General features: G+C 63.3%; 54 protein-coding genes and 1 tRNA gene (2 of these 55 running past the window's edge). 15 read left to right on the top strand and 40 right to left on the bottom strand.

All coding sequences use genetic code 11. The annotated features are described in order from the left end of the window. The 6 genes from mtgA to mpl all read right to left on the bottom strand — a co-directional run. Positions 1–581, bottom strand: the 5' portion of a protein-coding gene (gene mtgA / locus FVE66_RS00525; protein WP_151445444.1) for a monofunctional biosynthetic peptidoglycan transglycosylase. The gene continues 115 nt to the left of window position 1, outside the view; the window shows 581 of its 696 coding nt (coding positions 1–581); it begins with the start codon at positions 579–581; its stop codon lies off the left edge, out of view. 38 nt (positions 582–619) lie between these two features. Then, positions 620–1,450: a shikimate dehydrogenase gene (gene aroE / locus FVE66_RS00520; RefSeq protein WP_421828728.1), complete on the bottom strand. Its 831-nt coding sequence runs from the start codon at positions 1,448–1,450 to the stop codon at positions 620–622. Continuing rightward, positions 1,447–2,334, bottom strand: a complete 888-nt coding sequence (locus tag FVE66_RS00515) for an energy transducer TonB (RefSeq protein WP_151445443.1) — start codon at positions 2,332–2,334, stop codon at positions 1,447–1,449. Before FVE66_RS00515 ends, aroE begins: the two co-directional genes overlap by 4 nt. An 89-nt stretch (positions 2,335–2,423) precedes the next feature. After that, a complete protein-coding gene (locus tag FVE66_RS00510) occupies positions 2,424–4,487 on the bottom strand; it encodes a ribonuclease catalytic domain-containing protein (RefSeq protein WP_151445442.1) in 2,064 nt (687 codons plus the stop codon). Between the two features lie 10 nt (positions 4,488–4,497). Further along, positions 4,498–5,076 (bottom strand): YqiA/YcfP family alpha/beta fold hydrolase, encoded by a 579-nt coding sequence (locus tag FVE66_RS00505; protein WP_151445441.1) that lies wholly within the window; start codon positions 5,074–5,076, stop codon positions 4,498–4,500. Positions 5,077–5,125: 49 nt separating this feature from the next. Further along, on the bottom strand, positions 5,126–6,553 hold the full coding sequence (mpl, locus tag FVE66_RS00500; RefSeq protein WP_151445440.1) for a UDP-N-acetylmuramate:L-alanyl-gamma-D-glutamyl-meso-diaminopimelate ligase: 1,428 nt from the start codon (positions 6,551–6,553) through the stop codon (positions 5,126–5,128). A gap of 54 nt (positions 6,554–6,607) precedes the next feature. Here mpl and FVE66_RS00495 point away from each other — a divergent pair, with 54 nt between their 5' ends. The 8 genes from FVE66_RS00495 (at position 6,608) to FVE66_RS00460 (ending at position 13,371) form a co-directional block, all read left to right on the top strand. After that, positions 6,608–7,222, top strand: coding sequence for a hypothetical protein (locus tag FVE66_RS00495; protein WP_151445439.1), 615 nt, complete (start codon positions 6,608–6,610; stop codon positions 7,220–7,222). Then, positions 7,219–7,740, top strand: a complete 522-nt coding sequence (locus tag FVE66_RS00490) for a TlpA family protein disulfide reductase (protein ID WP_151445438.1) — start codon at positions 7,219–7,221, stop codon at positions 7,738–7,740. The genes FVE66_RS00495 and FVE66_RS00490 overlap by 4 nt, the downstream gene beginning before the upstream one ends. A gap of 81 nt (positions 7,741–7,821) precedes the next feature. Then, positions 7,822–8,259 carry a type II 3-dehydroquinate dehydratase gene (gene aroQ, locus FVE66_RS00485; protein WP_151445437.1) on the top strand — a complete coding sequence of 146 codons (438 nt, stop codon included), beginning with the start codon at positions 7,822–7,824 and terminating at the stop codon, positions 8,257–8,259. 71 nt (positions 8,260–8,330) lie between these two features. Then, positions 8,331–8,792, top strand: coding sequence for an acetyl-CoA carboxylase biotin carboxyl carrier protein (gene accB, locus FVE66_RS00480; RefSeq protein WP_151445436.1), 462 nt, complete (start codon positions 8,331–8,333; stop codon positions 8,790–8,792). Positions 8,793–8,840: 48 nt separating this feature from the next. Next, positions 8,841–10,223, top strand: coding sequence for an acetyl-CoA carboxylase biotin carboxylase subunit (gene accC, locus FVE66_RS00475; RefSeq protein WP_151445435.1), 1,383 nt, complete (start codon positions 8,841–8,843; stop codon positions 10,221–10,223). A gap of 10 nt (positions 10,224–10,233) precedes the next feature. Beyond that, positions 10,234–11,142, top strand: coding sequence for a 50S ribosomal protein L11 methyltransferase (prmA, locus tag FVE66_RS00470; RefSeq protein WP_151445434.1), 909 nt, complete (start codon positions 10,234–10,236; stop codon positions 11,140–11,142). 1 nt (position 11,143) lies between these two features. Next, on the top strand, positions 11,144–12,385 hold the full coding sequence (locus FVE66_RS00465) for a DUF3426 domain-containing protein (RefSeq protein ID WP_151445433.1): 1,242 nt from the start codon (positions 11,144–11,146) through the stop codon (positions 12,383–12,385). A 50-nt stretch (positions 12,386–12,435) separates the two neighbouring features. Then, the gene (locus FVE66_RS00460) at positions 12,436–13,371 is read left to right on the top strand and encodes a carbohydrate kinase family protein (protein WP_151445432.1); all 936 of its coding nucleotides are present in this window, start codon (positions 12,436–12,438) and stop codon (positions 13,369–13,371) included. A 27-nt stretch (positions 13,372–13,398) separates the two neighbouring features. Here the strand turns inward: FVE66_RS00460 and FVE66_RS00455 are convergent, their stop codons facing one another. From FVE66_RS00455 to FVE66_RS00410, 10 genes are all read right to left on the bottom strand, one after another. Beyond that, on the bottom strand, positions 13,399–13,677 hold the full coding sequence (locus FVE66_RS00455) for a DUF167 domain-containing protein (RefSeq protein WP_151445431.1): 279 nt from the start codon (positions 13,675–13,677) through the stop codon (positions 13,399–13,401). After that, a complete protein-coding gene (locus FVE66_RS00450; RefSeq protein WP_151445430.1) occupies positions 13,674–14,213 on the bottom strand; it encodes a YggT family protein in 540 nt (179 codons plus the stop codon). The genes FVE66_RS00455 and FVE66_RS00450 overlap by 4 nt, the downstream gene beginning before the upstream one ends. Before the next feature lie 90 nt (positions 14,214–14,303). Then, on the bottom strand, positions 14,304–15,041 hold the full coding sequence (locus FVE66_RS00445; RefSeq protein ID WP_151445429.1) for a histone H1-like DNA-binding protein: 738 nt from the start codon (positions 15,039–15,041) through the stop codon (positions 14,304–14,306). 781 nt (positions 15,042–15,822) lie between these two features. Then, a complete protein-coding gene (locus FVE66_RS00440) occupies positions 15,823–16,998 on the bottom strand; it encodes a ribonucleotide-diphosphate reductase subunit beta (RefSeq protein ID WP_151445428.1) in 1,176 nt (391 codons plus the stop codon). 127 nt (positions 16,999–17,125) lie between these two features. Further along, positions 17,126–19,987 carry a ribonucleoside-diphosphate reductase subunit alpha gene (locus FVE66_RS00435; RefSeq protein WP_241673025.1) on the bottom strand — a complete coding sequence of 954 codons (2,862 nt, stop codon included), beginning with the start codon at positions 19,985–19,987 and terminating at the stop codon, positions 17,126–17,128. Positions 19,988–20,384: 397 nt separating this feature from the next. After that, the gene (ampD, locus tag FVE66_RS00430) at positions 20,385–20,999 is read right to left on the bottom strand and encodes a 1,6-anhydro-N-acetylmuramyl-L-alanine amidase AmpD (RefSeq protein WP_151445426.1); all 615 of its coding nucleotides are present in this window, start codon (positions 20,997–20,999) and stop codon (positions 20,385–20,387) included. Next, positions 20,986–22,437, bottom strand: a complete 1,452-nt coding sequence (locus tag FVE66_RS00425) for a sigma-54-dependent transcriptional regulator (RefSeq protein ID WP_151445425.1) — start codon at positions 22,435–22,437, stop codon at positions 20,986–20,988. Before FVE66_RS00425 ends, ampD begins: the two co-directional genes overlap by 14 nt. Beyond that, entirely contained in the window at positions 22,434–24,161 is a 1,728-nt protein-coding gene (locus FVE66_RS00420) for a two-component system sensor histidine kinase NtrB (protein WP_151445424.1), read from the bottom strand. Before FVE66_RS00420 ends, FVE66_RS00425 begins: the two co-directional genes overlap by 4 nt. Positions 24,162–24,164: 3 nt before the next feature. Next, a complete protein-coding gene (locus tag FVE66_RS00415; RefSeq protein WP_151445423.1) occupies positions 24,165–24,425 on the bottom strand; it encodes a PP0621 family protein in 261 nt (86 codons plus the stop codon). Then, on the bottom strand, positions 24,422–25,228 hold the full coding sequence (locus FVE66_RS00410) for a cytochrome C assembly family protein (protein ID WP_151445422.1): 807 nt from the start codon (positions 25,226–25,228) through the stop codon (positions 24,422–24,424). The genes FVE66_RS00415 and FVE66_RS00410 overlap by 4 nt, the downstream gene beginning before the upstream one ends. A gap of 150 nt (positions 25,229–25,378) precedes the next feature. Between FVE66_RS00410 and ffh the strand changes: the two genes are divergently transcribed. From ffh to FVE66_RS00395, 3 genes are all read left to right on the top strand, one after another. Continuing rightward, the gene (ffh, locus tag FVE66_RS00405) at positions 25,379–26,746 is read left to right on the top strand and encodes a signal recognition particle protein (protein ID WP_151445421.1); all 1,368 of its coding nucleotides are present in this window, start codon (positions 25,379–25,381) and stop codon (positions 26,744–26,746) included. 174 nt (positions 26,747–26,920) lie between these two features. Beyond that, the gene (locus FVE66_RS00400) at positions 26,921–27,376 is read left to right on the top strand and encodes an SWIB/MDM2 domain-containing protein (RefSeq protein WP_151445420.1); all 456 of its coding nucleotides are present in this window, start codon (positions 26,921–26,923) and stop codon (positions 27,374–27,376) included. 202 nt (positions 27,377–27,578) lie between these two features. Next, on the top strand, positions 27,579–29,285 hold the full coding sequence (locus tag FVE66_RS00395; protein ID WP_151445419.1) for a cation:proton antiporter domain-containing protein: 1,707 nt from the start codon (positions 27,579–27,581) through the stop codon (positions 29,283–29,285). A 22-nt stretch (positions 29,286–29,307) separates the two neighbouring features. On the opposite strand, the gene FVE66_RS00390 is transcribed toward FVE66_RS00395, so the two are convergent. Continuing rightward, entirely contained in the window at positions 29,308–29,964 is a 657-nt protein-coding gene (locus FVE66_RS00390; protein WP_151445418.1) for a lytic transglycosylase domain-containing protein, read from the bottom strand. After that, positions 29,964–31,691: a proline--tRNA ligase gene (locus tag FVE66_RS00385; protein WP_151445417.1), complete on the bottom strand. Its 1,728-nt coding sequence runs from the start codon at positions 31,689–31,691 to the stop codon at positions 29,964–29,966. Before FVE66_RS00385 ends, FVE66_RS00390 begins: the two co-directional genes overlap by 1 nt. 232 nt (positions 31,692–31,923) lie before the next feature. Between FVE66_RS00385 and FVE66_RS00380 the strand changes: the two genes are divergently transcribed. Together FVE66_RS00380 and FVE66_RS00375 are read left to right on the top strand one after the other, a co-directional pair. Beyond that, a complete protein-coding gene (locus FVE66_RS00380) occupies positions 31,924–32,514 on the top strand; it encodes an RNA pyrophosphohydrolase (RefSeq protein ID WP_241672948.1) in 591 nt (196 codons plus the stop codon). Further along, positions 32,514–33,059: a CNP1-like family protein gene (locus FVE66_RS00375; protein WP_151445416.1), complete on the top strand. Its 546-nt coding sequence runs from the start codon at positions 32,514–32,516 to the stop codon at positions 33,057–33,059. The genes FVE66_RS00380 and FVE66_RS00375 overlap by 1 nt, the downstream gene beginning before the upstream one ends. A gap of 137 nt (positions 33,060–33,196) precedes the next feature. On the opposite strand, the gene proB is transcribed toward FVE66_RS00375, so the two are convergent. The 4 genes from proB to rplU form a co-directional block, all read right to left on the bottom strand. After that, positions 33,197–34,315, bottom strand: a complete 1,119-nt coding sequence (gene proB, locus FVE66_RS00370; protein ID WP_151445415.1) for a glutamate 5-kinase — start codon at positions 34,313–34,315, stop codon at positions 33,197–33,199. A 138-nt stretch (positions 34,316–34,453) separates the two neighbouring features. Continuing rightward, positions 34,454–35,566, bottom strand: coding sequence for an Obg family GTPase CgtA (gene cgtA, locus FVE66_RS00365; protein ID WP_151445414.1), 1,113 nt, complete (start codon positions 35,564–35,566; stop codon positions 34,454–34,456). A gap of 77 nt (positions 35,567–35,643) precedes the next feature. After that, positions 35,644–35,901 carry a 50S ribosomal protein L27 gene (gene rpmA / locus FVE66_RS00360; protein WP_151445413.1) on the bottom strand — a complete coding sequence of 86 codons (258 nt, stop codon included), beginning with the start codon at positions 35,899–35,901 and terminating at the stop codon, positions 35,644–35,646. Between the two features lie 32 nt (positions 35,902–35,933). Next, positions 35,934–36,245: a 50S ribosomal protein L21 gene (rplU, locus tag FVE66_RS00355; RefSeq protein WP_151445412.1), complete on the bottom strand. Its 312-nt coding sequence runs from the start codon at positions 36,243–36,245 to the stop codon at positions 35,934–35,936. A 224-nt stretch (positions 36,246–36,469) separates the two neighbouring features. On the opposite strand from rplU, the gene ispB reads away from it, so the two are divergent. Together ispB and FVE66_RS00345 are read left to right on the top strand one after the other, a co-directional pair. After that, positions 36,470–37,495, top strand: a complete 1,026-nt coding sequence (gene ispB / locus FVE66_RS00350) for an octaprenyl diphosphate synthase (RefSeq protein ID WP_151445411.1) — start codon at positions 36,470–36,472, stop codon at positions 37,493–37,495. Positions 37,496–37,545: 50 nt separating this feature from the next. Further along, positions 37,546–37,622, top strand: a tRNA-Pro gene (locus FVE66_RS00345). Positions 37,623–37,798: 176 nt separating this feature from the next. Here the strand turns inward: FVE66_RS00345 and FVE66_RS00340 are convergent. The 18 genes from FVE66_RS00340 to FVE66_RS00255 all read right to left on the bottom strand — a co-directional run. Then, the gene (locus FVE66_RS00340) at positions 37,799–38,488 is read right to left on the bottom strand and encodes a glutathione S-transferase family protein (protein ID WP_151445410.1); all 690 of its coding nucleotides are present in this window, start codon (positions 38,486–38,488) and stop codon (positions 37,799–37,801) included. Then, entirely contained in the window at positions 38,485–40,101 is a 1,617-nt protein-coding gene (locus FVE66_RS00335; RefSeq protein WP_206668695.1) for an acetate--CoA ligase, read from the bottom strand. Before FVE66_RS00335 ends, FVE66_RS00340 begins: the two co-directional genes overlap by 4 nt. Positions 40,102–40,149: 48 nt before the next feature. Beyond that, positions 40,150–40,905: an SDR family NAD(P)-dependent oxidoreductase gene (locus FVE66_RS00330; protein ID WP_151445409.1), complete on the bottom strand. Its 756-nt coding sequence runs from the start codon at positions 40,903–40,905 to the stop codon at positions 40,150–40,152. Beyond that, positions 40,902–42,086 (bottom strand): acyl-CoA dehydrogenase family protein, encoded by a 1,185-nt coding sequence (locus tag FVE66_RS00325; protein ID WP_151445408.1) that lies wholly within the window; start codon positions 42,084–42,086, stop codon positions 40,902–40,904. The genes FVE66_RS00330 and FVE66_RS00325 overlap by 4 nt, the downstream gene beginning before the upstream one ends. 24 nt (positions 42,087–42,110) lie before the next feature. Then, the gene (locus FVE66_RS00320; RefSeq protein WP_151445407.1) at positions 42,111–43,175 is read right to left on the bottom strand and encodes a phosphotransferase family protein; all 1,065 of its coding nucleotides are present in this window, start codon (positions 43,173–43,175) and stop codon (positions 42,111–42,113) included. A gap of 3 nt (positions 43,176–43,178) precedes the next feature. Next, positions 43,179–44,165, bottom strand: coding sequence for an NADPH:quinone reductase (locus tag FVE66_RS00315; RefSeq protein ID WP_151445406.1), 987 nt, complete (start codon positions 44,163–44,165; stop codon positions 43,179–43,181). 9 nt (positions 44,166–44,174) lie between these two features. Continuing rightward, positions 44,175–44,927, bottom strand: a complete 753-nt coding sequence (locus FVE66_RS00310; RefSeq protein ID WP_151445405.1) for an SDR family NAD(P)-dependent oxidoreductase — start codon at positions 44,925–44,927, stop codon at positions 44,175–44,177. After that, positions 44,924–45,706, bottom strand: a complete 783-nt coding sequence (locus FVE66_RS00305; protein ID WP_151445404.1) for an SDR family NAD(P)-dependent oxidoreductase — start codon at positions 45,704–45,706, stop codon at positions 44,924–44,926. Before FVE66_RS00305 ends, FVE66_RS00310 begins: the two co-directional genes overlap by 4 nt. Positions 45,707–45,799: 93 nt before the next feature. Further along, positions 45,800–46,498: a TetR/AcrR family transcriptional regulator gene (locus tag FVE66_RS00300; RefSeq protein WP_151445403.1), complete on the bottom strand. Its 699-nt coding sequence runs from the start codon at positions 46,496–46,498 to the stop codon at positions 45,800–45,802. Positions 46,499–46,509: 11 nt separating this feature from the next. Beyond that, on the bottom strand, positions 46,510–47,913 hold the full coding sequence (lpdA, locus tag FVE66_RS00295) for a dihydrolipoyl dehydrogenase (RefSeq protein WP_151445402.1): 1,404 nt from the start codon (positions 47,911–47,913) through the stop codon (positions 46,510–46,512). Positions 47,914–47,928: 15 nt separating this feature from the next. After that, complete coding sequence (locus tag FVE66_RS00290; RefSeq protein WP_151445401.1) at positions 47,929–49,272, bottom strand: MmgE/PrpD family protein; 1,344 nt, start codon at positions 49,270–49,272, stop codon at positions 47,929–47,931. Between the two features lie 76 nt (positions 49,273–49,348). Further along, positions 49,349–50,884 (bottom strand): AMP-binding protein, encoded by a 1,536-nt coding sequence (locus FVE66_RS00285; RefSeq protein ID WP_151445400.1) that lies wholly within the window; start codon positions 50,882–50,884, stop codon positions 49,349–49,351. Positions 50,885–50,912: 28 nt separating this feature from the next. Continuing rightward, the gene (locus FVE66_RS00280; protein ID WP_151445399.1) at positions 50,913–52,085 is read right to left on the bottom strand and encodes an acyl-CoA dehydrogenase family protein; all 1,173 of its coding nucleotides are present in this window, start codon (positions 52,083–52,085) and stop codon (positions 50,913–50,915) included. Between the two features lie 59 nt (positions 52,086–52,144). Continuing rightward, complete coding sequence (locus FVE66_RS00275) at positions 52,145–53,410, bottom strand: dihydrolipoamide acetyltransferase family protein (protein WP_151445398.1); 1,266 nt, start codon at positions 53,408–53,410, stop codon at positions 52,145–52,147. A gap of 11 nt (positions 53,411–53,421) precedes the next feature. Next, a complete protein-coding gene (locus tag FVE66_RS00270; protein ID WP_151445397.1) occupies positions 53,422–54,207 on the bottom strand; it encodes an enoyl-CoA hydratase/isomerase family protein in 786 nt (261 codons plus the stop codon). A gap of 28 nt (positions 54,208–54,235) precedes the next feature. Further along, positions 54,236–55,207 carry an alpha-ketoacid dehydrogenase subunit beta gene (locus FVE66_RS00265; protein ID WP_151445396.1) on the bottom strand — a complete coding sequence of 324 codons (972 nt, stop codon included), beginning with the start codon at positions 55,205–55,207 and terminating at the stop codon, positions 54,236–54,238. A gap of 2 nt (positions 55,208–55,209) precedes the next feature. Beyond that, complete coding sequence (locus tag FVE66_RS00260) at positions 55,210–56,202, bottom strand: thiamine pyrophosphate-dependent dehydrogenase E1 component subunit alpha (RefSeq protein ID WP_151445395.1); 993 nt, start codon at positions 56,200–56,202, stop codon at positions 55,210–55,212. Between the two features lie 44 nt (positions 56,203–56,246). Then, positions 56,247–56,394, bottom strand: the 3' end of a protein-coding gene (locus tag FVE66_RS00255) for an ABC transporter ATP-binding protein (RefSeq protein ID WP_151445394.1). It continues 563 nt past the right edge of the window; only the last 148 of its 711 coding nucleotides appear in the window; the start codon falls outside the window, past its right edge; its stop codon occupies positions 56,247–56,249.

Genomic DNA, 56,394 nt, shown 5'->3' with positions numbered 1-56,394 from the left:
CGCGCCGCCTGTTCGGGGCCGAGTTGCGACGCCGCGATCCCGTAGTAGTGGCGGGCCGCCGCTTCGGCGCCGAACACGCCGTTGCCCCATTCGACGACATTCAGGTAGATCTCGAATATTCGTTCCTTGTCCATCCAGAATTCGAGCATGTAGGTAATCGCCAGCTCCTGCGTCTTGCGCACGTAGCTGCGCTCACCCGACAGGAACAGGTTCTTGGCCAACTGCTGCGTAATGGTGGAGCCGCCTGACACCACCCGGCCCTTGCGAGTGTTCTTCTGCCACGCCTTTTGCATTGCATTCCAGTCCACGCCTTCGTGTCCGGAGAAATTTGCGTCCTCGGATGCAATGATTGCCCGCTTCAGATGAACCGAGATGCGGTCATAAGGCACCCATTGATGCTGCAGCCGCGCCTTCGGATTTTTTTTCCGGAGCAGCTGCAGCTGGTGATCCATGAAGCTGGTGCTGGATGGATTGTGATTCACCCACCATCCGATTTGCAGGAAATAATAGAGCTGTATGCAGAACACCGCCGCGAAGGCGGTCACGATCAGCAGCAGTAGCAGCTTGCGCAGTACTTTCATTTTTATACCTGCTCCCCGGCGTCCCCCGCCGCACCATGTCAGCCGCGCAATTTCTCGAACAGCTCCGCAGTCGGCGGCCTCACCCCGCGCCAGATCCGGAACGATTCCGCGGCCTGCTCGATCAGCATGCCCAGGCCGTCCCGGCACTGCGCGCCGCATTGTGCTGCAAAACGCAGGAATACGGTCGGTTCGCGACCATACATCATGTCATAAGCGAACGCATTGTCGGCGAAGGACGCTGCATCGACCGGAGGCAATTCAGCATCGAGGCTGGCCGAGGTGGCATTGATGACCATGTCGAAGCGGCCTTGCAGTTCGCCGTAGCCGCAACCGCGGATCTCGCAGCCGCCGGCGCCGCCGCCAGCGCGGAAAGCAGCGGCAAGCTCGTGCGCCTTGTCGACGGTCCGGTTGGCAATCACCAGCTCTGTCGGCTGTTCGGACAGCAGCGGCAGCAGTACGCCGCGGGCGGCGCCGCCGGCGCCGAGCAACAGCACCCGCTTGCCGCGCACCGGCACGCCCGCGTTGACGGTAATATCGGTCACCAGCCCCGCTCCATCGGTGTTGTCGCCGGCAATGCGGCCATCGCTGAAGCTCAGGGTGTTGACTGCGCCTGCGGCGCGCGCCCGCGGCGACAACTCGGTCGCGAGTGCGTGCGCTTCCAGCTTGAACGGCACCGTGACGTTGGCGCCGCAGCCGCCTGCGGCAATGAATTCGCGCACGGTACGCTCGAATCCGTCGAGCGGCGCCAGCAGGCGTTCATAGCTCAGTTGCTGCCCGGTCTGTGCCGCGAACCAGGCGTGGATCTCGGGCGACTTGCTGTGGGCAACCGGATTGCCGATGACGGCATAGCGGGCGGGCATGCTCATCATCCGCCGCGCAATTGGGCTTCGAGCGCATCTTCGCGGGTGAACTTGAAGCGGGTGATGACTTCCCACACATCGTCCTTGCCGGAAGTGCGCATGTTCGCGGGGAAACGGCCGAACGGCGCGGAGCGGCGCACGATGCGCAGCGCCGCATTGTCGAGTGCGGCGTTGCCGGAACTGCGCTCCACCCTGGGGCCACCCTCTTTTTCATAGATGGTGCCGTCATGGAATATCGGTATGTACAAGACCAGTTCTCCATAGATTTTGCGGCCGTTCTCCTGCGGGAAATTCAGGGTGCCGACGTTCTCGAGCTTGCGCTGCAATCCGCTGTAGTACATCGCATAACCGACTTCGCGCGTGCTCGGCGTGATCTGGGTTTTCTTCGGCCGCTGGTTATAGTCCTCGACCTTGCGGCTTATCTCGGCTTCCATCCGCGCCAGCGGGCGCGTACTGTCATAGCGGTCGTTGCCATCCGGCGCCGGCGCAGTCTCGGCCGGCTTTTCGCGCTCAACCGGCGCCGGCGCGCTGCGCTCGGTCTTGCGCGCCTGGGCCAGCATCTTCTGCTGCTGTTCTTCGAGCTTCGCGATGCGACGACGCGCAGCCTGCAGGCTGTCGCCGTCGGCATTCTGCCGCAGGTCGGGCAGTGGCGATTTTGCGCGGCCGGCATTGGCGTTGCCGCCACCATCAAGGTTGGCCTGCGCCAGCGCCTGTGCCTTCACCGGCTTGCTGTCATGCCTGGCATTGACGAGCACGACTTCAAGCCCCGGATCGGTCGGCTTGAAGCGCAAGGCTTCCGGCGGCGCGAATCGAATCGCGAGCAGGACGCCGTGCACCAGCAGCGAGACGCCGATGGCAATTGAAAGCGTGGGATTTCGGGAAATGAACTTCACTTGGGCAAGCCTTGAAAGCGTAAGCGATTTTACGATACCCGCCCCCGCTTTCCTATGATGACGCACGGCCAACGTGACCGCGGCGCCACTTACTGTCCTCGCTCGACATCGGACTCAGCTTCGGGCGACTCGGCCGGCTCCGCAGACTCCTCCGGAGCCGGCGGGATGGTTGCCGCTTCGTCCAGTGCAGCATCCGCTTCCTGATCGGTCAGCATTGCCGCATCGTCAAGTTCCACATCGGCATCTGACATCAGGTCTTCCGCGACGGGACCGGCAACTTCAAGCAGGCGCGCCTCGACCGCAAGGTCGACCTCGTCCCAGCGCAGCAGGTCGAGCCGGACCTGGGTTCCGCGCGCCAGCGGTGCCATTGCCGGCAACTTGATCGTCAGCGGTATGTCGGCCAGCCGCAGGATTTCCTCCTTCAGCACCACCGCATCCACCTGCCGGGCGTTCTCCTGCGTCAACCAGCGCAGGCACCAGTAACGCTCCATGGTCGACTGGAAGTCGGAATAGGCCGCGTAAGCAGCATCGAACGCGGACACGATCGCGAACAGGTCGGCGTCCTTGGGCTTGAAGGTGGCCGCCAGCGGCGCCGCCACGCCATGTTCGACGCAGGCCAGGATCTGCCACTGGTTCACCAGGTCGGTATAGCGCCGCAGCGGGGACGTGCTCCATGCGTACTGGTCCACCCCAAGTCCCTGGTGGGGCGCGGCGTGGGTCAGCATGCGCACCTGCATGCGCGTTCCCCAGCCGCCCTGTGCACGATAGATGCCGGGCACGCCGTGGTCGTTCATCATCTGGCCCCAACTGCTGTTGGCGAAGATCATCAGTTCGGCAACCACCTTGTCCAGCGGTGCGCCGCGACGGCGCCGGAGAATGCTGACGACATCGTTTTCGACATAGAAATTGAAGTCGATCCGGTTGTTCTGTTCCGGCCTCAAGCCAAATGCTGCGCGCTTGGCCATCCGCCCTTGCTCCAGCACCAGCGCCCACTGCCACAACAGGGACAGTTCTTCCTTGTGCGGATAGTCGCCGGAGTTGTTGGCCAGGTTTTCTTCGGTGACGACATCGTCCAGGTCGTTGTGTCTGAGATTGGACGCCATCGGCACCAGTTCGGCCCGTGTCTCCATGCTCTTCACGCTCCAGTCGGCGGTGTCCAGCGTCGCATACAGCGACACGGCCGGACAATCGCGCCCCTCGGCCAGGGTGAAACGTTCCACAAACTCATCCGGCAGCATGGTGATTTTTTCACCCGGCATATAGATAGTGGAGAGCCGCTGCCGAGCCAGTTCGTCAGCCGCGTCGCCACGCTTGATGCCCAGCGCGGGAGCGGCGATATGGATGCCGACACGGATCATGCCGTCGCTCAGGGTGGTCACCGAAAAAGCGTCATCGATCTCGGTCGTGCTGACGTCGTCGATCGAAAAGGCCCTGACATCGGCCCGTTCCAGCTTCCCGACCTGGGGCGTGGGCAAGAGCGGAAAACCGGTCCCGCGCGGGAAATACTCCATCAGGAACGGCGCGCAGTGCAGTTCCTTGGTGGAGGAAATTCCGCCGGTCTCCAGCATCAGGCGCTGGGGCGTGGTCTGCATCTCGACGCAAGCGGTGTCTAGGGCCTTGTACTCGATGCTGTTCTTGTCGGGCTTGAACAGCAGCTGCCGTGCTTGCGCACGCAGCGCCTCGGGCAAGCGGTGCGCCTTCAGTTCCTCGACATAGCTTGCCTGCAGCAGCGCCTGCTGCCGCTTTTTTTCCAGACCGGCCAGCGCTGCCTTCAGCGAGGTCTCGGGTGCCGCCTTGTAGCGGCCCCGGCCCTTGCGGTAGAAATACATGGGCGAAGCATGCAGCCTGAGCAGCAAGCCTGCGGCTTCATGCGGCTTCGGTTCATGGCCGAAATATTCCACGCCAAGATCGGAGAAACCGAACTCGTCCTGCCCCGCAACTTCCCACAGGAAATCAAGGTCGATCTCGTCAGCCACCACCCGCGCATCGCGCAGCAATTCTTCCGGCGACGGCGCGGCAAATTGCAGCAGCACGTCGCGCGAGCGCACCTTGGTGCGCTTGCCCGACTGGGTCTCGACCTGCCACGCCTCGCCCTGCTGGGAGAGCACGGCCCCGGCCTTGAAATCGCCGGATTCTTCAAAAAACAAATTCATTCAGTGCACACTATGGGTTGATGTCGACGTGACAGAACGACAGCACGTCGTCGATATATTTGGCGAAGTCCGACAGTCCGTGATCGCTGCCTTCAATGACGCGTTGCCGGGCTCCGGCGTAATGGGCTGTCATTTCGCGCCAGTCCAGTACCTCGTCGCCGGTTGCCGCGATCAGGAAATAGCGCTCGGGCCGGGTAATTGCCGGGATGGCAAGTGCTTTCAATTCATCGATGTATTCGCGCCGGAACTCGAAGGTCTCGTTCGAATGCCACGCGGGCAACACGCCAATGTACTGCTCCAGGTCGCGCGGCGGCGCCACCGCCGGGTTCAGCAGCGCTGCCCGGCAACCCGTCTTCTCGGCCAGCCAGGTTGCATAATAACCCCCGAGCGAGGAACCGATCAGGCACAACTGGTCGCCGGGAACGCCGGCAACCAGGTCTTCCACCAGTGCGATCGCTTCCTTCGGAGAAGCAGGAAGTTGCGGGCAGCGATACTGCCCGGACAGGCCCAGGGCACGCATGCGCTGATCCAGCAGGCGTGCCTTGAACGAGAGCGGCGAGGATCGGAATCCATGCAGGTAGACGATCAATAGTATCTTTCAGTTCAAGGCCACGAATTCAGAAATTCACGGCATCAGGTCAGGTTGCGGTTCTGGAACTGGAAGGTTCGCCAAGCCGGTCGAGAATCTTCTGGTGAACGCCGCCGAATCCGCCGTTGCTCATTACCAGTATGTAGTCGCCGGGGCGGGCATCGCTTGTCACCGCCGCCACCAGTTCTCCCAGGTCGTCGAACGCGCGGGCCCGCGCCCCCAGCGGCGACAAGGCTTCGCCCAGGTTCCAGCCGAGCGCATCCCGGCCTTCGCGGGCGCCATAGCCATAGATCAGGTCGGCTTGTCCAAGGCTGCCTGGCAGCGCGCTTTTCATGGTCCCGAGCTTCATTGTGTTCGAGCGTGGCTCGAGCACCGCCAGGATGCGGGCCGCACCGACCTTGCTGCGCAAACCGGCGACCGTGGTCTCGATCGCGGTCGGATGATGGGCAAAATCGTCATACACCGTGACGCCCCCCGCCTGGCCGCGCACTTCCATGCGCCGCTTGACGTTGCGAAACGCCGCCAGCGACTGGATTGCCTGTGCTGGCGGCACGCCGACATGCCGGGCGGCCGCGATCGCAGCCAGCGCATTGAGCCGGTTGTGCTCGCCGGTCAGCTCCCAGCTGACGGTCCCCTGCAGCGCGCCGTCAAGAAACACCTCGAAACGACCGTCCTCGAATTCCCGCAGCGTCCATCCCAGATGTTCTCCGCCCCTTTCGCCGCCCCTTTGGCCGGAATTTCCGCCAAAACGCTCCACCTCGCTCCAGCAGCCACGGGCCAACACCCGGTCCAGCGATGCCTCGCGGCCGTTGACGATCAAGCGGCCGATTCCCGGCACGGTGCGCACCAGATGGTGGAACTGGGTTTCGATCGCTGTCAGGTCGGGGAAGATGTCGGCGTGATCATATTCCAGGTTGTTCAGTACCGCCGTTTTGGGCCGGTAATGGACGAACTTGCTGCGCTTGTCGAAAAACGCCGTATCGTACTCGTCGGCTTCGATCACGAAGAAAGGCGTGCCGCCCGGGCCCGACAGGCGGGCGGAAATGCCAAAATTCATCGGCACGCCGCCAATCAGGAAGCCGGGATGGTAACCGGCGTCTTCCAGTATCCAGGCCAGCATCGAGGTGGTGGTCGTCTTTCCATGGGTGCCGGCCACCGCCAGCACCCATTTGTCCTGCAGGATGTGCTCGCCTATCCATTGCGGCCCGGATGTGTAGCGCAGCCCCTTGTTCAGGATCGCTTCCATCAGCGGATTGCCGCGCGAAACGACATTGCCGATCACATACAGGTCCGGTTCGAGGGCCAGCTGCCCGGTGCCGAACCCTTCGATCAGTTCAATGCCCTGCGCTTGCAACTGGGTGCTCATCGGCGGATAGACGTTGGCGTCGCAGCCGGTCACGCGATGTCCGGCCTCCCGGGCCAGGACCGCAAGTCCGCCCATGAAAGTCCCGCAGATGCCTAGGATATGGATATGCATTGTAAAATCACCGATTCGAATACCGCGATTCTACCCGACCCGCACCCGCGAGCCATGCCGACCGACCACCCATCCGATGCGGAACAGCTGCGCGCAGAAATCGCAGCAGCAGCAGCAAGAATGATTGCTGAAGATGGCGCCGACTATTCGACCGCCAAGCGCAAGGCCATCCGGCAACTGCTTGGCCAGCGACGGGTACGCGGCGACGTGCTGCCCGACAATGCGCAGATCGAGGACGAAGTGCGTGCTTACAACGAACTCTTCCTCAGCGATTCGCAACCAGCCCGGCTACAGAGCTTGCGCCAACTGGCGCTCGAGATCATGACTGATTTGCAAATGTTTTCTCCCTATCTGACCGGTGCGGTCCTGAACGGAACGGCCGGCGAGCACTCGGACATCCACCTTCAACTGTTCACCGACAGCCCCAAAGACGTGGAAATCCACTTGTTGAACCGGCATGTCGACTTCGAGGTGTCTGAAGTGCCGCATTTTTCGGGGCGGGCCGATCCGGTCGAGCGCCTGAGCTTCCTGCACCGCCGCGAGGGCGTGCACCTGGTCATTCATGATGTCGACGACCTGCGCGCCGGACGCCGCAGGCCGGACGGGCGCAACATTGAACGAGCCGACCTGAACGCCGTGCGCCTGCTGGTCGAACAAGGCCGCCAATGAAACGCACTTTCCCCATACTGATAGCATTCGGCATTCTTTTTGCTGGCATCGGCGTTTATTTTGGCGTGAACGAGTACTCTCCCAAGGCGCCCGCGGATGATGGCGGGGTCCGCCTTTTCGCCCTTTCACTGCCGGATGCCAAAGGAAGCAGCATCGCGCTGAGTCAATACCGCGGCAAGCCGGTGCTGGTCAATTTCTGGGCTACCTGGTGCCCGCCATGCGTGGACGAGATGCCGGAACTGAATGCACTGCAGCAGGAATTTGGCGCACAGAAAATGCAAATTATCGGCATCGGTATCGATTCTGCAACAAACATCGCCGATTTTGCGGTAAAGCAAAAGATTGATTACCCGCTGCTGGTGGGTGGCGCAGGTGGTACGGATCTCTCGCGCCAGCTGGGAAACAAGGCCGGGGGACTGCCTTTCACGGTCCTGATAGACGCCTCCGGCAAGGTCAGGAAACAATATCTGGGACGAGTGAAAATAGAGCAGTTGCGCAGCGACCTGCGCGCGCTGTAACCGGGCAGGAGCATTTCTTCTTGCCAATCCGCTTCATTTAACGGCAAAATGCCGCCATCGTCGTCAAACGGAGTCCGGCTCTTGGCCAAAAACATCCTCTTGCTGAATGGGCCGAACCTGAATCTACTCGGCACCCGCGAGCCGGAGGTCTATGGCCGGACCACACTGGACGATGTAGTCCGTGCAGCGGCGGCGCAGGTGGCGCAGGCAGGCGCGCAATTCCATCACCTGCAGAGCAATCATGAAGGCGAGCTGATTGACCGCATCCAGGCAGCAAAGGGTGACAAGGTGGACGCAATCGTGATCAACCCGGGCGGCCTGACGCATACCAGCGTCGCGCTGCGAGACGCCCTTGCCGGCGTGGCCATTCCGTTTGTCGAAGTGCATATCTCCAACGTGCATGCCCGGGAAACATTTCGTCACCACTCGTATCTGTCGGCCATAGCGGTCGGCGTGGTCTGCGGACTGGGCGTGGATGGCTATCGCGCCGCGATCGACTTTGCCCTGAACCGTCTCTAGCAGCATCCCCCACAATTCCGCCGGCCACGCAGTGCCGGCACAAGCACAGCATAAAAATTCCAGAGGATCTTATGGACCTACGCAAACTCAAGACGCTGATTGACCTTGTCGCCGAATCCGACATCGCAGAACTCGAAGTAACGGAAGGCGAAAGCAAGGTCCGGATCGTCAAATCGAGCACCTTGCCGCAAAACCAGATGGTAATGTTGCCGCAGGCCCAAATGGCTGCATCGGCTCCGCAGCCCGCCGCCATCCCGGCAGCAGCTCCCGAGCCCGCAGCTGCCCCGGCAGCACCCGTGGGACATGTGGTGAAATCGCCGATGGTAGGTACGTTCTACCGCGCGGCGACCCCGGGAGCAGCCCCCTTCGTCGACATCGGCTCCACGGTCAAGGAAGGCGACACGCTTTGCATCATCGAAGCGATGAAGCTGCTGAACGAAATCGATGCAGAGGTCGCCGGCGTGATCAAGCAAGTGCTGGTGGAAAACGGCCAGCCGGTCGAATTCGGGCAACCACTGTTCATTATTGGCTGAGCGGGCCAGGCCGGCGATCGGCCTCCCGTCTAACGCAAGACACTCCCTATGTTCGAAAAAATCCTGATTGCCAACCGCGGCGAAATTGCGCTGCGCGTGCAGCGCGCCTGCCGTGAGATGGGCATAAAAACGGTCGTCGTCCATTCTGAAGCCGATCGCGAAGCCAAGTATGTGAAGCTGGCCGACGAATCGGTGTGCATCGGCCCGGCCTCGTCGACCCACAGCTACCTCAGCATGCCGGCCATCATCAGCGCCGCCGAAGTGACGGATGCCGAGGCGATTCACCCGGGCTACGGCTTCCTGTCCGAGAACGCCGACTTCGCGGAGCGGGTCGAACAGTCCGGTTTCGTGTTCATCGGGCCGCGCCCGGAGTCGATTCGCCTGATGGGCGACAAGGTCTCGGCCAAGCAGGCCATGATCAAGGCCGGCGTTCCCTGCGTTCCCGGCTCGGACGGCGCCCTGCCCGAGGATCCGAAGGAAATCATCCGGATCGCGCGCAAGGTCGGCTACCCGGTGATCATCAAGGCTGCCGGCGGCGGCGGCGGACGCGGCATGCGCGTGGTCCATACGGAAGCCGCCCTGCTGTCGGCGGTTGCCATGACCCGCACCGAAGCCGGATCCGCATTCGGCAACCCCGAAGTCTATATGGAGAAGTACCTGGAAAATCCGCGCCACGTGGAGATCCAGGTGCTGGCCGACGAATTCCGTAATGCGGTCTGGCTGGGCGAGCGCGACTGCTCGATGCAACGCCGGCACCAGAAAGTCATCGAGGAAGCACCGGCTGTCGGCATTCCGCGCAAGATCGTCGAGCGCATCGGCGACCGCTGTGCAGAAGCCTGCCGCAAGATGGGTTACCGCGGCGCCGGCACTTTCGAATTCCTGTACGAAAACGGCGAGTTCTACTTCATCGAGATGAACACCCGGATCCAGGTCGAGCACCCGGTGACGGAAATGATCACCGGCATCGACCTGGTGCAGGAACAGATCCGCGTCGCGGCGGGCGAGAAGCTGCGCTTCCGCCAGCGCGATATCGAACTGAAAGGGCATGCGCTCGAGTGCCGCATCAATGCCGAGGACCCGTTCAAGTTTACGCCCTCCCCCGGACGCATAACGTCCTGGCATCCGCCCGGTGGCCCCGGCATCCGCGTCGATTCCCATGCTTATGCCGGCTACTATGTCCCTCCTCACTACGACTCCATGGTCGGCAAGGTGATTTCCTACGGCGCCACGCGCGACCAGGCGATCCGCCGGATGCAGATCGCGCTGTCGGAAATGGTGGTCGAAGGCATACTGACCAATATCCCCCTGCATCGGGAACTGATGGTGGACGCACGCTTCATCGAGGGCGGCACCAACATCCATTATCTTGAACAGAAACTCGCGAACCGCCCGGACCTTGTAAAAGGTTCGCTGCCAGTGACAAAAGCCTGAGCGATACGACATGAGCTGGACTGAAATCGTCATCGAAGTACCGCGGCAACATGCCGAACCCCTGTCGGATGCGCTGATGGATGCGGGTGCGCTGTCGGTTTCAGTCGAGGACGCGGATGAGGGCACGGAAGCAGAACAGCCCCTGTTCGGCGAGCCGGGCATGGAGCCGGCCGAAGCGGCCTGGGAACGCAGCCGGGTCATCGCGCTGATCAACGCCGACGCGGCGCATGCCGAGCTGGTCGCTGCGGCCACCGCAGCGGTCGGCATGCCCGCAGGCACGCCCTATTCGGTACGCACGGTGGAAGAGCAGGACTGGGTCCGGCTGACGCAATCCCAGTTCGACCCAATTCATATTGGCAAGAACATCTGGGTGGTGCCGAGCTGGCACCAGGCGCCGGATCCCGAGGCCCTGGTGCTGGAACTCGACCCCGGCCTCGCTTTCGGCACCGGCAGCCATCCGACCACCCGGCTTTGCATGGAATGGCTGGAACAGAACCCGCCCACCGGCAAGACAGTGCTCGACTACGGCTGCGGCTCCGGAATCCTGGCGCTGGTCGCCAGCAAGCTCGGCGCGGCCGAAGTGATCGGGGTGGACATCGATCCGCAGGCGATTGAAAGCGCCCGCTTCAATGCGCAGCGCAACGCCTGCGACATCACCTGGTATGTCCCGGAGGAATTCGCACCCGTTGCAGCCGGTCGGCAGTTCGACACGGTCGTCGCCAATATCCTCGCCAGCCCGCTCAAGCTGATGGCGCCGATGTTGTGCGGCCGGATCGGCCCGGGCGGCTCGCTGGTCCTGTCCGGCGTGCTGGCACGCCAGGCGCAGGAAGTGATTGCCGCTTACGCTCCCTACCTCGCGCTTGCCGTCTGGGCCGAGCACGACGGCTGGGTAGCCCTGGCTGGAAGCCGGGGGCCGTAACATGTCGCTGGCCACGCGATGCCCGTACTGCCAGACTACCTTCAGGGTCACCCATGACCAGTTGAAGCTGCGCAGCGGGCTGGTCCGCTGTGGCTCCTGCAAGGAAATATTCAACGGCGTCGAGCACCTGCTTCCCCCCAGTGCAGCCGCCAGCCCTGCTGCCACGCCTGCCACATCGATTGCCACAACTGCAGCGCCGCCAGTCGGCGAGATGCCGATGGCGCGCACTGCCGCGGCCACGACCACGGCCACGACGCAGCGCGCAGCAGATGTATCCAGTCCGAGTGGGTCCGAGCATGCTGGCGAACTTGCCAACCCACCCGAGAGCGGGTCGCAACCCATCCTCGCCGAAGCCGCGCCAGCGCAATCCGCATCCATTGCCACCGCTGCCACCGCCTCCGCCGCTACCGCCGATGCCGATCTGCAGGAACGGGCCGCGACCGAGGAGCAGCCGCACCGCACCGAACCCATTGCACATTACCAGCCGGCCGATGCCGGTCCGGAAACGGCTGACCAGGACGTCGACCCGCTCACCCGTATGACGCTGATGGACATCCGCCCGGCGGCGGACGGACATGAGCGGCCGCACGAGCAAACCGCGCCGCACGGCCGCGAAGCGGATGAGGTCAGCCGGGCAATCGACGAATTGCAGAGCAAACCCTGGCGTCAAAGTGGCGCAGATGGCGAGGTTTCCGACGAAATCGACGCGCTGGACGACGAAGAACCGGAATTCGTGCGGCGCGCACGCCGCCAGCAGCGGCTCGGCAAGCGGCTGCGCCTGGCCTTGATGGCGGGCTCGGTGGTGCTTGCGATGCTGGCCGTGCTGCAAGCCGGCATCGCCTTTCGTACCACTATCGCCGCGCACTGGCCGGCCACGATGCCGGCGCTGTCCCAGCTTTGCAGCACATTCGGCTGCAAAGTCGGCACGCCGGCGCAAATTGAGTTCGTCACGATCGAATCGCACGAACTGCAAGCCATGCCGGCCAGCGACAATACCTTCACGCTCGGCCTCCTGTTGCGCAACCGCAGCAGCATCGCCCAGGAATGGCCGCACCTGCAACTGACCCTCAAGGATCAGAACGGGCAGCCGGTCGTGCGCCGCGTCCTGGCGCCATCCGAATACCTGACGGCGCAGGACCGCAGCCGTGGCTTCGGTCCCACCTCCGAAAAACCGGTGCGCATGACGTTCTCGCTAACGCAGCTGAAGGCGTCCGGTTACGAACTACAGCTTTTTTACCCCTAGCTCCTGGCGCCCAGGCGCACGCCATTACCGAAACTGAACGGATTACACAAATGACCTCCCTGATTTGCGGCTCCCTGGCCTTCGACACCATCATGTCCTTCCACGGCCGCTTTTCCGAAGCCCTGCTTGCGGACCAGTTGCACAAGATTAACGTGGCGTTCCTGGTACCCAGCCTGCGCCGCGAATTCGGCGGCTGCGCCGGCAACATCGCCTACAACCTGAAGCTGCTGAACGGCGATCCGCTGATCATGGCGACCATCGGGCAGGATGGGGACGGCTACCTGCAGCGGCTCGATGCCCTGGGCATCAGCGCGCGCTGCATCCAGCCCATACCCGCTTCCTACACCGCGCAGGCATTCATCACGACCGATGCAGCAAGCAACCAGATCACCGCATTCCATCCGGGCGCGATGACGTATTCCCACCAGAACCGCGTGGCCGATGCAGGCCCGGTGAAGCTTGCCATCATCGCGCCCGATGGCCGCGACGGCATGCTCCAGCATGCGCGCGACTGCGCCGAGCTTGGCGTTCCGTTCATCTTCGATCCGGGCCAGGGATTGCCGATGTTCGACGGTGCCGAATTGCGCCAGTTCATCGAACTGGCCAGCTATGTCGCGGTGAATGACTATGAAGGCGAATTACTGAGCGAGCGGACTGGCTTGTCGTTCGAGCAGATCGCGCAACAGCTGAAAGCCTTGGTGGTCACGCGCGGCGAGCACGGCGCCCAGGTCTTTACCGATGGCAAGCGCATCGACATTCCGAGCGTGCCAGTGGAGCAGGTGATCGACCCGACGGGATGCGGCGATGCATTCCGCGCGGGAATGCTGTACGGACTGACGCAAGGGATGGACTGGCCCACCACCGGCCGGCTGGCGAGCCTGATGGGATCGATCAAGATCACGCACCAGGGCGGCCAGAATCATGCGCCGTCGGTGGCGGAAATCGGAGAGCGGTTTCAGCAGGCTTTCGGGTATCGGTACGCCTGAAATCTTCCACTTGACGGGGGCACCAGGTCAATCGCCCAGCAGCATCTTCCTGACACTGTCGAGATCCATGTTGCTCCGGATCTCGACCAGCTTGCGCCGGCCGGTCTGCCCCTGCACTACTTCCACGCTGGCCTTGCTCACGCCGAGCAGCTTGGCCAGCATGCGCACCAGTTCCTCGTTGGCACGACCCTCGATCGGCAGCGCCTGCAGGCGGATCCTGATGACGCCCTCCACCTCTCCGGCCACTTCACTTTTCCGCGCGTTCGGGACAACCTGGACCGCCAGCCGCACCATCTCCCGCTTCATGCCATCAGCAGCACGGCACCCGACAGGGACAGCGCGATGCGCAAGACGATGAAAGCAAGGATAGGCGACAGGTCGACACCTGCGATCGGCGGCAGGATGCGTCGAAAGGGGCGCATCACCGGTTCATTGAGGGCGCGAACGAAGGGCGCCAGCGGCGCATTCGGATTGACCCAGCTGAAGACGATTTCGATGATGAGCGCGCCCATCAGGCTATACAGTATCCAGCTCAGCAGCTGATACAGCGCCAACGCCAGCACCGCTCCTGGCATGAACCTGTTGCCCAAAGCCGTTGTGATCGCGGCAAACGCCAACGCGACCAGGAATGCCGCCACCAGCGAGGCCCAGTCATAGCCAGCCACGCCCGGCACGACCCGGCGCAGCGGACGCACCAGCCAGTCGGTCAGGCGGACGATGAAATCGCCGAACGGAGAAGGCGGGCGCACCCGCACGGCCTGGCACCAGAAACGCAGCCAGAACAGGAAACCAAGCGTGCTGGCAACGAAATCAAGGATCAGGGTGAGAATACTGGTCAGCACGGATACTCCTCAAAAAAAATTCCCGCCGCACGACGGGCATGCAGCGGGAATTGTGCCCGAAGCGAATCGGGCTTCCAAGCAGTGCTGGAATTACGGACGGGTACCGGTCGGGAACGGCCAGGCCGCTGCCGGATTCAGCACAGTCTTCACAGCAGGTGCAGCTGCAGCTGCAGGTTTCGCAGCAGCAGGCTTCTCTGCTTTCTTGGCAACCGGCTTCTTGGCAGGAGTCGGCTTCGCAGCAGGCTTGGCCGGAGCTGCAGGCTTCTTCGTAGCAGCTGGCTTGGCAGCAGGCTTCTTCGTAGCAGCCGGCTTGGCAGCAGGCTTCTTCGCAGCAGCAGGCTTGGCGGCCGGTTTCTTGGCAACAGCCGGCTTTTTAACAGCGGCCTTCTTGGGAGCAGCCTTTTTAGCAGCGGCTTTCTTCGGCGCTGCTTTCTTGGCGACGACTTTCTTGGCTGCTGCCTTCTTCGGTGCTGCTGCTTTCTTGGCTACCGCTTTCTTGGCGACGACTTTCTTGGCCGCTGCCTTCTTCGGTGCTGCTGCTTTCTTGGCTACCGCTTTCTTGGCGACGACTTTCTTGGCCGCTGCCTTCTTCGGTGCTGCTGCCTTCTTCGCTACGACCTTCTTCGCGACTGCTTTCTTCGCTACGACCTTCTTGGCTGCTGCCTTCGGAGCCGCTTTCTTGGCTACGACCTTCTTGGCTGCTGCCTTCGGAGCCGCTTTCTTGGCTACGACTTTCTTGGCTGCTGCTTTCTTGGGCGCGGCTGCTTTCTTGGCCGCGGGCTTCACAGCCGCTTTTTTAGCGGCCGGTTTCTTTGCTGCTGTTGCCATTTGATTCTCCTTCACGTGATGGGATATCAAGCTATGAAAACCCCCCTGCAACATCGCGATGAGGCAGGTGGATTATTCATCGGCGCAAGCGTTCATCGTTTGCGCTAATGAATTCGGCACCAGCTGAACTGCTGCATCTCCTCGCATATGCAGCACTTCAGCCATTCGTTGGCGCGCCCCGGCCTACTGCTCTCGGGAACGCGCGCCAAAAAAAACGCCGGCTACACCGCCGGCGTTGGAATACTGTTTCTGGACAGACAAACCCTTTTTCGAAGAATACGATGCCTTGCCCTCTATCTTCGGGCGCTGCGCAAGATGCAGTGTGGCGCGTACAGGTCGTCTACTGTCCATCAATCTTTTTATTTGCCTTTCCGAGTTCGCAGCCTCGGGTCATGCTGGCCGACTGCGCTGCGATCTCACACCTTCCCGGATCCGGTCCGTCTGCCTTGGTTCAGGACTTCAGCGCTTGCTCATCGGCGGCGCTTGCTTCGCTTGCCGCATTCATCGTGAGGCCAGCGCATTCGCCTGATCGATCACGCGGTAAAAAATTTTCATACCGATATCGACGAATGCCGCGATTATGAGACCGCGCGAATTTTTTTGTCAACAAATTGACACTGCATTGATGCACATGCGAGACATCAGTGCGCAACAACTCATGCAGCTCATCCTTCGCGTGTTCAAGCAAAGCACCCGCACATGAAACAAGACGCAGATAAAACAGTGACAGCCTGATCCTTGTGCGGTTCCCTTCAGCAGGAATCCGGAGGAGCGAAGTTCATCATTCCCAGTTGAGCGCGCCGCCGGTCTGGTACTCGATCACGCGCGTCTCGAAGAAATTGCGCTCCTTCTTCAAATCGATCATCTCGCTCATCCAGGGGAACGGATTTTCTTCCTGCGCAAACAGCGGGTCCAGGCCGATCTGCTGCGCGCGACGGTTTGCGATGAAGCGCAGGTAGCCTTTGAACATCGGCGCGTTCAGCCCCAGCACGCCACGCGGCATGGTGTCCTCTGCGTAGCGATACTCCAGGTCCACTGCCTTCAGGAACAGGGCTTTTATTTCGTCGCGGAAGGCCGGCGTCCACAGGTGCGGGTTTTCGAGCTTGATGGTGTTGATCAGGTCGATCCCGAAATTGCAGTGCATGGACTCGTCGCGCAGGATGTACTGGTACTGCTCGGCAGCGCCCATCATCTTGTTCTGGCGGCCGAGCGCCAGGATCTGCGTGAAGCCGACGTAGAAGAACAATCCCTCCATCAGGCATGCGAACACGATCAGCGACTTCAACAGCTTCTGATCGTTCTCCGTTGTGCCGGTGGCGAATTGCGGATCGGTCAGCGTATCGATGAACGGGATCAGGAACTGGTCCTTGTCGCGGATCGACTCGACCTCGTGGTAGGCATTGAACACCTCGCCCTCGTCGAGCCCGAGCGACTCGACGATGTACTGGTAGGCGTGGGTGTGGATCGCTTCTTCGAACGCCTGCCGCAGCAGGTACTGGCGGCATTCCGGGGCCGTGATGTGGCGATAGGTGCCGAGCACGATGTTGTTGGCGGCGAGCGAATCGGCGGTGACGAAGAAGCCGAGGTTGCGCGTGACCAGGCGACGCTCGTCGTCGGTCAGGCCGTTCGGGTTCTTCCACAGCTCGATGTCGCGCTGCATGTTGATTTCCTGCGGCATCCAATGGTTGGCGCAGCCGGCCAGGTACTTGTCCCATGCCCATTTGTATTTGAACGGGACCAGCTGGTTGACGTCGGTCTGGCCATTGATGATGCGCTTGTCGGCTGCATTGACGCGCCGCTGCAACTGCTCGGCCGTGACCTTGACAGGCGGCGCTACCAGGCCGGGATCCAGTGCAACATTGTGCATGGCTTGCAGCGCAGGGGCAGCTGGCGCCGGCATCGGGGGTTGAGTCGCACGTGTGGTTGCGGGGGTGACTTCGTCGTCCCAGGACAGCATGTCTTTTCCTCTTTGATCTTGGGTTGCCCGGCCTCATCGGCCGGTCAGGGGAAGCCGCGGCTTCCGGTGCATCGTTTCCCCACGCGCCTGCTGTTTGCGCAATCGCGTGGGCTGTGCGCCTAGGCGCTTACTGGCAGGCTTCGCATTCCTCGAAGCCCGGATCGCCGGGGCGCAACATGCAGGCGGGTCCGGCCAGGTCTTCCTGCGCGGCTGCGGCTGCTGCGGTTGCTGCTGCCGCGGCCATGCCGCCATCGGTCGGCACCGCGTTCAGCGCACCGGTCTTGGACGTCGATTTCTCGGTGTGCGTGGCGCCGATCGTGCGCAGGTAATAGGTGGTCTTCAGGCCGCGCAGCCAGGCCAGCTTGTAGGTCTCGTCGAGTTTCTTGCCGGAAGCGCCTGCCATGTAGATGTTCAGCGACTGCGCCTGGTCGATCCACTTCTGCCGGCGCGAGGCGGCTTCCACCAGCCACTTCGGGTCGACTTCAAACGCCGTGGCGTACAGGTCGCGCAGGTCCTGCGGGATGCGGTCGATCTTGGCCAGGCTGCCATCGAAGTACTTGAGGTCGGAAATCATCACCTCATCCCACAAGCCGCGGGCCTTCAGGTCGCGCACCAGGTGTTCGTTGATTTCGGTGAACTCGCCGGACAGGTTCGACTTGACGTACAGGTTCTGGTAAGTCGGCTCGATGCAGGCCGCCACGCCAATGATGTTGGAGATGGTTGCCGTCGGCGCGATCGCCACGCAGTTGGAGTTGCGCATGCCGAACTGCTTGATACGGGCACGCAGGGGAGTCCAGTCCATGCTCTCGCTCTGGTCGACCTCAAGGTAGCCGCCGCGCTCCTCGGCCAGGAGCTTGACGGAATCCTGCGGCAGGATGCCGCGGTCCCACAGCGAACCGGGATAGGAGCTGTAACGGCCACGCTCCTCGGCCAGCTCGGTCGAGGCCCAGTAGGCGTAGTAGCAGACCGCTTCCATCGAACGATCGGCAAATTCGACCGCATCATTGGAGGCGTAGGGCACGCGCATCATGTGCAGGCAATCCTGGAAACCCATGATTCCCATGCCAACCGGACGATGGCGCAGGTTGGAGTCGCGCGCCTTCTTGACCGCGTAATAGTTGATGTCGATCACGTTATCCAGCATCCGCATCGCAGTGCGGATGGTCTTTTGCAGCTTGACGTGGTCGAGCTTGCCGTCCTTCATGTGGGCCGGCATGTTGACCGAACCCAGGTTGCAGACCGCGATTTCCGAATCGTTGGTGTTGAGCGTGATCTCGGTGCAGAGGTTGGAGCTGTGCACCACGCCGACGTGTTGCTGCGGCGACCGGATATTGCAGGGATCCTTGAACGTGATCCAGGGATGACCGGTCTCGAACAGCATCGACAGCATCTTGCGCCACAGGTCGGTGGCCTGGACCGTCTTGAACAGCTTCAGCTCACCGCTGGCGGCTTTGGCTTCGTAGCCCAGGTAGGCCTGCTCAAAGGCACGGCCCACCTTGTCGTGCAGGTCCGGCACATCGCTCGGCGAGAACAGCGTCCATGCGCCTTTTTCCATCACCCGTTTCATGAACAGGTCGGGAATCCAGTTCGCGGTGTTCATGTCGTGGGTGCGGCGGCGGTCGTCGCCGGTGTTCTTGCGCAGGTCGAGGAATTCCTCGATATCCATGTGCCAGGTCTCGAGGTAGGCGCAGACTGCGCCCTTGCGCTTGCCGCCCTGGTTGACCGCGACGGCGGTGTCATTGACCACTTTCAGGAACGGCACCACGCCCTGCGACTTGCCATTGGTGCCCTTGATATGGGCACCCAGGGCGCGCACCGGGGTCCAGTCATTGCCCAGTCCGCCGGCAAACTTGGCCAACAGCGCGTTTTCCTTGATCGCATCGTAGATGCCCTCGAGATCGTCGCCAACCGTGGTCAGGTAGCAGGAGGACAGCTGGGAACGCTGGGTGCCGGAGTTGAACAGGGTCGGCGTCGAGCTCATGAAATCGAAGCTCGACAGCAGGTTGTAGAACTCGATGGCGCGCGCCTCGCGGTTGATTTCGTTCAAGGCCAGGCCCATTGCCACGCGCATGTAGAACGCCTGTGGCATCTCGATACGGGTGCCCTGCACATGCAGGAAGTAGCGGTCGTACAGTGTCTGCAGTCCGAGGTAACCGAATTGCAGGTCACGGTCCGGCACCAGCGCCTCGGCCAGTTTCGCCAGGTCGAACTGTGCCAGTTTCGAATCCAGCAGCTCGGCCTGGATACCCTTCTTGATGAAGCGCGGGAAATAGTCGAGGTAGTGGGTATGCGCGTCCTTCTGCGCCACTTCCTGGCCAAACACTTCTTTACGGATCGTATGCATCAGCAGGCGCGCAGTGACCAGGCTGTAGGCCGGATCCTTTTCCATCAGGGCGCGGGCGGCCAGGATGGCTGACTTGTGCAACTCTTCCACCGGCACGCCGTCGTACAGGTTCTTGACGGTCTCGGCCAGGATCCCTTCGGCATCTACCTGCTTGTCCAGTCCGACGCAGGCGGCCACGATCAGGTCGCGCACCTGTTGCATGTCGAGCGGACGGCGCTGGCCATTCTCGGTCACGTGCAACTGCACGGCGGCCGGCGCTGCCCTGGATGCCTGTTGCTGCGCCCGCTCTTCCATGCGCCTGGCGCGATACAGCACATACGCCCGCGCAACATCATGTTCGCCCGAACGCATCAGCGACAGTTCAACCTGATCCTGCACGTCTTCAATATGGAATGTGCCGCCGGCAGGCTGGCGCCGCACCAGTGCGGACACGACCAGACCGGTCAACTGCTCGACCATCTCGCGCACCCGCGCGGACGCTGCGCCCTGTCCGCCGTTGACAGCCAGGAAGGCCTTGGTCATTGCGATGGAAATCTTGGAAGGCTCGAAGCCGACTACCGCACCATTACGGCGAATGATTCGGTAATCCCCCAACGATGCCTGCGTCTGCAAGGCGGAAGGAACCGCGCCGGCAGCCGTATGCATGGCGCCGATATCTGTAGATTTGGTGGAAATGACTTCGGATGTTGAGTGCACTTGGCCTCCTGGACTCTGATTTTTGAGCAACCTTGGCTGCTGGTCTTGATGCGCCCCGGCGGGGGCGGATGCCTGGATACTGCTACGCCGGCCATCAACAGCATCGCTTCGATGGCCGGCATGAAACCGGTTATTGACGGGTCTGTCCTACGGCCCGGCCCTGCATGGAACGCACTGCAAAGTACCGCAACCTGCCAACGAACAGCCCCCATGAGAATCGTGGGATGGATACTACATCTAGTTGCTTGAATCGTTGCGTGCACTAATTCTAGTGCCCACTACCGCACTTCGCAACAGAAAAATTTGTGGTTTTGCAGCAAAACTGCAGGTTTCCGACGATTGACTTTTACGCGCCGATCGGGAAACTCAGTGCCGCGAGATGTTCAGGAGCGGGTTTCGGCGCCTGCAGCAGCATGCGCAAATGCTGCCAGTCGAAGCAGGGACCGGGATCGGTCTTGCGGCCGGGAGCAATGTGCTCGTGACCGGCCACATGCCGCAGCGGATACCTGTGCGCAAGCGCGATGGCCAGCGCTGCCAGGGTCCGGTACTGACTGTCGGCGAAGGGTCGGAAGTCGCTGCCCTCGAGTTCGACGCCGATCGAAAAATCGTTGCATCGTTCGCGCCCCTCGAACACCGAAACCCCGGCATGCCATGCCCGCTCGTTGGCGGAAACAAACTGCAGCAGGGCACCTTCCCGGGTGATCAGGAAATGCGAAGACACCCGCAAGCCGCGCAGCCGGTCGAAATAGGGGTGCAAGTCGCAGTCAAGCCGGTTCAGGAAAAGGTCTTCTATATAGTGTCCGCCGAATTCGTCCGGCGGCAGGCTGATGTTGTGCACCACCAGCAAGTCGATCACCGCTCCGGGCGGGCGCGGGTCGAAGTTGGGCGAAGGCAGCCGCTGCGCCTGCCGGCACCAGCCGTCCGGCCTCACATCCAGGCGTATCGGCTTATTCAGGCTCATGGATGTCCAGCCGCTGCATCCGGTAGCGCAACTGGCGAAAGCTGATGCCAAGCAGTTCCGCCGCCTGGGTGCGGTTGAAGCCGGTTTTTGCCAGCGCGCGCAGGATCACCTCGCGCTCGACCTCGTCCAGGTGCTCGGGCAGCGAGCGCGGCAGATCGTGGTCCCCGGTTGCCGGCTCGGCTTCCGGTTGCAGCGGCGAGGGTGCGGGCCGGAACGGTTCCGGTGGCGCCATCGGCTCGACCGCGGATGGCGCCCGGATCCCGGCGACATCTTCCCGGTCCTGTTGCTGCTTCAAGCCGAGGTCGGCAGCGTCGATGCACTGGCCGTTGGAAAAGGCGAGCGCGCGTTCCAGCACGTTTTCCAGTTCGCGCACGTTGCCCGGGAATGGGTAGTCGCGCAGCGCATCCAGGGCACCGGGCGACAAGACCGGCGCCGGGCCCGGCGCCGCAAGCCGGTGCAGGATGGCGTCCGACAGCAGGCCGATGTCCCCACGGCGCTCCCGCAGCGGCGGCAAGGCAAGTTCGATCACGTTCAGCCGGTAATAGAGGTCCTGGCGAAAACGCCCCTGCTCGACGCAGGCCGCCAGGTTCTGGTGGGTCGCGCTGATCAACCTGACATCCACCGGCTCTTCCTGGGTCGCGCCAATCCGGCGCACTCGTCGCTCCTGGATCGCGCGCAACAGTTTTACCTGCATCGCAAGCGGCAGGTCAGCCACTTCGTCGAGCAGCAGCGTGCCGCCGTTGGCCGCCTGGAAAAATCCTTCACGGTCCTCGCCGGCGCCGGTAAACGACCCTTTGCGGTAGCCGAAGAACTCTGCTTCCATCAGGTTCTCCGGAATCGCGCCGCAGTTCACGGCGACGAAGGGCTTGTCGGCGCGGGCGCTCTGGGCATGGATGTCACGCGCAGCCAGTTCCTTGCCGGTTCCCGATTCGCCGGTGATCGCCACCGGCGCCATGCTGCGCGCAAGGCGCGCAATCTGCGCCCGCACCATGCACATCGCATCGGAATTGCCTTTCAGCCGCAACGCAGGCGCTGGCACCGGGTGGTCCGGGTCTGGCTGCGCCGGCGGCGCGCCGAGCCGCAGGGCCGACTGCACCATCTGCCGCAACTGGTCCAGCCGGACCGGCTTGGACAAATAGTCGAATGCGCCGGCCTTCAGGGCAAGCACCGCGCTGTCGGCGCTGCCGTATGCCGTGATCACTGCAATGGGCATGCTGCGCGCGCCGGCCGCAACTTCCCTCACCAGTTCCATCCCCTGCCCGTCCGGCAGGCGCATGTCGGTCAGGACCATTGCATAGTCGCCGGCGGCCAGCGCCAGGCGCGCCTCATGCAAGCTTGCGGCGCTGTCGACATCGAGCCCCATCTTGATGAAGGTGAGCTCGAGCAATTCGCGCAAGTCCGCTTCGTCGTCTACTACCAGAATGCGAGGTGAAGTCATGAGGCGATCGTGGCCGGCACGGCATGGCTTGCCAGCGGCCGGGAAAAAGTAATGACAAAGCGGCCGCTGCTGCGCTTGCCATCGGCCATCAGGTCAGTACGGTATTCGTAGTCCAGCATTGCGCCATTATTCAAGCACAATTCGCGGGCCGCGTAGAGTCCCAGGCCCGTGCCTTTGCTGGACGTCGTGTAAAAAGGTTCAAACAGGTGTGCGCGCACCTCGGGCGTGATACCCGGGCCGTCATCTTCCACATGCAATTCGGGCCGGCCGCCGGCATCGCCACCGGCAGAAAGCCGAATGCTGCCACGGCAACCGCTGGCATAACGTGCGGCGTTCGACAGCAGGTTCACGATCACCTCGCGCAGGTGCAAGGGGTCGAATGCGACCGGCTGGTCCGGCACGCTGACGATCGATATCATGCCTTCCTGCACCGCGCCGGTGGCCTCCAGCTCGGACACGATCTCGACCAGTGCCGGTCGCAGCGCGACCGGGGCATGGCCGGATTGCGCCCTCCTCGACAGCTTGAGGATATCCTCGATCAAGCGGTTGAGACGGACCACGTTGTCGTCGACGATCTGTGCCAGCCGGCGCTGCGACGGGTCGAGGGGTTCCTCCGTCATCAGCGATATTGCGTAGGAAATGGCAGACAGTGGATTGCGCACTTCGTGCGCAATGCTGGCGGTGAGCCGCCCCATCGATGCCAGCTTCAACTGTTGCGCCCGGTTTTCGATTTCGCTGACATCCTCGAGGAAGATCACGCTACGATCCAGCCCCTCGCCCGCCCGGAACGCCGACACGAAGCGCAGCCGGGCGTGGGTAACCGGCTCGCGCCGCGGCTGCACCTGCCCTTGGCCCGGAGGGGCGCCGGCGGCATCGCCATGCTTGATCATCACATAGAACGGCGCACTGGCCGCACCCTGGTCGGCAGCCGGGAGTTCGCGCCATGCGCGGAACGCCTCGGTCACCGGCGCCAGCGACGGCAGCCCGGCCAGGCGCGGCCGCTGATCCCGGTAGGCGATGGAAATGCCGATCATGCGCTCGGCGGCCGGATTGGCAACATAGACCGAGGTGTCGCTGTCCACCACCAGTATTCCATCGCCGCTGTCTGCGATCACAATCCGGTTGATCGCCTGCTGCGCCTGCAGGCTGGCCTCGCGTTCGGCAGCGAGTCGTTCCTGCCGCACCAGCCGGCGCGCCAGCCGGTTGAGCACCAGCACGGCCGCAAAAAATGCCGCGCCCGACAGGCCCGACTGCGAAAAAGTCGGCTCGGTCCCATCCTGCAGCAGTTCGGTACCGCTCTGCACCAGCATGATCAGCGTAACCAGCGATGCCAGAAACAGCGCCGGCACCAGCGGTACCAGGATGGCGCCACCGGCCAGAGGGAACAGGAACAGGATGCCAAGGCCGCTGCGGGCACCGCCAGCAGCGATATAAAAGGTGGACATCACCGCGATATCGACCGTAATGCCGACCATCACCTGCAGCGTGAAATGATGGCGCACCCGGTTTCCCACCGCCAGCGCCAGTAGCGCGAGAACCAGGTACAGCACGCACGATTCGAGGTAGAAGAACTGGTCGAATACCCAATAGCCCTCACGGCTGTTGAAGCTCAGGTAGAGCAGCAACACGACCGCAATTGCCAGCCGTGTCGCATTGAATGCTTCCAGGGTTTGCCAGAATGTCTCCCTCACGCCCGGGGAGCGGTTGTGCAACGTGGCGCTCATGCTTCAGCCGCGATGGCGAAGACGATGCTCATCGCTGCAATAGGCAAGCCGGCCGTCGTCTGCCGTCACCGCTTCCGATGACGGTATGTGCAAGCCGCAATGCGCGCAACGGAGCATTTTTTCCGGCGACGCCGCGGCATCGGGGGTCGGCTGGCTGCCGCCGGCAGGTCCATCCCGATGGCGGGATCGCTGATTTGATTTCTTCACGTGCAAGTACCACATCACCAGCAGGAATCCGGCGACGGCCCACAACAGCAGCTTCATGCCACGCCCCTTTGCAGCACGACTTCCAGCACGAAACGGCTGCCGACGTATGCCAGCAACAGGGTGGCGAAACCTGACAGGGTGAAGGACAGCGCGGTCTTGCCGCGCCAGCCTTTCAAGTGCCGTCCGGCGAGCAAAGCGCCGAACAACAGCCACGACAGCATGGTGAACACGGTCTTGTGATCGATCCGGAACGGCTTGCCAAACAGCTGCTCGGAGAAAAGCACGCCGGACAACACAGTCAGCGTCAGCAGCCCGAAGCCGAAAGCGATCAGGCGAAACAACAACTTTTCCATGGTCAGGAGCGCCGGCAGGCGGTCGATTGCGGCGCCAAACCAGCCGCCCTGCGGAGCCCCCCTGTGATGCAGGCGCGACTCCTGGAGCGCCATCAGCACCGCGTGGAAGGCGGCGATGGTCAGCGTGGAATAGGCCAGCATGGCGATCGCTATATGCCAGGAAAACAGCACGGACTTGCCGGCCAGCGGCACCACCGTGCCGGGGAATATTGCCGGCAGCGCGACGGCAATGGCGGCGCACGGCAACACCAGCACCCGCAGGCCGTCGAGCGTCATGTTGCGGTTCTCGAACCACCAGGCGCCCACCGAAATCCAGATCGTTGCGGACAACACTGTGGCGAAGCCGAGCCGCAACCCGCCAGCTGGCAGCGCCTCTGAACAAAGCGCGACTGCGTGCAGCAGCCAGCCGAGCATGGCCCCGGCCGAAACCAGCCGGCGCTGCGAAAGTGGCAAGAATGCACAGAGCGCATACAACAGCGCGGCAAGGAAAACGAAGACGTTTGGCATGGCTCAAGTCTACACCATGTGCCTTGCAGCATTGGTCAGCAGGACTCGCTCCGGGAGCCGGTGCATCGGTTAGAATTGCCCCTTCTCCGCGACTGCGCTGCCGCACCTGATGCGCGGTCCTCCTATCTCGCAAGAACCGGGACCAATCCAATGCTGGACAATCTGACACAAAGGCTGGCCAAGGTCGTCAAGACCATGCGCGGCGAAGCCCGCCTGACCGAATCGAATACCGCCGAGATGCTGCGCGAAGTACGGCTGGCCCTGCTGGAGGCCGACGTCGCACTGCCCGCCGTCCGTGAATTCATTGCCCGCGTGAAGGAAAAAGCGATGGGCGAGTCGGTGATCGGCTCGCTGACCCCCGGACAGGCACTGGTGGGCGTGGTCCAGGACGAACTGGCCGCCCTGATGGGTGGCGACCTCGGACCGGAAGCCTCGCAACTCAACTTCGCAACCCAGCCGCCGGCAATCATCCTGATGGCTGGCCTGCAGGGCGCCGGCAAGACCACCACCGTCGGCAAGCTGGCCAAGTACCTGCGCGAGCAGAAAAAGAAGAAGGTGCTGACCGTCTCCACCGACGTCTACCGGCCGGCCGCCATCGGCCAACTGGAGACCGTGACCGCGCAGGCGGGCGCCGATTTCTTCCCGTCGCTGCCAACTGAAAAACCAGTCGACATCGCGCGCAAGGCAATCGACTTCGCCAAACGTCACTACAACGACGTCGTCATCATTGACACTGCCGGCCGGCTCGGCATCGACGAGGCGATGATGCGCGAGATCAGCGAACTGCACGCCGCCGTCAATCCGATCGAAACCCTGTTCGTGGTCGACGCCATGCTGGGACAGGACGCGATCAACACCGCCAAGGCCTTCAACGACGCGCTGCCGCTGACCGGCATCGTGCTGACCAAGCTCGATGGCGACGCCCGCGGCGGCGCCGCCCTGTCGGTGCGCCACGTGACCGGCAAGCCGATCAAATTCGCCGGTGTCGCCGAAAAGCTGGACGGACTGGAAGCATTCGACCCGGCGCGCATGGCAGGCCGGATCCTCGGCATGGGCGACATCCTCGCCCTGGTCGAAGAAGCCCGCAAGGGCGTGGACGTGGCCGCTGCGCAGGAACTGGCCCAAAAGATCAAGGGTGGCGGCAAGTTCGACCTGAACGACTTCAAGGCGCAGCTTTCCCAGATGAAGAACATGGGCGGGCTGAGCGGCCTGGTGGACAAGCTGCCAGCGCAGTTCCAGCAAGCGGCGAGCGGCACCAACATGAACCAGGCCGAAAAGCAGGTGCGCCGCATGGAAGGGATCATCAATTCGATGACCGCCCAGGAACGCAGCAAGCCGGACCTGATCAAGGCTTCCCGCAAGCGCCGCATCGCCACCGGCGCCGGCGTCCAGGTGCAGGAAGTCAATCGCATGCTGGCCCAGTTCGACCAGATGCAGTCGATGATGAAGAAGCTCAAGGGCGGCGGACTGATGAAAATGATGCGCGGGATGAAGGGCATGATGCCCGGCATGCGCTAGCGGGAGGCTTTGCCGCCGTCACGGACGGCTCCACTCTGTGGCCCCAGTGCGTACATAGGGGGCCACAGAGGGGGAAAATTGCAAAAATCGCTTGCATAGCTGCTAAAAGCCTACCACTATTAGCGGTGCGTTTATTGGCGCATTTTCCCAAACTTTTGTGAAGGAGGTTCGAAGATGGCAACAGCCAAGAAAGCGGCCAGCAAGACAGCAGCCGCGAAGAAACCGGCAGCAAAGAAAGCCGCCGTGAAGCCTGCAGCGAAACCTGCAGCAAAGAAGGCAGCAGCAAAGCCGGTAGCAGCAAAGAAAGTCGCAGCAAAGCCAGCAGCAAAGAAGGTCGCAGCAAAGAAAGTCGCCGCCCCGAAAAAGGCAGCCACTCCCCGCAAGCCTAACGCAGCATTCATGAAGCCCCTGACCCCTTCGAGCGCGCTCTCGGCAGTGGTTGGCGCAAGCCCGTTGCCGCGTACCGAAGTCACCAAGAAGGTCTGGGACTACATCAAGAAAAACAAGCTGCAAGATGAAGCCAACAAGCGCAACATCAACGCAGACGAAAAGCTGAAAGCTGTCTTTGGCGGCAAGAAGCAGGTGTCCATGTTCGAGATGACGAAACTCATCGCCGGCCACTTGAAATAAACTTCTTTCCAGGTGCCAAACAAAAACGCCCGCTCACGCGGGCGTTTTTGTTTCTGCGCCGGTTCTGCCAATCTCCTCCGCCCCTCGCCTCCAACCCCCTGGAATCCCGCATTACTGAAGCTGACAATCAAGTCAGGAATGGGTCGCGTCTGTACAATCGGCCTTTCGCCCATCCCTCTCACATCCACAGGATCCTTGCCGCATGCACCACGACGTCAGCCTCATCTCGACCATTGCCGCCGCCCTCGGTTTCGGGCTGATCTTCGGCATGGTGGCCGTACGATTGAAGCTGCCGGCGCTGGTCGGGTATCTGGCGGCCGGCATCCTGATCGGCCCGGCCACTCCCGGTTTCGTCGCCGACGTAAAGTTATCTGCGCAACTGGCCGAACTGGGGGTCATGCTGCTGATGTTCGGCGTGGGCCTGCATTTCTCGGTCGATGACCTGCTCAAGGTAAAAAAAATTGCCCTGCCCGGCGCGATGCTGCAGATCACCGTTGCCACCGCAATGGGTGTCGGACTGGCCCACCTGTGGGGATGGAATTTCGGAGCCGGACTGGTGTTCGGACTGGCCCTGTCGGTGGCGAGCACGGTCGTCTTGCTGCGCGCGCTGGAAGACCGCGGCATCCTCGACTCGATCAACGGGCAGATCGCAGTGGGCTGGCTGGTGGTCGAGGACCTGGTCACCGTCCTGGTGCTGGTGCTGTTGCCGCCATTGTCTGCCTACCTCGGCGGCAGCGGGCAACAGGCCGGCGACGCCCTCTGGAAGACGATTGCCATCACGCTTGGGCAGTTCACCGCTTTTGTCGTCTTCATGCTGGTCGTCGGCCGCAAGCTTTTCCCGTGGCTGCTGTGGCGCGTGGCGCAGACCGGCTCCCGCGAACTTTTCACCCTGTGCGTGATCGCGGCAGCCGTGGGGATTGCTTACGTATCCTCCAACGTGTTCGGCGTATCGTTTGCGCTTGGGGCATTCTTCGCCGGGATGGTGCTCAGGGAATCCGAACTGAGCCATCGGGCGGCAGAAGAGTCGCTGCCGCTGCGCGACGCCTTTTCGGTATTGTTCTTCGTGTCGGTCGGCATGCTGTTCGAGCCGCAGATCCTGCTGCAAAGCCCGTGGCATGTGCTGGCCGTGGTGGCGGTGATCGTGATCGGAAAATCGCTGGCTGCGTTCATGCTGGTGCTGCTGCTGCGCTATCCGGTGAGCACGGCGCTGACGGTTTCGGCCAGCCTGGCGCAAATCGGCGAGTTCTCATTCATCCTGGCCGGGCTGGGCGTGTCGCTGGGCCTGCTTCCGACCGAGGGGCAGAATTACATCCTGGCGGGCGCGATCATTTCAATTGCGCTCAATCCGCTGGTGTTCACTGCGGTCGAGCCAATCAGTGCCTGGATCCGCTCCAGGTCCGAGCTTGCACGCAAGCTGGAACGGCCGGACGATCCGCTGGCTGAACTACCCCTGACAACGGATTTGTCGAAGCTGAGCGGCCAGGTGGTACTGGTGGGCTACGGCCGCGTCGGACGCCGCATAGCGCGCGATCTCGACAGCGTCGGCGCGCATTTTGTCGTGGTTGAACAGAATCGCGACCTGGTCGAACAGCTACGCCAGCGCAATGTGCCGGCGGTCGCCGGCGATGCCGCCGAACCGGCGGTGCTGATCCAGGCGCACATTGCGCGGGCGGCCGTGCTGGCAGTGGCAACGCCGGATACGTTCGGAGTGCGAACCATGATTGAAACGGCGCGGGCTCTCAATCCCGGTATCGCAATCCTGGTCAGGAGTCATAGCGAAAGCGAAGCGGACCTGCTGCGAAAGGACCAAGCCGCCAAGGTCTTCATTGGCGAACAGGAGCTCGCCGACAGCATGTTCCGGTATGTGATTGCCCGGCTCGCGAAACAGGGCGAATCGGCACCGCACTGAGCCTGGAGCGGCCCCGCTCCGTTCAGGACGCAGGACGTGACACGGCGGCGGAGGCTGCCGGGTGCAGCTGCCAGCGCTTCCATGCCGCGAGCACGGCATTCGGATATTCCGGCCGGCCGCGGCTGCCGTTGTAGCGGCCAAGCGCCAGGAACAGGTTGCCGCGCTCCATGTCGATGTACATGCGCAGGATCGAGCAGCCGTAGCGCAGGTTGGTCTGCATGTGGAATAGCTTGCGCGGGTCGCCATCGCCGATGACCCTGGTCCAGAATGGCATTACCTGCATGTAGCCGCGCGCGCCCGCCCCCGACACGGCGTATTTGCGGAACGCCGACTCGACCTGCATCAGCCCGAGGACCAGCTCTGGCTCCAGGCCGGCCCGGGTGGACTCGTACCAGACCGCCTCCAGCAATTCGACACGGACCTGCCGTTCCGGTATCCGCTTGCGCAGGCGATCCGACATCTCCCCCAGCCAAGCAAGGTAGCGGATCCGAAGCGCTATATCGTCATGCCGGTGCTGGGGAGGCCGGGCATCGGTAATCGCGTGCGACAGCGCGACCCGCACGCCGTCGGCAAGCGCCTCCTCTTTCTGGTTGCCGGCAAACGCGCACAGCACGGGCACCAGTCCGGCGGCAAGCAGCACGCACCACCGGATCCATCCCTGCCGTACGCCTACCGCCATCACGAAGCCAGCTTGTCGCGCAGGAAGTCGGTCATTTCCGCGAGCCCGACCGGGGTGGCGCTGGCATCGCGCCGCCCCTGGTACTCGAGAGCGCCGTCCTTGAGTCCGCGATCGCCGATCACCACGCGGTGCGGCACGCCGATCAGCTCCCAGTCCGCAAACATCGCGCCCGGGCGCTCGCCGCGGTCATCGAGAATGACGTCGATGCCGGCATCGGTCAGGTCCCGGTACAGGCGGTCGGTCTCGGCCTTGACTGCCTCGCTGCGGTCGTAACCCATGGGGCACAGCACCACCTCGAACGGCGCAATCGATACCGGCCAGACGATGCCCTTGGCGTCATAGTTCTGCTCGATTGCAGCGCCCAGGATGCGCGTCACGCCGATGCCGTAGCAACCCATCTGCATCGTTTGCGGCTTGCCGTTGACGTCGAGATAGGTCGCCTTCATGTCTTTTGAATAGCGGTCGCCGAGCTGGAACACGTGGCCGACCTCGATCCCGCGCTGGATCGCAAGCGTGCCGCGACCGTCCGGCGACGGATCGCCCGCCACCACGTTGCGGATGTCCTCCACCTGCGGCTCGGGCAAGTCACGCCCCCAGTTGGCGCCGGTGTAGTGGAAGCCGGCATCATTGGCGCCGCAGACGAAATCGCTCATCGCCGCGACAGTCCGGTCCGCAATCACGCGCACAGGGCGTGCCGTGCCGATCGGGCCCAGGTAGCCGGGAGGGCTGCCGAACCATTCATTGATCTCCGATGGGCTGGCAAAGCGATACGTGGACAAGCCCTCGATCTTGGATGCTTTTACTTCGTTCAGTTCATGATCGCCGCGCAACAGCAGCAGCCAGAGTTGCTTGTCGGCCTCGGTTTCGCCCTCGACCGTCAGTACCACCGACTTCACGGATTGCGTCAGCGGCAGGCCGAGGAAGGCGGCGACGTCCTCGCAACGCTCCTTGCCGGGCGTGGCGACCTTGGTCAGCGGCTGCGATGCCGGACCGCGCGGCTCTTTCGGGGCCAGCGCCTCTGCCGCCTCGACGTTGGCGGCGTAGTCGGATTCATGGCTGTATACCAGCGCGTCCTCGCCGGTATCCGCAATCACGTGGAACTCATGCGAGGCCGAACCGCCGATCGCACCGGTGTCAGCGGCCACCGCACGAAACTGCAGCCCGAAGCGCCTGAAAATGCGCACATAGGCGTCGTACATGGCCTGGTAGGACACCTGCATGCCCTCGACATCGCGGTCGAAGGAATAAGCGTCCTTCATGAGGAACTCGCGCCCGCGCATCAGGCCGAAACGGGGCCGGCGCTCGTCGCGGAACTTGTTCTGGATCTGGTAGAAGTTCACCGGCAGTTGCCGGTATGACTTGATCTCGGAGCGCGCGATGTCGGTGATCACTTCTTCCGAGGTCGGCTGGATCGCGTACTCGCGGCCATGGCGGTCCTTGACGCGCATCATCTCGGGACCCATCTTGTCCCAGCGTCCGGTCTCCTGCCACAGTTCGGCCGGCTGGACCAGCGGCATCGCCAGTTCGACCGCGCCGCTGCGGTTCATTTCCTCGCGCACGATAGCCTCGACCTTGCGAATCACGCGCATGCCCATTGGCATATAGCTGTAGATACCCGACCCCACGCGCTTGATCATGCCGGCGCGCATCATCAGCTTGTGGCTGACGATCTCGGCATCGGATGGGGCTTCTTTAAGGGTGGATACAAAAAAACGGGAGGCACGCATGACGGTGAATTCTTTTTAAAAAGAGGGGGTTATAATCGACTCAATTTTAAAGGATTCGCTGCCCGCCGCACCCGATGTTTGCACTTACGACAAATGACCCGGTTTCCTGCATGGGGAAATGAAGAGGACATGACGCCTGTGCCGTGACCGGTAACGTACGCTTGTGCAGGTTCATGTACGATTACGTGCCAGTCTGACGGTGTAGCGGGTGGCAGAAAAGCTGAGGTGCACTATGCTGGATCGTGAAGGCTACCGCCCGAACGTCGGCATCATTCTGCTTAACACGCAGAACGAAGTCTGGTGGGGAAAGCGGGTGCGCGAGCACTCGTGGCAATTTCCACAAGGCGGGATCAAGTACGGGGAAACGCCAGAACAGGCGATGTATCGCGAGCTCGAGGAAGAAATTGGCTTGCGTACTGAACACGTCCGGATCATCGGACGCACGCGCGACTGGCTCCGTTACGAGGTTCCCGATCATTTCATCCGGCGCGAGATTCGCGGACACTACAAGGGCCAGAAACAGATCTGGTTCCTGCTGCGCATGACCGGTCGCGATTGCGACGTCAACCTGAGGATGACCGAACACCCCGAATTTGACGCATGGCGCTGGCATGACTATTGGGTGCCGCTGGACGTGGTGATCGAATTCAAGCGTGACGTCTACCAGCGTGCACTGCAGGAACTGTCACGCTTCCTGACGCGCCCGGCACCGGGCGTGCAGCGCGCCACCACGAGCCATGGGCCGCGTTACCTGCGCCAGGCTACAGGCGGCAGGATCATCTCGATTGACGAGCCGGATACCACCGGGACGGGAACCAAGTAATGCGTTTCAACATTCCGCTGCGGCCTGCCGCAGCGATTCTGCTGTGCTGCTCCCTGGCGTCATGCTCCGCGCAGGGCCAGACCCGGTATGCGTTCGAGGACGAGGCGGATAAAGGGCCGTGGCAGGAAGCAGAAGTCCAGCTGCCTGCCCTGCCGGACCCTGCCAACCTGCTGAAGCTCCAGGTCGAGGCGGCCGCTACCCACCGCTTTGCGGTCGATTCGAAATCGATCACAATCGGGTCGGACGGCGTGGTTCGCTATACCATCGTCGGCACCAGCCCTGCCGGCGCCACCACCATCAGTCACGAAGGCATACGCTGTGCAGCCTTCGAAGCCAAGGTGTATGCATACGGACACAAGGACGGCACCTGGGCGCCCGCGCGCCGCAAGAACTGGGAGCGCATCGTACGCGGCGCCAGGAACGGCTACCAGGACACGCTGGCGCTCGATTTCTTCTGCGAGGGATTGGTCCAGGTCGGCACCGTCCCCGAGATCGTGAAACGAATCAGGGAAAACCGGGTATTGAATCCGCGGATACAGTATTAGCGGAAAGTAAACGGATTTGCGAGCGCAAGCGGCGCGTCTCGTCGGTTTGCCCGGGAGACAATCGCAAGATGGCAGGCCGGGGCAGCCAAGCGTAACCTGACCTCCCGATGCCTTCAATCGAAGGCATCGTCATCCCGTCAAAGCAATACCAGGTTGTCCCGATGTATCAACTCCGGCTCTTCTTCGTAGCCGAGTATCTGCAGGATTTCCGACGATGGCCGGCGCAGGATGCGACGCGCGTCCGAACTGGAATAGTTCGAGATGCCGCGGGCAACCGGGCGGCCGCCATCGTCAACGCAGGTGATGACGTCACCGCGGCCGAATGCGCCCTTCACTTCTGTCACGCCAATCGGCAACAACGACTTTCCTTCGTCGGTCAGCTTTTTCACGGCGCCAGCATCCAGCACCACCTGCCCGGCCGTCTGCAGATGATCAGCCATCCACTGCTTGCGCGCCGTCAGTTGCGCCGTCTGCGCGGTGAGCTGGGTACCAATTGCTTCGCCTGCTGCCAGCCGGGTCAGGACATTGTCTTCCCTGCCCCACGCAATGACCGTATGCGCACCCGAGGTGGAGGCGCGCTTGGCGGCGAGAATCTTGGTCAGCATGCCGCCGCGTCCGATGCCGGTTCCGGCGCCACCCGCCATCGCCTCCAGCGAAGTGTCGCCCGCGGCTGCCTCGTGCACGAACTGCGCATCGGGATCCTTGCGCGGATCGGCGGTGTAGAGCCCGCGCTGGTCAGTCAGGATGACCAGGGCATCGCCCTCGATCAGGTTGGTGACCAGCGCACCCAGGGTGTCGTTGTCGCCGAACTTGATTTCATCGGTGACCACCGTGTCGTTTTCGTTGATGATGGGGACGACGCCGAGCTTGAGCAGCGTGAACAGCGTCGAGCGCGCATTCAGGTAACGCTCCCGATCGGCCAGGTCGGCATGCGTCAGCAATACCTGCGCGGTGCGGATGTCATGGGTCCTGAAGCTGGTCTCGTAAATTTGCGCCAGCCCCATCTGGCCGACAGCGGCACAGGCCTGCAGTTCATGGATGCCGGCCGGACGCCGCTCGAATCCCAGGCGCTGCATGCCTTCGGCAATCGCACCCGAACTGACCAGCACGACTTCCTTCCCCGCAGCGCGCAGTTCCGCGATCTGGGCCGCCCAGCGCGCGATTGCCGTGCTGTCGAGGCCCTTGCCGTCATTGGTGACCAGCGAAGAACCGACTTTGACGACCAGGCGCCGCGCCTCTTGGATTACCGATTTCATATTGATGTCTGTCTGCCTGCCTGCAGGGCCGTCCCCGGGTTACTGCTCCGGGTTACTGCCCCGGATCAATGCCGCTGCGTCACCGCCCCAGTGTCACTGCTTGCTGCCGGCACGCACGCTGGCGCCCGGCCCCTGCCCTCATTCGACCGACTTGAAGCGAGGGTCGTCCGGATCGATGGAGGAGATGACGCGCGCGTCCTCCGCCATTCCCGGAGTCTGGACCTGCCGCTGCTCCTGCTCGCGCTTGGCTGCGATGTGATTGTAGATCTCCATCACCAGTTCCTGACAGCCTTCGCGGGTCAGCGCGGAAATTTCGAACACAGGCCCTTTCCAGCCGAACCGCTTCTTGAAATCCTTGACCAGCTTGGCACGATCCGCCTCCGGAATCACGTCGACCTTGTTCAGCACCAGCCAGCGCGGCTTCTGATACAGCGACTCGTCGTATTTCCGCAGCTCTTGCACCAGCGCCTTCGCATCCTTGACCGGATCGACGTTGGCGTCGAACGGTGCCAGGTCGACGATGTGCAACAGCAGGCTCGTACGCTGCAGGTGGCGCAGGAACTGTATCCCCAGTCCCGCTCCCTCGGCCGCACCTTCGATCAGGCCCGGAATATCGGCAATGACGAAGCTCTTTTCGTGGCTGACACGCACCACGCCGAGGTTCGGATGAAGGGTTGTAAACGGATAGTCCGCAATCTTCGGGCGCGCGTTGGACACGGCGGAAATGAAGGTCGACTTGCCGGCGTTGGGCATGCCCAGCAAACCGACGTCGGCCAGCACTTTCAGCTCCAGCCGCAGTTCGCGCCGTTCGCCTTCCTTGCCGTCGGACTTCTGGCGCGGTGCGCGGTTGGTCGATGTCTTGAAATGGATGTTGCCCCATCCGCCTTCGCCGCCACGGGCAAGCAGGGCTTCCTGGCCGTGTTCGGTCAGGTCGGCGATCACCTCGCCACTGACTTCATCAATGATCAGCGTGCCAACCGGCATGCGCAGGATCACGTCGTCCGCGCCCTTGCCGTAGCAGTCTGCGCCACGGCCGTTCTCGCCATTGCGGGCCTTGTGCAGGCGGGCGAAGCGGTAATCGACGAGCGTATTGACGTTGCGGTCCGCGACCGCGCGAATGCTGCCGCCACGACCGCCATCGCCGCCATCGGGACCGCCGAACGGGCGGAATTTTTCCCGGCAAAACGAGGCGACGCCGTTGCCGCCATCGCCAGCAACCACTTCGATTCTTGCTTCGTCTATAAACTTCATGTCAGCCGCCAAAAATAAAAAAAGGCCCTACCGCCGGCAGAGCCTTTTGCTGTAAGGCTTGCGCCCTTGAGCAATGATCAGGCCGGAACGACCGTCACCAGTTGACGCTGCGTCGGGCCCTTGACCAGAAACTGGACCTTGCCGTCCACCAGCGCGAACAGGGTGTGATCCTTGCCCATGCCGACGTTTTCGCCAGCGTGAACACGGGTACCGCGTTGACGAATGATGATGCCGCCGGCGTTGATTACCTGGCCGCCATATACCTTGACGCCCAGTCGTTTCGACTCGGAATCACGTCCGTTGCGCGTAGTGCCGCCGCCTTTTTTGTGTGCCATTTGTAGACTCCTTGGTTACTGTTTCGATCCGCTTACGCGTTGATCGAAACGATCTGCAGTTCGGTGTAGTTCTGGCGATGGCCTTGGCGCTTTTGATAGTGCTTGCGGCGACGCATCTTGAAAATCTTCACCTTGTCATGGCGCCCGTGCGCCAGAACCGTAGCCAGGACCTTGGCACCCTCAACCAACGGCGAGCCGAACTTCAGGCTGTCACCGGCGCCCACTGCGAGCACCTGGTCAAGAGTGATTTCGGATCCAATGTCTGCCGGTATCTGTTCTACTTTGAATTTTTCGCCAGCAGCAACTTTGTATTGCTTGCCGCCGGTTTTTATGACCGCGTACATGTGAAACCTCATCGAGTATGAATGGGGGACTTTTTTCCTCCCGCCCGAATACGCCCCCAATAAACAAGCAAAACACAGGGAAACGAACGTGCGGAATCGGGAAAACCCCAAATTATACATGCACTTAGGGAGCCGGTCAAAACCCTTCTACAGACCAGGAACCCGGCACCGGCAGGCACCGGGCGTGACAAGCACCCATACGATGTCCGGCTGGCAAGCGTATAATGCGGCCACCTCCAGATTCCGCAACAGGTTTTATCTTGTCAGCGCCGACAGCCAGGCTCACCTCCCAAGCAATCAACGCCCCGATCGAAGCGGACATGAACGCCGTCAACGGCGTGATCCGCACCCAACTGCATTCCGATGTGGTGCTGGTCAACCAGATTGCCGAGTACATCATCGGCGCCGGTGGCAAGCGCATCCGCCCGGCGCTGGTGCTGATGGTGGCGAATGCCCACGGCTACCGTGGCGAGCATCATCACCAGCTGGCAGCGATCGTCGAATTCATCCACACCGCGACCCTGCTGCACGACGACGTCGTCGACGAATCTTCGATGCGGCGCGGCCGCCAGACCGCCAACGCCCTGTTCGGCAATGCCGCCTCGGTGCTGGTCGGCGACTTCCTGTACTCGCGCGCCTTCCAGTTGATGGTCGACATTGGCAGCATGCGGATAATGCGCATCCTGGCCGACGCCACCAACGTCATCGCCGAAGGCGAAGTGCTGCAGTTGCTGAACATGCATGATCCCGAGGTCAGCGAAGAGCGCTATGTACAGGTGATCCGCTCCAAGACCGCCAAGCTGTTCGAGGCGGCGGCGGAGATCGGCGCCATCATCGCCGGCGCCAGCGACGACCAGGTGCAGGCTGCGGCGCATTACGGCGCCTCGCTCGGTACCGCCTTCCAGCTGATCGACGACGCCCTCGACTACACCGGCAATGCCGCCGACATCGGCAAGAATGTCGGCGACGACCTGCGCGAAGGCAAGCCGACGCTGCCGCTGATCCATCTCATGCGCAACGGCAGCGAGCATCAGCGGGCACTGGTGCGCAGCTGTATCGAGAATGGCGACGAACAGCATTTCGACGAGATTCTTGCAGCAATCACAAGCTCCGGCGCAATCGAGTACACCAGGCAGAAAGCAGAGCAGGCAGCGCATGACGCCGCCGCTGCAATTTCGTCCCTGGCGGATAGCGATTTCAAGGATTCTTTGCTACAATTATCGGCTTTCGCGGTAAGCCGAAACCACTAGCGTGATCGACATTCCTGTCATGCTGAAGGTTCGGTAATTACTGTCGGCATCGGGGTGTAGCTTAGCCTGGTAGAGCGCTACGTTCGGGACGTAGAGGCCGGAGGTTCGAATCCTCTCACCCCGACCAGGATTTCCTGGTCAAAGACCTGACAGGCCATGTTTTGACAGGCCAGAATCAAACAAGAATCAGCAACCCCGGTTGCGCCGCAACAGCACCCACCGAGGTGCTGTTTTCGTTTCTGCTGCCTCGTTTCTGCTGCCTCGTTTCTACTTCCTTAGTTCGCGATGAATCCGCGGATCACATCACTTCCCTGCCGTGCCACCCTCGCCAAACAATGCCGTGCGTGCCCGCTCATCCAGCGGCCCGCTGCGCTGCCATTCCTTGCCCAGGGCCATGCCGCGCTGTACCGCCGGCCGGCTTTTCATCGCCTCGTGCCAGCGCCGTACATGCGGCAAGTGTTCCAGCGACTGGCCAAAGCGCCTGTAAGGCACCAGCCACGGCCAGCTGGCGATGTCGGCAATCGAATAGTCGCCGGCCAGCCATTCGCGATCCTTCAGCTGGCGATCGAGCACGCCCAGCAAACGGTCGTATTCGCGCCGATAACGCGCCAGCGGATACGGCATCGGCTCCGGCGCGTAGTTGACGAAATGACTGAGCTGCCCAGCCATCGGGCCCAGGCCGCCGACCTGCCAGTAAAGCCATTGGAGCACATTGAAGCGGCCATGAAGATCGGCCGGCAGCAGCTGGCCAGATTTCGTCGCCAGGTATTCCAGTATCGCGCCCGATTCGAACAGTGACAGCGGTCCGCCGGGGGCGTCGTCGTCGGTGATTGCCGGAATGCGGCCATTCGGGCTGATTGCCAGGAAGTCGGGGGCGAACTGGTCGCCGCGCGCGATGTCGACCGCCTTGACCGTATAGGGCAGGCCGCACTCCTCCAGCATGATGGCAACCTTCCAGCCATTGGGCGTGGGCCAGTAATGCAGCGTGATCATGGTGTCGCTCGCCCGTATTCCTGGTCGCGCAACACCCGCCGCAACAGCTTGCCGGATGGATTCTTGGGCAGGCTTTCGACGAACTCGATGCGGCGCGGATATTTGTATGGCGCGGTGACCTGGCGCACATGCTCCTGCAATTGCTTCACCAGGTCGTCTGATCCCTGGTAGCCGGAACGCAGCACAACGAAGGCCTTGACCACCTCCCCGCGCTCGGGATCGGGGCTGGCGACGACGGCGCTTTCCAGCACGGCGGCGTGCTCGATCAACGCGTTCTCGACTTCGGTCGGCCCGATGCGATAGCCGGCAGAGCTGATGATGTCATCGTCGCGTCCGGTGTAGAACAGGTAACCGTCGGCGTCGCGATAGCCGAGGTCGCCGGTCAGCCAGTATCTTTCGCCATCGACTTCCACCGTGGCCTGCGCGGTGCGCTCCGGATCGTTCCAGTAGCCGAGCATGAATTGCGGATGGGGCAGCTTCAGCGCGAACTGCCCGGGCTCCAGGTCGCCGAGTTTGCGCAGGTCCGGATCCAGCAGCACGAATTCGCAGCCCGGCAGCGGCTTGCCCATCGAGCCAGCCTTGACCGGCATCGGCGGGTAATTCAGGATCGTCATCAGGGTCTCGGTCTGGCCATAGCCATCCAGCAGCTGCACGCCGGCCAGCTGGCGCCAGCGTCCGACCACTTCCGGATTGACCGATTCGCCGGCCGACACGCACAACCGCAATGCCGACAAGTCGTAGTCCTGCACCGGCGCATTGACCAGGTGGCGAAACTCGGTCGCCGGCGCGCAAAAAATGCTGACCTTGTGCCGCTGCAACAGCGCCAGTCGCTGGGCCGGATCGAACCTGCCGTGGTAGAACACGACCGTGGTGCCGAAACTCCACGGTGCAATCAGGATGCCGGTGCCGGCCTTGGCCCAGCCGGTGTCGGCGGTGCACCAGGTAACATCGTTTTCGCCAAAGGTTTCCCAGTAGGCGCCTGACAGCCGCCAGGTGTACAGGCCGCGCGCTGCATGCAGCACTCCCTTCGGATTGCCGGTCGATCCGGATGTGTAGAACATCAGCGCCGGCTCGTCGATGGCCATGGTCGCGCATTCGAACTGCGCCGGCTGCTGCGCTGCCAATGCATACGGCAGCCAGCCGGGCGCCTCGCCATCGACCAGTATCCTGGTGCGCACGCCATCGCAAGCGTCGAACTTGGCGGCGTTGGGCGAGGTGGTGATCGCCGCCACCGCGCCGGAATGCGCGGCACGGAAGCCGATGTCCTTGGCAGTCAGCATTTCGACGCAGGGAATGGCAATCAGGCCGGCCTTGAAACAGGCCACCATCGCCACCTGCCATTCGGGGATGCGCGGCAGCACCACCAGCACCCGGTCGCCCTTCTTCAAACCCTGGGCCAGCATCAGGTTGGCCAGCTGGCTGGAAAGACGGCTGATGTCGGAGAACAGGAAGCGCCTTTCCTCGCCAGTCTCATTGCACCAGATCAGCGCCAGCTTGTCGTTTCGCCTGGCCTGGGCGTCGACCACATCGGCGCCGAAGTTGAAGGTCGGCGGCAGCTGCCAGCGGAAATTCCTGGCGCATTCGTCATAGTCCTTCATCTCGGGTAGTTGCATGCTTGCCCCCTGCTTTTTTATTTTGTGCGTCTATCTGGACTGCCTGGACTAGATGGCTGTCCAGCCGCCATCCACCATCAGGGTATGGCCAGTCACGTACGATGCCGCTGGCGATGCCAGGAAGATCGCCGCGCCCGCCACTTCCGAGACTTCGCCAAAGCGTCCCATGGCAGTGCGGGCCAGCAGCTTGGGTGCGATGTGCTGATGGCCGGTCATCGCTGCCGTCAGGTCGGTCCGGATGAAGCCATAACCGATGGCATTCACGCGGATCCCATGCTCGGCCCAGTCATAGGCCAGCGCCTTGGTCAGCTGCTCGACGCCGCCCTTGCTGGCGCAATACGGCACCTGGCGCTTGAGCGCGACATGGCCCGCGACCGAACTGATATTGATGATGGCGCCGCTTTTTTGCGGCAACATCAGCCCGCCCAGGTGCTTGCAGCAATAGAACACGCCATCGAGATTGGTGCGCAGCACCTGCTCCCATTCCTCGGTGGCAGTCTTTTCCATCGACGCATAGTGCGGATCGATGCCGGCATTGTTGACCAGGATGTCGATCCGGCCGTACTGGGCAAGCAGCCGGTCGCGCAAGGCCAGCACCGCCTCTTCGCTGGCGACGTCGGCAATCTCGGCGCCGGCGTCCTTGCCCAGTTCGGCGCGCGCCTGCGCAAGCAGGTCCCGGTTGCGGCCGGAGACGATCACCTGCGCCCCGCAATCGGCCAGTCCGCGCGCGATGGCAAGGCCGATGCCACGCCCGCCGCCGGTCACCAGCGCAATCTTGCCGGTGAGGTCGAAATACTGCTTCATGGCTTGCGGCCCTGTTGACGCGCCAGGCGGTTGGCGATTGCCCAGCGATGCACTTCCGACGGGCCGTCATAGATGCGGAATGCGCGCAGCTCGCGGAAGATGCGCTCGACCTGGGTTTCATCGGTCAGGCCGATTCCGCCCAGCACCTGCACGCAGCGGTCGCCGATCCGGTACAGCGCTTCGGACACGATCACCTTGGCCATGCTCGATTCATGGCGCGCATGCTGGCCCTGGTCCAGCCGCCACGCGACTTCCTGTATCGTCAACCGCGACACGTACATGTCGAGTTCGTTGTCGGCCAGTTGGAAACCGACCCCTTCATGCTCGATCAACGGCTTGCCGAAAGCCATGCGCTTGCAGGCGTGGGCCGTGGCAATGTCGTGCGCGCGATTGGCCGCTCCCAGCCAGCGCATGCAGTGGGTAAGCCGCGCCGGCGCCAGCCGCAACTGGGCATAGCGCAGGCCCTGGCCGATCTCGCCCAGCACCGCGTCGGCCGGCACGCGCAGGTTTTCCAGCATCACGTGCGCATGACCGCCGGTGAAACTGGAATCGAGCGAATGCATGGTGCGCTTGATGCGGATGCCGGCGGCCGGCAGCGGCGAAAAGAACATGGTCGCGCCCAGGTCCTGCTCGCCGTCGAATGCGCGCGCCATGATGATCATGAAGCCGGCGCCGTCGGCGCCGGTGATCAGCCATTTCTCGCCATTGATGACGAAATGATCGCCATCGCGATCGGCGCGCGTGGCCAGCTGGCCCGGATCGGAGCCGGCGCCCGGATGCGGCTCGGTCATCGCGAAACAGGACCGCACCTGGGCCGTCGCCAGCGGACGCAGGTAACGCTCCTTCTGCTCCTCGTTGGCCACCACTTCCAGCATGTGCATGTTGCCTTCATCGGGCGCAGCACAATGCAGCGCGATCGGTCCCAGCGCCGAATAGCCGGCGGCTTCGAACACGATCGCACGCTGCCGATGGGACAGGCCGAGGCCGCCGTAATGCCGGGCAACATGCGGCGCCAGCAGGCCGGCGGCACGCGCCAGCCCGTTCAGCTCGACCCGTAACGCATCGGTCGGCCCATGCTCGGTCAGGCGCGGGTCGCTTTCGTAAGGAATGATTTTTTCGATGACAAAGGCGCGCACCCGGTCGCGCAATTCGGCATCGGCCGCATCGATTGCAAAGTCCACCACGCTGTTCTCCTCAGGAATATCTCAATCAAAGTTGACCGAGGCGCTGGCCTCGGTGAAATCCAGCAGGCCGGCCGCCAGCGGGCCGAAGCTGCGGTAACGTTCATTCACCATCTCGCCGCGCCTGTAACGCGCATGCAGCTGCATGAAAACCACAGTCAGCTTGAACAGGCACAGCACGCGGTAAAAGCCGAAGCCGGACAGGTCGCGCCCGGTCTGGCGCGCGTACATCGCGGCCACTTCGGCGCGGGTCGGAAAGCCGGGCTCGGCCGTGGGCATCTGGTTCAGTTGCTGCATGACCGGTGGATCGCCGGCCTCGCTCCAGTAGCTGAGCAGGGTCGCCAGGTCCACCAGGGGATCGCCGCGGGTGCTCATGTCCCAGTCGATCACGGCGCACGGCGCCAGCGTGACCGGATCAAGGATCACGTTGTCCAGTTTGAAGTCGCTGTGCAGCAGGGTCGGTCCCTGCTGTTGCGCCGGCAAGCGTTGCCGCAGCCAGGCTGCGGTACGGGCGATGCCGGCCGGCGTGTCCGCGCCATAGGCGACGTTGGCGCGCTTTTCCCATCCTTCCACCATGCGCGCAAGCATGCCGTCCGGCTTGCCCAGCTTGTCCAGCCCGACCGCGCGCGCGTCCACCGCATGCAGTTGCGCCAGCGTCTGCACCAGCGTGTTGCCGATCGTGGCGCGCTCGGCCAGGCTGAGCGCGCGGTCCGCCGGCAACTGCCCGCCGATCACCAGCCCCGGCCGGTATTCCATGATCAGGAAAGGCGCGCCCAGCACCGCCTCGTCCATGCAGCAATGAATCGCGCGCGGCGCCAGCGGGAAACCGCGCCACAGCTTGCTGGTGATGCCAAATTCTCGCACCATGTCGTTGCCGCCGGGAACCCGGTCGCCCGGAGGCGGGCGGCGCAGCACCCAGTCGGCGCCATCGATCCGCACCAGGTAGTTCAGGTTGCCGAAACCGCCGGCGAACTGGCGCGGCGGCGACGACAGGTCAAGCGCCATGCCCTGCGCGGCCAGGTGCGCCGCCAGTGCATCCCAGTCCTGCGCGATCTGCTGCGCCGGTGGATGAAACAAGGCCTCGTTCACGTGCTAGTCCCGCGCCACGTCGAGCACCACATTGCCAGCCACCAGGCCGCCTTCGACGGCCTCGTGGGCCGCCACGATCTGGTCCAGTGGGTAGCGCGCGCCGATCGCGTGTTGCAAGCAGCCCTGCTCAAGCAAGCGAGTAACACCTTCCAGCGCGAGCTGCCGCTGCTGCGGCAACAGGTCATAGACCAGGAAGAAGCGCAGGCTGACCGATGCATAAAGGAATTGGCGGAACGGGATCGGAATGGCGTCCATCTGGTTCGAGCCGTAGCAGGCAATGGTCCCGTGCGAGCGCAGCGCCCCCTCGGCCACGATCGCGGCGGTGCTGGAAAAATCCATGTCGATCACGGCATCGGCGCCACGTCCGCCTGTCATTTCCCTGACCCGCTGCGCCACCGGTTCGGCCTTGTAGTCGATCAAGCGGGTAATGCCAGCGCCGCGCGCCAGTGCCGCCCGCGCTGCCGAGCCGGCGGTGCCGATCACCTCGGCGCCGGCCGCCATCGCCATCTGCGCGGCATATAGTCCGACTGCCGAACCGGCACCGGTCACCAGCACCGTCTGGCCGCGCACATCGCCCAGCAACTGCACTGCCTGCCATGCCGTCAGGGCCGGAATGCCCAGGCAGGCGCCGGCGGCAAAATCCGTGTTGTCCGGCAAGGCCACTGCCTGCGCTGCCGGCAGCACGATGAATTCCGCCGCGGTACCGAGCGGCCGCTGCCACTGGCCGTTCCAGATCCAGACCCGCTCCCCCAGGCGCGCAACCGGCACGCCGCTGCCGACTGCTTCGATGATGCCGGCGCCATCGCTGTGCGGCACGATCCGTTCCCAGGCCGGTGCCCGGGCCCGGCGCGACTTGACGTCGGAAGGGTTGACGCCCGAGGTCATCAGGCGCACCCGCAGCTCACCGGCGCCAGGCTCCGGGGTGGGCAGCTCTCCCACCTCCAGCACTTCGCTTGCGATGCCACTGCGGGAATACCATGCTGCTTTCATCTGTTGCTCCTAACTGTATGCAACGCCGCCATTGACGTCGATAACGGCCCCATGCACGTAGCTGGCGGCCGGACTGGCAAGAAAAGCGGCCACGCGCGCGACCTCGATCGGCTGCCCCAGGCGGCCGGCCGGGATGCGCCGCAGGTCGATGCTCTCGCCGGCAATCATGTCGGTATCCGTGGCGCCGGGCGCGACGCCGTTGATGGATACGCCGACGGGCGCACCGCGCCCCGCCAGCCAGCGCACCAGCGTATGCAGCGCCCCCTTGGACGTCGCATACTGCGCGCCGGACAGCAGCCCGCCGAAGCGGCCTGCCATCGAGCCGACCAATACGATGCGGCCGCCGCCGCGAGCGCTCATCTGGCGCAGCGCCAACTGCGCGAGCAGCATCGGGCCGCGCACGTTGATGTGATAAACGAAGTCGAAATTGCTGTCCCATTCGGGCGTGCCGGGCTCCATTGCACGCTCCTCGGACAGCACGCCGGCCGTGACGACCAGCGCGTCCAGCGCGCCAGCCTGCTGCAGGAAAGCCGCGATCGCCGCACTGTCGCTGACGTCCAGCGCAAAGGCGCTGGCACTGTGACCGTAGTCCCGTTGCAGGCGCTGCGCCAGCGCCTGCGGCGCTTCGCGGTCGGCCAGCACCAGCTCCGCGCCGAGTTCGGCGCAGATCGCCGCCGTCGGTTCACCAATGCCGCCGCAGCCAACCAGGGCCACCCGCTGGCCGCGCATGTTCATGCCATGCAATGCGCCCATGGTCGTCATGAAGGATCCTTCTGGCGCAGGCCGCCATAGCTGGCCCAAGGCGTAGCGACCAGGTAGCCGGCATCGACCGGAAGATTGACGCCAGTGATGCCGGAGGCGAGGTCGCTGGCCAGGAAAGCCACCGCCGCTGCCACTTCGCCAGCATTCACCAACCGTCCCATCGCACTGGCCGCGACCAGCGTGTCCTGGTCCAGCACTTGCCGGCCCATGCCTTTTTCCAGCGCCGGCGTCAGCGTGAAGCCGGGCGAAACGGCATTCACCCGCACCCCGCGTGGCCCCCATTCTGCCGCCAGGCATTGCGTCAGGCTGATCACCGCCGCCTTGGCCGGGCCATACGCATGCAAGGGCTGCGAGCGCATGCCGGCCACCGAGGCGATATTGACGATGGCGCCGCCGCCGGCGCGCGCCATTGCACTGCCGAACTGGGCGCAGCACAGATAGGTGCCGCGCAGGTCGATATTGGTGACCAGGTCCCATTCCTTCATCGTCAGCTGGTCCGGTGGAACCGGATTTTGCAACACGCCGGCGCAATTGATGAGGATCGCGGGTGCTCCCTGCGCGGCGCACATCGCCTCGCAGCCGGCGCGCACCGCTTGCTCGTCAGCGATATCGAGCGCCAGCGCCTGCTGGCCGAGCCGCGTGGCCAGTTCGTTGGCTGCCGCATGATTGCGGTCGGCGATCACGACCCGCCCGCCATGCGATGAAATCAATTCGGCGCAGGCAGCGCCGATCCCGCTTGCGCCGCCTGTGATCAGCGCCAGCTTGCCGCTGAAATCCATGGAAACCTCCTCCTGTTGTCTGCATCGTTCGCGATCTTTGCCGCGATTCTGGCTGTGCTTTTCGCTACTCTTCTCGCCACGACCCGGCCCGATTCAGCCTTTTGCTTTTGCCTTGGCCTTGGTCTTGACAGCCGGCGGCACACCCTCCAGCCCGTAGCGCACGAACTTCATGTAGGTTTCGGCCACGCCTTCCGGCAAGGGCCGGGTGCTGCCATCCTCGTTGATCGCATAGCGCATGGCCAGGTAGCTGCGCGCCGCCATCAGGATGAAGACGATCGTCTCCAGCTCGTCCGGGCGAAATTCAGGGAACTCGCCGTTCTCGAGAGATTCACGCAGGAAGCGCACGTATTGGCTGGACACAGCATCGAAATGGCGGGCGTGTCCTTCGGGCGCGAATACATCGGCCTCGTTCAGGATCCGGAAGAAATGCGGGGTCTCGTGCAGGAAGGCAAAGAAGCCGCGGAAGCTGCGGTCTTCCAGCTCGCCGAAGCTATGGCCGCCGAGCGCGCTCTTCTTGATGTAGGTCAGCATGCTGCGGCCAAGCGCCGGCAGCAGCGCATCCAGGATTTCCTGGCGCGAACTGAAATAGTTGTAGAACGTACCCTGGCCTACACCCGCCCGCTGGGTGATCAGCGCGATCGATGCATTCGCATAGCCAACCTCACCGACCACTTCGCCGGCTGCCTTCAGCAACGCCTCGCGGATCGCCTCGGACTTTTCCAGGCGCTTGGACGGTCGAGCGCGCTTGCTGCCTTGCTCGCGTTCGTCCTTGCCACCGCTCTTTGCGCTCATTCCTGCCTCTCTCAAATATGCAATGCGCGCCCGAAAGCGGCCAGCACCGATTCATGCACTGCTTCCGACAAGGTCGGATGGGGATAGATGGTTTCCATCAATTCCGCCTCGGTCGCTTCCAGCGTCGCCGCCAGTCCCATCCCGTGTATCAGTTCGGTGACGCCGGCGCCGACCATGTGGCTGCCGAGCAGTTCGCCGGTTTGCGCATCGAACACCGTCTTGATCATGCCGTCGACCGCACCCAGCGCAGTCGCGCGGCCGTTGCCCACGAACGGAAAGCGGCCGACCTTGAGCTGCCGCCCTGTCGCCCGCGCCTGCTCTTCGGTCAAGCCGACGCTGGCCACCTGTGGATGACAGTAAGTGCAGGCCGGGATCCGAAGCGGGTCGAGCGCATGCACGGGCAAGCCGGCGATGGCTTCCACGCACAACACGCCTTCGTGGCTGGCCTTGTGCGCCAGCCACGGCGGGCCGGCGACGTCGCCGATCGCATACACGCCCGGTTCGCCAGTGCGGCATGCCGAGTCAATCACGATATGCCCGCGTTCGGTGCGCACCCGCGTCTTCTCCAGCCCCAAGCCTTCCACGTTGCCGACCACGCCGGCCGAAACCAGCAGGTGGCTGGCCTCCAGCGTGCTGGTCGTGCCGCCGGCGGACAGGGTCAGCATCAGTCCGTCGCCGTGCCGCACGGCCGCATTGACCGTGGTGCCGGTGCGCACGCTGATGCCCTGCTTCTCGAACGCCTTCTGCACTGCCGCGGAAATTTCTGCATCTTCCTGCGGCAGCACGCGCGCCTGCTGCTCCACCACGGTGACCTTGCTGCCCAGCGTGGCGTAGAAGCTTGCAAACTCCATGCCTATCGCGCCGCCGCCCAGTACCACCAGTTGCTTCGGAAATACCGGCGGCTGCAAGGCCTGGCGATAGGACCAGATGCGCTCGCCATCGACCGCCAGGCCCGGCAGTTCGCGGGCCCGGGCGCCGGTGGCGATAATCACATGCGGCGCACGCAACTGTTGGCGCAGGCCGTCTTGCATGAGCACCTCGACCTGGCCGCTGCCGGCCAGCTTGCCCTCGCCTTCCAGCAATGTGACCTTGTTTTTCTTCAGCAAGTGACGCACGCCGGTGTTCATCTTTTGCGCCACTTCGCGCGAACGCGCGACCACCTGGCCAAAATCAAAACCGGCGCCCTGCATCTGCACTTGCAGGCCCAGCGTGCCGGCATGCTGGATTTCCCGATACACGTCGGCCGCATGCAGCAAGGCCTTGGTCGGAATGCAGCCCCAGTTGGAACAGATGCCGCCAGGATGCTCGCGCTCGACCACAGCGGCTTTCATGCCCAGTTGCGCGGCCCGGATCGCGGCCACATATCCGCCAGGGCCGCCGCCAATTACTATCAGGTCAAAAGAAGCAGGATTCATTAATTGTCGCAAGAATTACCGGGCCGGCGGCAGCGCCGCAAAACAGTCGAGCAGGTCGCCGATCGGGCCCGCATTCTCGACGAATCGTTCCAGCTTGTCGTACACGGCAGCCGGCACACCGCTCTCGGCGCCGACCCGGCGCACCAGCGCCGACACCGTGGCGCGGTCGTAAGCATAGTCGGCGACCGTCATGTGCTGGTCCTGGACCAGGCTGCGGCCATCTTCCAGCTGTGCTTCGATCACGCAACACAGGCGCGGCACCGATTCATCCGGCACCAGTTCGATGCGGCCGATCAGCGCATTGACCGCTGCATCGTCGTAGGTGGTCATGCTGGCGATGTCGGGTATGCCCTTCTGCAGCGTGTTGGCGATGCAGAAAGGGATGCTCATCAGCGTGCCCGACAGGCTGTTGAACGGCCCGGCCGAATCCATGCCCGCATAGCCGGTCTCGTAGGGATTCATGCGCACCCGCACATGGCGCAGCGGAGCGCCAGCCAGCTTCTCGCGCAACTGCAGCGCAGCCGTCACCGGCGTCTGGTTGAACGCGCACACCGGATAAGGTTTGAACGTGACGCGATGGGTCGACCACTCGCGGCCAAGACGCGCCGCCAGCGCATCGGCCTCGCATTCGACACGGGCATAGGCCTTGACGAAGCCGGTGCGTCCCTCGAACGCATGCGGCGCCGACACCGAGCCGGCCGCCGCCAGTTGCGCGGCATTGTAACCGGTCACACCCGCCATGCCGACCTGGTAGCGCCATTCATCGGTGCCATCGTCGAAGGATTGCAGGATGCCGCCGGTAAAGGAGGCGGCATTGGACAACGCGGCGGCGGTGCGTTCTTCATCCAGCCCCATCAGGCGCGCTGCTGCAGCAGCGGCGGCCAGCGGTCCATACAGCGCCGATGCGCGCAGGCCGGCCGGCGTGGTGCGCGGCGAGTAGGCGGACTCGAACAGGCCGCCGGCCTCATAGCCGGCCACCAGCGCCGGCACCAGGCGTTCGACCGGCAATGCATGACGCTCCAGCATCGCGGTGAGAAGCGGCACCATGATGGCGCCGAAATGGGCGGCCCCGCAGGTGTCTTCCTGCGCCCGGCCATGAAACAACGCGGCATTGGCCAGCGCGGCACCGGCCACCGAAGTCTTGCGGCCATCGCCCAGCATGGTCGCCCCGCCTTGCTGCTCGCCATCCATGGCAAGCGCCGCGCGGCGCGCCACCGGCGCATACGGCGTCGTATGACAGCCGAGCGCGATGCCATAGCTGTTGAGCAGGCAGGTGCGCGCCTTTTCCAGCACGTCCGGCGGCAGCGTTGCTGTTTGCAGGTTTGCGGTGAAATGCGCGATCGCGCGTGCCAGTTCCATGCTTGTCTCCTGTTGCGTTGGGGCCGCGGCCGAGCTCGGCCAAAATTCGGCCAAACCCGGTCAAGTTCGGCTACATTCAGCCGGGATCGGATGCGTCCTGTTTTTCGTCTGGTGTGTCGTCCCGTTGCGCGAGTTGTTCGCGCAGCACCCGCTTCAATACCTTGCCGCTCGGATTGCGCGGCAGCGCGTCGAGGATCACCAGCTCCTTGGGAACCTTGAATCCAGCCAGGTGGCTGCGGCAGTACGCAGTCAGGGTCGGCAGGTCCAGCGTCTGCCCCGGCGCCAGCTGCACCGCCGCCACCGGCCGCTCGCCCCAGCGCTGGTCGGGACAGCCCACCACCGCCACGTCTTCCACCTGCGGCATGGCGAAGATCACACGCTCCACTTCCGACGACGCAATGTTCTCGCCGCCGCTGATGATCATGTCCTTGATGCGATCAGTCAGGAACAGAAAGCCGTCGGCATCCACATGGCCGACGTCGCCGGTGCGGAACCAGTCGCCGAAAAAGCTTTTTGCCGTCTTCGCTTCATCGCGCCAGTAACCGCGCGTGACCTTGGGACCGCGCAGGCAAATTTCACCATCGACGCCGGCCGCCACCTCGTCGCCCTGCTCATCGCAGATGCGCAGCTCGACATGGGCGACCTTGCGGCCGACCGAACCCAGCTTGTCCAGTTCGCGGCCAGGCTCCATGAACGCGTCGCCGCCGCAAGTCTCGGTCAGGCCGTAGGCGTCGATATAGCGGCCGTTGGGGAACAATTCATGGAAGGCGCGCACCCGGTGCCCGGGCGTCTTCTCGCCGCCGGCGATGCACCAGCGGAAGCTCGACAGATCGTAGCGGCTGCGGCTCTCGCAGGCGAGGATGCGCCCGGTCATCACCGGTGCCATCCAGGCGCAAGTAAGCCGGTCGCGCTCGATCGCCGCCAGCACCAGCTCGGGATCGAAGTCGCGCAGGATCGTCATTGACCCGCCGACCAGGAACACCGCCACGCCGCCGCAATCATAGGCGCCGACATGGTAAAGCGGCCCGACTACCAGCAGCGCGTCGTTCGCGGTGATCGGCAGGTCGGCGATGTGGTCCCAGCATTTCCAGTAGAAATTGTCATAGGAATGCATCACCCCTTTCGGATGGTCGGTCGTGCCCGAGGTGTACATCAGGCGAAACAGGTCATCCTTGCCACAGGGCGCAGCCGGCGGCTTGCTTGCGTCGCCGGTAATTGCCCGGCTGCTCTTTTGCGCGCCGGCATCCACCGTCACCATGGGCTTGAGGCCATCGAGCGCGGCGGCAAATTCTTCATCGGCAAACAACAGCGCAGTGTCGGCATTGTCGAGGATGTAGCCGATCTCGTCGCGCGCCAGCCGGAAGTTCACCGGCAGGAACACGGCGCCGATATGGCTGACCGCGATCGACAACTCCATGAAGGCGGCGCTGTTTTTCATTACTGCCGCCACCACCTGCTGGCGCTGCACGCCGCGCGCTTGCAGATAACCGGCCATGCGCAGTACGCGCTCGGCCAGCTCGGCGTAGCTGACCCGCTGGTCTTCGTACACCAGCGCCAGCCGCTCGGGCGAGCGGGTGGCGTGGAACAGGATGTGTGAACTCAGGTTGACCATGCTTGCTTCTCCTGCAATCGGCCCGTGCTCAGTAAGAGCGCGGCATGCCGAGATCGTGCATCGCGATGTAGTTCAGCACCATCTCTTCCGCCACCGGCGCAAAGCGGAACAGGCGGGCGTCGCGCCACAGTCGTTCGACATGCATTTCCTTCGAATATCCCATGCCGCCCATCACCTGCATCGAGCGCTCGGTGGCGCTGGCAGCTGCCTGTGCCGCAATCAGCTTGGCGCGGTTGGCGTCGCTGCCGAAGGGCAGGCCGTTGTCGAAATTGCTGGCTGCGCGGTAGTTCATCAGTGCTGCGCACTCGATCTCCGCATGCGCCTGCGCCAGCGGGAACTGCACGCCCTGGTAGCTGCTGACCGGCACCTTGCCGAATACCTTGCGCTGGTTCGCATAGTCGACGCCAAGACGGATCGCCAGCCGGCCGGCGCCAACCAGCCCGGCAGTGGTGACGATGCGTTCGGTGTTGAGCACGTCCAGCAATTCGCGGAAACCGCCATCCAGCGTGCCGATCAGTTCATTGGGCTCGACGCGGACATTGTCGAAGAACACCTGGCTGGAGCTCATCGTGTTGGTGCCCAGCTTGTCGATCGGGGTATGCGCCAGGCCGGCCCGGTCGGTGTCGATCATGAACAGGCTGATGCCCTTGGTGCGGCCGCCGGCATCCTCCAGCTTGGTAGTACGCGCGACGACCAGCATTTTCTTCGATTCCGGCACCGCGGTGATCCATATCTTCTGGCCATTCACGCGCCAGCCATCGCCGTCGGCGCTGGCGAAGGTTTTCATCTCCAGCGTGTTGGAGCCGGCGTCGGGCTCGGTCAGCGCCATGCAGAAGCCCCACTCGCCGGACACCAGCTTGGGCAGCCAGTCGCGCTTTTGCTCCTCGGTGCCGTACTTGGAGATTGAAACGCCGCCGAAGATCGGGTTGCACATGAACATCTGGCCTAGCGTGGAACCGCCGCCGCTCTCGGACAGGGCCTCGATCACCAGCGCCATTTCCAGCATGCCCAGTCCGCTGCCGCCATGCTCTTCCGGCAGCGCCACGCCGCACAAGCCGGCATCGCAGATCGCCTGCCACAACTCGGCCGGAAAGCGCTTTTCGGCATCCAGCTTGCGCCAGTAATCCAGGCCGAACTCGCTGCCGACCCGGCGCGCGGTATCCAGCATCATCTGCTGCACATCATTCAGGGCAAAGTCCATTGCTATCTCCGTAATTCGTAATTCAGTATTCGCTGTGCAATTCGTTTTGCAAACGACGCCTACCGGCCGACCAGCAGCCGTAGCGGTGTTTCGATGTAGCCGACCACCCGGTTCAGGAATTCCAGTCCTGCCACGCCATCCATCAGCCGGTGGTCGCCGGCCAGCACCAGGCCGATTTCCTCTTGCAGCACCGGCTGTCCATGAGCATCCGGCCGGAACACCTGGCTGATGCTGCCCACCCCGATGATCATGGCCTGTCCAGGGTTGATGATTGGCGTCATGAACTTGACCTGATGCATGCCGGCGTTGGATACGGTCACCGCGCCGCCGCGCATGTCGTCCGGCTTCAGCGTTCCCGCCCGCGCACTGTCAACTGCCGCTTGCGTACGCCGCGCCGACTCGGTCATCGACACCCGGCCGGCATCGCGCACCACCGGCACCAGCAGGCCGCGCTCGCTATGCACGGCAACCCCGACATCAGTGCTGCTGTAGGTGACGATTTCGCCATTGGCCCAGACCCGGTTCAACTGCGGAAGGTCGGCCAGCGCACGACCGACGGCAGCCACGATCATGTGGTTGAGCGTGAAGCGCAGCGGCGCTGCCGCCGCGTTCAGTTCGCGCCGCAGCGCCAGCAGCGCGCCCGCATTGGCTTCGACCGCCAGGTAGAAATGCGGCACCTCCTGCTTGAGCGCCGTCAGCCGGCGCGCCATGGCAGCGGTGTGGGCGTCTGGCTGGCTGCGCGTGCCGAGATCGATCGCGGTCGCGCCGGCCGCTGCTGGAACGGCAGCAGCGACGCTGGCGACGGGCGCCGCCACGACGCGCCTGCTTGCCGCTGCCTCGACATCGGCAGCCTTGATACGGCCGCGCGGGCCGCTGCCCTGAATCTGCTGCAGGTCGACGCCGTCGCGCACGGCAATGCGTCGCGCCAGCGGCGTGGCAATGACACGCTCGCCGTGAGTCGCGGCTGCACCGGCCGCCTGGCCGGCAGCCGGAGCAAAGGCAGGAGCAGAAGCAGGTGCCTCCGGCGCACGCCCGGCCACCGTTGCCGCAGCAGGCGCTGCAAGCGCATCGCCGGCACCGCCCGCCACGCCATCATCCCAGTAGCCGACCACTTGGCCGACCGCAACCGTAGTGCCGGCCGGCACGACAACCTCGCGCAAGACACCGGCTCCCTCTGCCGGGATCTCGGTCGCCACCTTGTCGGTCTCGACCACGAACAGGCCCTGCTCCGGCTTGAACGCCGCACCCGGGGCCACCATCCATTCGGTGATCTGGCCTTCAGTCATGGTCAGCCCAAGCTTGGGCATCAGTATTTTCTGCAGCATGCCGCGCCTTCCTAGCTGCCGGTGAAATTTGGTTTGCGCTTTTCAAGGAAGGCGGAACAGCCTTCATGCGCATCCTTCGTGTCCAGCACCAGCCCGATCACAGCTTGTTCATGTTGCAGCGCTGCCTGCAGGTGCATCTCGCTACCCTGCGACACGGCACGCTTGAGCAGCTTGAGGACCATGCTCGACTTGTCTGCAATGCGCTCGGCCAGCGCCATTGCTTCCTCCATCAGGCGCTCGCGCGGCACGGCGCGGTTGCACAGTCCCAGCGCGACCGCTTCCTGCGCCGTGATCTGGTCGCCGGTGAAAAGCAATTCCTTGGCTCGGCACAGGGGTATCTGGCGAATCAGGCGTTGCGAGCCGCCGGCGCCCGGAAACAGGCCCAGCGTGATTTCCGGCAAGCCCAGCTTTGCCTCCTCGGCCACCAGCCGGACATCCAGCGTCAGCAGCAGCTCAGTGCCGCCGCCGAGCGCCCAGCCATTGATGGCGGCGATGGTCGGCTTGTCGCACACCTCGAAGCGGCGGAACACGCGGTGAATCACTTCGGCGAATTCGTTGTAGTGCGCCAGACCCTGCCGGCTCAGCAGGTCGGCAATGTCGCCGCCGGCGACGAAGGCGCGCTCGCCGGCGCCGGTGATCACGATTACATGCACCGCGCTGTCTTTTTCGAAGCGGGTCAGGGCAGCTTCCATCTGCTCCAGCGTGGCGGTATCGAGCGCGTTCAATTGCTTGGGGCGATTGATGGTCAGGATCCCGACCCGTCCCCGCACTTCGGTCAGTATGTTTTCAGTGCTCATGCTTGTTGTCCCGGATTAAGGTTCAGGTTCAGGCCAGTGTCTTGCGCGCGGCAGCGATAATCGCCGCGGCATCCACGATGTAAGCTTTTTCCAGCGAAGGTGCATAGGGCGAGGGCATGAATGGCGCCCCTACCCGCACCACCGGCGCATCCAGTTCGTCGAACGCGTCCTCGGCGATCCGGGCCGCGATTTCCGCGCCGCAACCGAAGCTGCGCACCGCCTCGTGCGCCACCACCACCCGGTGGGTGCGCGCCACCGATGCGAACACGGCTGCCTCGTCCCACGGCTGCAGCGAACGCAGGTCGATCACTTCGCACTCGATCCCTTCGCGCGCCAGCGTGTCGGCCGCAGCCAGCGCCGCATACAGGGTGGCGCCGTAAGTGACGATGCTCAGGTCGCGGCCGCTGCGGGCGATGCGGGCTCGGCCAATCTCCCCGGCCAGCGTGGTGTCGACTTCGCCCTTGCTGCCGTACAGTGCCTTGTTCTCGATGAACACCACCGGATCCGGATCGTCGATGGCTGCCCGCAACAGCGAATAGGCGTCTTGCGGCGTCGCCGGGCACACCACCTTCAGTCCCGGCACATGGGCAAACCAGGCTTCCAGGCATTGCGAGTGCTGCGGGCCGGCATTCAGGCCGCCGCCATGGGGCGTGCGCAATACCATCGGCACATTGCTGCGGCCGCCGAACATGAAGCGCGCCTTGGCGGCCTGGTTGACCAGCGCATCCATCGCCAGCGTGATGAAATCCATGAACATGATTTCCACCACCGGCTTCAGGCCGCACATGGCGGCGCCGACGGCCGCGTTGGCGATGGTGGATTCGGAGATCGGCGTATCCAGCACCCGTTGCGGGCCGAACTCGCCCAGCAATCCGCGCGTGGCCTTGAACGAGCCACCAGCGGCAGCCACGTCCTCGCCCATCACGACCACGGTCTGGTCAGCCGTCATGCTGTCCCTGAGCGCCTGAGTCACTGCCTGCATGTAACGCATTTCGGCCATGATCAGTTTCCTCCCACGGACACAGCCGCGTGCTGCTTGGTGTAGACGTCGGCCATCGCATCGGCGAAAGTCGGCGCGGTGTCCGCGCGGGAGGCCTCGATCGCCTGCCAGACCTGCTGTTCGCAGTCGGCGGCAATTTGTTCCAGTACAGCTGGTTCGGTGCCTGCTGCGCGCAACTTGTTGGCCGCCAACAGCAGCGGATCGCGTGCTGCCATCGCTGCAGCCTCGTGCTCTGGCCGGTATTTCTGCGGGTCGCCTTCGAAATGTCCACGCACCCGGGTGGTCAGGAATTCCAGCACCTGCGGGGTGCCGCTGCGTGCTGCCGCCAGCGAGCGGCGCGCGGCATCAGCCACGGCCAGCACGTCATTGCCATCGGCTTGTTCGAAGCCGAGTCCGAAAGCCGAAGCCAGCTTGCCGACCTCGGCCACGAACTGGCGCTCGGTTGGCGAGAACTCGGACCAGGAGTTGTTTTCACAGACGAAAACCAGGGGCAGTTTCCACAGCGAGGCCAGGTTCATGCTTTCGTGCAGCACGCCCTCGGCCATCGCGCCGTCGCCGAAAAATGCCAGCGCCACGCCACCGGTCTTGCGCAACTGGTGGGCCAGCGCGCTGCCCAATGCAATCGGGATGCCGGCGCCGACGATGCCATTCGCCCCCAATACGCCGAGCTGCATGTCGGACACGTGCATCGAGCCACCACGGCCGCCACACATGCCGCCGGCGCGTCCCATCAGCTCCTTGAAAAACTCCTCCAGGCCGATGCCGCGCGCCACCACATGGCCATGGCCGCGATGGGTAGTGGCGAACGTATCCTGGGGTTCGAGCGCGGTGATGACGCCGGCCGCGCACGCCTCCTGGCCGATCGACAGATGGATGAAGCCGGGAACTTCGCCATCAGCGAACAGCTTGATCAGCGAATTTTCGACACTGCGGATGCGCTGCATGACCCGGTACAGGTCAAGCAGCTGCGGCGCATTGCTGGTGGGATTGGTCATATGATTCGGGGGCTGTTTGCCATTTCCTGGTTGCTGTTTGCCCGCTATACGGACAGGTATCGCGTCTTGATATCTTCGTTGGCGCGCAAGCCGTCGGTGGTATCGGTGTAGACGATCCGGCCGCGGTCGATCACGGCAACATGGGTGGCGATATGCAGGCAGAAATGCATGTTCTGTTCGGCCAGCAGAATG

The sequence above is a fragment of the Lacisediminimonas profundi genome, assembly GCF_008831265.1.
GTDB classification, from domain to species: Bacteria; Pseudomonadota; Gammaproteobacteria; order Burkholderiales; family Burkholderiaceae_D; genus Lacisediminimonas; species Lacisediminimonas profundi.
This window is presented reverse-complemented; position numbering and strand designations above follow the sequence as displayed.

What these genes read in the sequence shown, in the direction of transcription:
- aroE (WP_421828728.1), bottom strand. Translation starts at nt 1,450, where the DNA reads ATGATGAGCATGCCCGCCCGCTATGCCGTCATCGGCAATCCGGTTGCC.
- FVE66_RS00510 (WP_151445442.1), bottom strand. Translation starts at nt 4,487, where the DNA reads ATGAATTTGTTTTTTGAAGAATCCGGCGATTTCAAGGCCGGGGCCGTG.
- mpl (WP_151445440.1), bottom strand. Translation starts at nt 6,553, where the DNA reads ATGCATATCCATATCCTAGGCATCTGCGGGACTTTCATGGGCGGACTT.
- FVE66_RS00495 (WP_151445439.1), top strand. Translation starts at nt 6,608, where the DNA reads ATGCCGACCGACCACCCATCCGATGCGGAACAGCTGCGCGCAGAAATC.
- FVE66_RS00490 (WP_151445438.1), top strand. Translation starts at nt 7,219, where the DNA reads ATGAAACGCACTTTCCCCATACTGATAGCATTCGGCATTCTTTTTGCT.
- accB (WP_151445436.1), top strand. Translation starts at nt 8,331, where the DNA reads ATGGACCTACGCAAACTCAAGACGCTGATTGACCTTGTCGCCGAATCC.
- accC (WP_151445435.1), top strand. Translation starts at nt 8,841, where the DNA reads ATGTTCGAAAAAATCCTGATTGCCAACCGCGGCGAAATTGCGCTGCGC.
- prmA (WP_151445434.1), top strand. Translation starts at nt 10,234, where the DNA reads ATGAGCTGGACTGAAATCGTCATCGAAGTACCGCGGCAACATGCCGAA.
- FVE66_RS00465 (WP_151445433.1), top strand. Translation starts at nt 11,144, where the DNA reads ATGTCGCTGGCCACGCGATGCCCGTACTGCCAGACTACCTTCAGGGTC.
- FVE66_RS00460 (WP_151445432.1), top strand. Translation starts at nt 12,436, where the DNA reads ATGACCTCCCTGATTTGCGGCTCCCTGGCCTTCGACACCATCATGTCC.
- FVE66_RS00455 (WP_151445431.1), bottom strand. Translation starts at nt 13,677, where the DNA reads ATGAAGCGGGAGATGGTGCGGCTGGCGGTCCAGGTTGTCCCGAACGCG.
- FVE66_RS00445 (WP_151445429.1), bottom strand. Translation starts at nt 15,041, where the DNA reads ATGGCAACAGCAGCAAAGAAACCGGCCGCTAAAAAAGCGGCTGTGAAG.
- FVE66_RS00440 (WP_151445428.1), bottom strand. Translation starts at nt 16,998, where the DNA reads ATGCTGTCCTGGGACGACGAAGTCACCCCCGCAACCACACGTGCGACT.
- FVE66_RS00435 (WP_241673025.1), bottom strand. Translation starts at nt 19,987, where the DNA reads ATGCATACGGCTGCCGGCGCGGTTCCTTCCGCCTTGCAGACGCAGGCA.
- ampD (WP_151445426.1), bottom strand. Translation starts at nt 20,999, where the DNA reads ATGAGCCTGAATAAGCCGATACGCCTGGATGTGAGGCCGGACGGCTGG.
- FVE66_RS00425 (WP_151445425.1), bottom strand. Translation starts at nt 22,437, where the DNA reads ATGACTTCACCTCGCATTCTGGTAGTAGACGACGAAGCGGACTTGCGC.
- FVE66_RS00420 (WP_151445424.1), bottom strand. Translation starts at nt 24,161, where the DNA reads ATGAGCGCCACGTTGCACAACCGCTCCCCGGGCGTGAGGGAGACATTC.
- FVE66_RS00415 (WP_151445423.1), bottom strand. Translation starts at nt 24,425, where the DNA reads ATGAAGCTGCTGTTGTGGGCCGTCGCCGGATTCCTGCTGGTGATGTGG.
- FVE66_RS00410 (WP_151445422.1), bottom strand. Translation starts at nt 25,228, where the DNA reads ATGCCAAACGTCTTCGTTTTCCTTGCCGCGCTGTTGTATGCGCTCTGT.
- ffh (WP_151445421.1), top strand. Translation starts at nt 25,379, where the DNA reads ATGCTGGACAATCTGACACAAAGGCTGGCCAAGGTCGTCAAGACCATG.
- FVE66_RS00400 (WP_151445420.1), top strand. Translation starts at nt 26,921, where the DNA reads ATGGCAACAGCCAAGAAAGCGGCCAGCAAGACAGCAGCCGCGAAGAAA.
- FVE66_RS00395 (WP_151445419.1), top strand. Translation starts at nt 27,579, where the DNA reads ATGCACCACGACGTCAGCCTCATCTCGACCATTGCCGCCGCCCTCGGT.
- FVE66_RS00390 (WP_151445418.1), bottom strand. Translation starts at nt 29,964, where the DNA reads ATGGCGGTAGGCGTACGGCAGGGATGGATCCGGTGGTGCGTGCTGCTT.
- FVE66_RS00385 (WP_151445417.1), bottom strand. Translation starts at nt 31,691, where the DNA reads ATGCGTGCCTCCCGTTTTTTTGTATCCACCCTTAAAGAAGCCCCATCC.
- FVE66_RS00380 (WP_241672948.1), top strand. Translation starts at nt 31,924, where the DNA reads ATGCTGGATCGTGAAGGCTACCGCCCGAACGTCGGCATCATTCTGCTT.
- FVE66_RS00375 (WP_151445416.1), top strand. Translation starts at nt 32,514, where the DNA reads ATGCGTTTCAACATTCCGCTGCGGCCTGCCGCAGCGATTCTGCTGTGC.
- proB (WP_151445415.1), bottom strand. Translation starts at nt 34,315, where the DNA reads ATGAAATCGGTAATCCAAGAGGCGCGGCGCCTGGTCGTCAAAGTCGGT.
- cgtA (WP_151445414.1), bottom strand. Translation starts at nt 35,566, where the DNA reads ATGAAGTTTATAGACGAAGCAAGAATCGAAGTGGTTGCTGGCGATGGC.
- rpmA (WP_151445413.1), bottom strand. Translation starts at nt 35,901, where the DNA reads ATGGCACACAAAAAAGGCGGCGGCACTACGCGCAACGGACGTGATTCC.
- rplU (WP_151445412.1), bottom strand. Translation starts at nt 36,245, where the DNA reads ATGTACGCGGTCATAAAAACCGGCGGCAAGCAATACAAAGTTGCTGCT.
- ispB (WP_151445411.1), top strand. Translation starts at nt 36,470, where the DNA reads ATGCGGCCACCTCCAGATTCCGCAACAGGTTTTATCTTGTCAGCGCCG.
- FVE66_RS00340 (WP_151445410.1), bottom strand. Translation starts at nt 38,488, where the DNA reads ATGATCACGCTGCATTACTGGCCCACGCCCAATGGCTGGAAGGTTGCC.
- FVE66_RS00335 (WP_206668695.1), bottom strand. Translation starts at nt 40,101, where the DNA reads ATGCAACTACCCGAGATGAAGGACTATGACGAATGCGCCAGGAATTTC.
- FVE66_RS00330 (WP_151445409.1), bottom strand. Translation starts at nt 40,905, where the DNA reads ATGAAGCAGTATTTCGACCTCACCGGCAAGATTGCGCTGGTGACCGGC.
- FVE66_RS00315 (WP_151445406.1), bottom strand. Translation starts at nt 44,165, where the DNA reads ATGAAAGCAGCATGGTATTCCCGCAGTGGCATCGCAAGCGAAGTGCTG.
- FVE66_RS00310 (WP_151445405.1), bottom strand. Translation starts at nt 44,927, where the DNA reads ATGACGACCATGGGCGCATTGCATGGCATGAACATGCGCGGCCAGCGG.
- FVE66_RS00305 (WP_151445404.1), bottom strand. Translation starts at nt 45,706, where the DNA reads ATGGATTTCAGCGGCAAGCTGGCGCTGATCACAGGCGGCGCAAGCGGG.
- FVE66_RS00300 (WP_151445403.1), bottom strand. Translation starts at nt 46,498, where the DNA reads ATGAGCGCAAAGAGCGGTGGCAAGGACGAACGCGAGCAAGGCAGCAAG.
- lpdA (WP_151445402.1), bottom strand. Translation starts at nt 47,913, where the DNA reads ATGAATCCTGCTTCTTTTGACCTGATAGTAATTGGCGGCGGCCCTGGC.
- FVE66_RS00290 (WP_151445401.1), bottom strand. Translation starts at nt 49,272, where the DNA reads ATGGAACTGGCACGCGCGATCGCGCATTTCACCGCAAACCTGCAAACA.
- FVE66_RS00285 (WP_151445400.1), bottom strand. Translation starts at nt 50,884, where the DNA reads ATGGTCAACCTGAGTTCACACATCCTGTTCCACGCCACCCGCTCGCCC.
- FVE66_RS00280 (WP_151445399.1), bottom strand. Translation starts at nt 52,085, where the DNA reads ATGGACTTTGCCCTGAATGATGTGCAGCAGATGATGCTGGATACCGCG.
- FVE66_RS00275 (WP_151445398.1), bottom strand. Translation starts at nt 53,410, where the DNA reads ATGCTGCAGAAAATACTGATGCCCAAGCTTGGGCTGACCATGACTGAA.
- FVE66_RS00270 (WP_151445397.1), bottom strand. Translation starts at nt 54,207, where the DNA reads ATGAGCACTGAAAACATACTGACCGAAGTGCGGGGACGGGTCGGGATC.
- FVE66_RS00265 (WP_151445396.1), bottom strand. Translation starts at nt 55,207, where the DNA reads ATGGCCGAAATGCGTTACATGCAGGCAGTGACTCAGGCGCTCAGGGAC.
- FVE66_RS00260 (WP_151445395.1), bottom strand. Translation starts at nt 56,202, where the DNA reads ATGACCAATCCCACCAGCAATGCGCCGCAGCTGCTTGACCTGTACCGG.